We start from the raw sequence: 57,671 nt of genomic DNA on the forward strand, positions 1-57,671 counted from the left end.
TCTATTAGTAGTCCCTTTTTTTCCAGGGATAGCATTTACTACATTACCATTACGATTTACTTGAATCTCTACGATAACGGTTCCTGTTTCAGTACAATCAGGTTCAATGCCTCGACCACCTATTTTTCCTCTACCGCTCAATCCGTAACCTTTACCGCCTTGTCCGTTTCCTGGATCACCATAATAGGTGTTCGCATATGGGTCTCCATTGATGTCTCCTTTATTACCGGGACCATCGCCTGGACCTTCACCGCTATTGTTATCGCCATCAGCAGGCTTGCTGCCTGTTGCATTATTCAATGCATCGAGTACAGAGGTGTCTGGTTTAGGATCTGGTTTTTTTACTGGTTTGTCCGCTGGTTTTTTGGTAGGCTGGTTTTCCTTTGGGGTCGGTTGTGACTGTATCACTGGAGCATCTGTCATATCATCTCGGGTGATGATGTTTTCAGCGGTACTGGCTTCTTGATTTGATTCTTGTGGGGAGGATTCAGGAGTTACTTTTGTAGGTCTCGCTGGTTCTATAGGTCCGGAACCCACGTCTGTATTTCCAAAATTAACAGCGATTCCACTTTCTTCAGGTGGGTCTAGTACTGTAAATACCGTCACAAAAACGAAAAACAATAGTAGTGTAGCCATGATTCCTGCGGAAATGGCGAAGGACTTGCGTTTCTCTTTTGTGTCTAGAAATCCCATGTTATTCTGGTTTCACGGCTAATATCATTTTGAACTTATTGCGATTTGCAATGTCCATCACTTTTACCGCACTGTTCATTGCGGTTTCCCCATCTGCTCGCAATATAATAGTAGGATCTTCCTGCTGTTCCATTAAAGAAATCAGCTCTTGTTCCATATTCTCAATTTCAACTTCTTTAGCGTTTACGTAAAAAATGCCCTCCTTTGTAATGCTAACGGATGCATTTTGAACATTGGATGATTTTCCACTTGCCTTAGGTAAGATTAAATCTAAAGCCTCTGGTGTGATTGAAGGTGATGTCAATAAGAAAAACACCAATAATAGAAAAACGATATCTGTCATAGACGACATCGAGAATTCTGGGCTTACTTTATTTCTACCTCGTAAGTTCATATTAAGCAGGTTCGTTTAGAAGGTCAAGAAAATCTACTGCATTGGCCTCCATTTGGTGCACTACTTTATCGGTTTTAACAACTAGGTGATTGTACCCTATATAAGCTATTATACCTACAATAAGTCCTGCTACTGTGGTGGTCATTGCAGTATAGATACCTTCTGCAAGTGTCCCCATTTCCGCTTGGCCGCCACTGGTGGCTAATGTGTGGAAGGCAAGTACCATCCCGATAACAGTACCTAAGAAACCTATCATAGGCGCCGCACCAGCAATCGTTGCTAGCACGCTTACATTTTTCTCTAGTTTATAGACTTCTAATTTTCCAGCGTTTTCAATAGCAGAATTGATATCTTCCAAAGGCGATCCTATGCGGCTGATTCCTTTCTCCGTTAATCTTGCTACTGGAGAACCTTCTTTAGCACAAAGCATTTTAGCACTATCAATACGACCGTTGGTCACGTGATCTTTAATCTGCAACATAAAATTGCTGTCAATTTTTGAACTGGCTTTGATTTTAAATAATCGCTCAAAATAGATGTACAGCGCTATGGCTAGTAAGACTAGCAAAATGACAATGATAATCGTACCTGCAACCCCTCCACTTGCGATTAGATCGTACAGGGATAGAGTTTTCTCTTCAACGATCGGCTGTTGAGAGTTTATTTCTGGAGTTAATTCTTGAATCATTAAAATGCTCGTTTTTGCTTTGGTTTGAAATGGATAACGCGACAGTCGACTTTAAAGTATGCGATTATTGCAATATGATGGAGCTGATTTCGCTTTCGCGAAAGCGAACTTCATACCGCTTATAGGGTGTACAATACCATTATCAAACCAACGATGGTTAGGACGATGGTGTATGGTAAAGCCATTTTTGCCATTTTTAAGTAGGACAAGTTGATTACTGGCGCCAGAGCTGAAGTCAACAAGAACAAGAATGCTGCCTGGCCGTTAGGTGTTGCAACACTAGGTAAATTAGTTCCTGTGTTGATGGCTACTGCAAGATGTTCATAGGTTTCCTTAGTAATCTTACCTGCGTCGTACGCTGCCGAAACTTCATTAATATAAACTGTCGCCACAAAAACGTTGTCTGATATCATACTCAGCACACCATTGGCTAGATAGAAAATAGCAGGCTGACTGGCTGGATCTTTACTTAGCGCCCATTCAATGATTGGGGCAAAAAGGTGTTGATCGTGAATCATCGCCACGATCACAAAGAATACGACCAAAAGACCTGTAAATGGTAGTGCTTCTTCAAATGCCTTTCCTAAGCTGTGCTCATCTGTGATTCCCATGAATGCTGTTTGAACGACGATCAAGGCAAGTCCTATAAATCCAACTGGAGCAATATGTAAAGCTAGTGCCGTTATGAGCAGAATAGCAGATATTCCCTGAACGATAAGTCCGTATTTCTCTTTTTTAGTGCGCTCTGCATCACGCTTTTGCATCCATCCTTCGATGATATCTCTTACGACTGGAGGCATTTTTTGCCCAAACCCGAAAATCTTAGTTGTTTCCAATAAAACGGTGGTCAATAGACCAGCGATCAAGACAGGAATCGTGATAGGAGCCATTACTGTAAAGAACTCTATAAAATCCCAGTTCATTTTAGTTCCTATCAACAAGTTTTGGGGCTCACCAACGATGGTACATACACCACCTAATGCGGTACCAACGACACCATGCATTACAAGACTGCGCAGGAAGGATCTGAACTCTTCTAACGTCTCACCGCTCAGCTGTTTCCTGTCCAGTGTATTGTCACCATCCAGATCCAGGTCACTGGAGTGGATTTTGTGATACACATTGTAAAAACCTAGTCCAACGCTGATCAAAACAGCAGTTACCGTCAACGCGTCCAGAAATGCAGAAAGTACAGCACTTAAGCCTACAAAGAATAAGGATAAAACGACTTTACTCTTGATCTTGGTAAAGACCTTTACAAATATGTACATGAGTAGCGGCTTCATGAAATAGATACCAGCTACCATGAAAACCAACAGTAAAATCACTTCTAGGTTTTGGGCAACCTCTGCATATACACCGCCCAAAACATGATTTCCAGCCGCATCAAGTACCGCTTCATGAGTATCATGATCTATTTTATACATGGGATGCGTTAATCCCAGAAAAAGCACTTGTAAAGCAAGAAGACCACCAGATTGTAGTGGATAACACTTCAATGCCATCGCTAGACAGAAAATAAATTCTGCTATAAAGATCCATCCCATCGTGGTCCCACTAAGGATGAAGTAGAAAATTGTATTGAATACCAAAAATGATATCATGGTTGCTTTGAACCAGACTGGGCTGTTGCCTAAGAAATTTTTGAACATTAAGTAAGTTGTTTAAGTGCAATCTCAAAAGCAGTGCTGCTTATTTGAGTTTTTGAGCTGTTATTGTTAAAAGTATTTTGGATCGCATTACGTATTGTCATGCTGGTATCGTTGAAAATAGCCTCGTCTGTCATTTGCACTTTACGCTCCATAAAGTAGGCGAAAACACGGGCCATTCCGCAATTGGAAATAAAATCAGGAATCAGGCTTACCTTTTCATCTGTGTATTCCATAATAGGTCCGAAGAAGATTTCCTTATCCGCAAAAGGTACATTCGCTCCACAAGAAATAACCTCTAAACCTGAATTTATCATTTGATCAATTTGCTGCTTGCTAATTAATCTAGAAGCGGCGCAAGGAGCAAAAACTTCAGTTTTAAGAGAGTAAATGGCCTCATTAGCTTCTGCAAATGGAATAAGGTTATCGGCTTTTAATTGATTGCCATCTTTGTTCAAGAACAAATCTTTGATTTCCTCAAACGTAAAACCATCCTCATTGATCAAACCACCTGCGCTATCAATAATTCCTACGATTTTAGCACCTGCCTGGGATAAATAGAAAGCTGCCGCGCTACCTACATTTCCAAACCCTTGAATGACAGCTCTTTTATCCTTAATAGAACCGCCGTAAATCTCGTAAAAATGACGGGCAGCTTCAGCAACACCGTAACCGGTGATCATGTCTGCCACCGTATATTTTCTGGAGACGTCTGGTGAATAAATAGGGTTTTCAATGACTTTGATGACGCCCTGTCGCAATTGTCCTATGCGATTGATCTTATCTGCAATTGTAGGAGAAAAGTGACCTGTAAAAACACCTTCCTGTGGGTGCCAGACACCGCTTTCTTCTGTAATTGGAATGACTTCATGAATCTCGTCTACATTCAAATCACCACCAGTGCCGTAGTAACTTTTTAAGAGCGGAGAAACAGCTTTATACCAGCGTTCTAAGACTCCTTTTTTGCGAGGGTCTTGAGGGTCGAAATTTATACCAGACTTAGCACCGCCAATAGCAGGACCAGAGACCGTGAATTTGATTTCCATGGTTTTGGCAAGAGAAAGCACTTCATTCTGGTCTAGACCTACCCGCATGCGAGTTCCACCTCCAGCAGCACCACCTCTCAGGCTGTTAATGACGGTCCATCCTTCAGCATCAGTCTCTGGATCATTCCAGTGAAATACGATTTCTGGATCGGCATTTTCATAGCGTTTTAAGAGTTCCTTCATCAAATGTTGGGCTTAAGCGACAAATATAAAAAAGTCAGCGGCGTTTATAGGCGTTTTTAGCAATTGTTATGGGGTGTAAATTTTGCCGCTGCAGTGGTCTCTAGATGCTCCAGTGACGCTACTCAAGCAATTATTTTCATTGCGCAGTCGTAATACTCCTAGCAAGGCAAAAATCAACGCCTCTTTATATTCTAGAAGTGTTGCTTCTGGGACTACTATTTGTAAGCTTTTGTAGTGCTGGATTCTCTCTAATAGAAAATCGTTATAAGCACCGCCTCCTGTTACTAGTACTTTTGAGCCTGCAGCAAGATTTGACGCAATTTGTTTTGCGACGTGTTCCGTATAGGTTGCCAGCGCATTCTTAGTGTCTGGGATTTCTTCTAGGATAGGAAAAATATATTCTTTTACCCACTCGATACCTAATGATTTAGGAGCTTGCAGGGAATAGAATGCGAGTTCATCCAACTTCTTTAATTGCTGTGGTTGTGGAGAGCCCGCTTTCGCGAAAGCGCCACCTGCATCAAAATCAGCCCCTAATTCAGAGGCATAGTGATTCAAAACTACGTTCACTGCACAAATGTCGTACGCCGTCCGAAGCCCATTTTGATCAGAGCTAACATTTGCAAAACCGCCCAGATTCAGGCAGTATTCATAACCTGAAAATAACAGTTGGTCACCGATGGGAACCAGTGGCGCGCCTTGTCCACCCAACTCCACATCCTGAACCCTGAAATCGCAAACGACCCGCTGATTGGTCAATTGCGCAAACTCTGGTAAATTTCCTATTTGTAAGGTCAGACCTTGATCTGGTTGATGCCATATGGTATGACCGTGAGAACATACGGCAACCAGATGTTGAATTTCATGATCAAGAATAAATTTTTTGGTCACATGAGCAAGTAGAGCTGTGTACTCAATATTGAGCTGTGAGAGTGCATCTGGCTTGTATTGTAGAGCGTCGCCTAAACGTTTTTTCCAATTCTCGGGATAGGGTACGCATTCTTGTGCAACAATTTTATAATCCCAATGATCTGCCTTGCTCAATTCTACATGCACAAGATCAACCCCATCAAGTGATGTTCCTGACATTATACCGATAACGTTATAGTACTGATAGTTCATTTATCAATGATATTGAAATTGCTGTCATTTAACCGTAAATTTGCCGACAGAATAAAAAACAAATATACAGATGGATTTTAGCCTTACGGAAGAGCATATCATGATTAGAGATGCCGCAAGGGATTTTGCAAAAACTGAGTTGTTACCAGGAGTGATTGAGCGCGATACGCATCAACGTTTCCCAAAGGAGCAAGTTAAAAAAATGGGAGAACTAGGCTTTCTAGGTATGATGGCTGATCCTAAGTACGGCGGTGGTGGTATGGATACCATTTCCTATGTATTAGTTATGGAGGAACTTTCCAAGATAGATGCTAGCGCATCAGTAATTGTTTCAGTAAACAACTCTTTAGTTTGTTGGGGACTGGATACCTATGGTAACGAAGCGCAAAAAGAAAAATACCTAACCAAATTGACCACAGGAGAATCCATAGGTGCGTTCTGTTTATCAGAGCCAGAAGCTGGAAGTGATGCTACGTCTCAAAAGACGACGGCAATTGATAAAGGCGACCACTACGTATTGAACGGTACTAAAAACTGGATCACGAATGGTAACAGTGCAGATTACTACCTAGTTATCGCGCAAACTGATAAAGAGAAGAAACACAAAGGGATTAATGCTTTTATTGTTGAGAAAGGTTGGGACGGTTTTGAAATAGGCGTTAAAGAAGACAAGCTAGGAATACGTGGTAGTGACACACACTCCTTGATTTTTAACGATGTGAAAGTTCCTAAAGAAAATAGAATAGGTGAGGATGGTTTCGGTTTCAAGTTTGCGATGAAAACACTTTCTGGTGGTCGTATAGGAATCGCTGCGCAAGCATTAGGTATTGCTAGTGGGGCTTATGAACTAGCTAGAGACTACAGTAAAGTGCGTAAAGCCTTCGGTACAGAAATCTGTAATCACCAAGCGATCGCGTTCAAACTGGCAGACATGCACACGAATATTACTGCTGCTAGACATTTAGTAATGAAAAGTGCCTGGGACAAAGACAATGGGAATAGCTACGACATGAGCAGTGCGATGGCCAAATTGTTTGCATCTCAAGTCGCTATGGATACCGCAGTAGAAGCGGTTCAAGTACATGGTGGGAATGGATATGTGAAAGAATATCACGTCGAGCGATTGATGCGTGATGCTAAGATTACCCAGATTTATGAAGGAACAAGTGAGATTCAGAAAATTGTTATTTCAAGAGGGTTACTAGCGGACTAGTACCTTCGAAGAAATATTATAAAGTAAAACGGTTGCCTTAAGGCAACCGTTTTTGTTTAAATAGTTAGATTTACGCGATTTCAAAAAGATTAGGGAATTATGAAAGTATTAGTTACAGGAGGGTTGGGGTTCATTGGATCTCATGTAGTAGTAGAGTTACAGGAACGTGGTCACGAGGTGGTTATTATTGATGATTTATCCAATAGCTCAGAGAAAGTACTCAAACAAATAACCTCAATTACTGGAATAGAGCCTGAGTTTGAAAAGCTCGATTTACGGAGTAAGGAGGATGTTTCTTATTTTTTTAAAAAAAATAAAGATATTGAAAATGTGATCCATTTTGCTGCGTCTAAAGCAGTAGGTGAAAGCGTGGCACGGCCATTAGATTATTATGAGAATAATATTACCGCTTTAGTTTATCTACTCAATAATATAAAGAGGAGGAATACTAAATTTATCTTTAGCTCTTCTTGTACCGTTTACGGGCAAGCCGATGAGTTACCTGTTTCTGAAGATGCTCCCGTAAAACCAGCAGAATCACCTTATGGAAACACGAAGCAAATAGGAGAGGAAATTATTCGAGACCTGTGTAATGCAATGCCTAATTTGAACGCTATCGCATTGAGATATTTCAATCCAATAGGCTCACATCAATCTGCCAAGATTGGTGAGTTGCCGTTAGGGACGCCACAGAATTTAGTGCCCTACATTACCCAAACAGGAATAGGCTTGAGGGAACAACTATCTGTTTATGGCGATGATTATCCTACTAAAGATGGAACAGCTATCAGAGACTACATACACGTGGTTGATCTCGCAAAAGCACATGTCGTGGCTTTAGAAAGACTAGAGAGTGGCAAGAACGAAACAAACTTGGAGACTTTCAATATCGGTACAGGAACTGGCTCAACGGTAATGGAAGTAGTTAGAACTTTTGAAGAAGTATCCGGAAAGCCTTTGAATTATAAAATTGTTGATCGACGAGCGGGTGATATTACCGCCGCTTATGCACAAACGGACAGAGCAAACAATGTTCTTGGCTGGAAAGCAAAGTCTACTTTAAAAGAAGCGTTGGAATCTGCCTGGAACTGGGAGCAGTATGTAAGAAGTGATGCTTATAAAAAGAAGCAATTATAGAATGGTCGCAACTTGCTCATTCACCCACTCTAAAAATCGTTCATCTTCCTCATTGAATGCTTTAATGGTATTGCTATCAATATCAATCTGACCTATATTTTTTCCATTCTTAAATAATGGCACAACAATTTCGCTTTTTACATGAATGCTACAGGCAATATAATTGTCCTGCGCTTTAACATCGTCTACCACAAAGTTTTTGTTAGATACCGCTACCTGACCACAAATCCCTTTCCCAAAAGGGATCACCGTATGATCTGTAGGCTCACCCGCCTGACTCCACAAGTGTAATGTAGGCTCAGTTTCATGCGCCATATAAAAGCCTACCCAATTATAAGTGGGCAAATTTTCTTGAATCAAATTACAAATGTGTTGCATTTTCTCACGGGTTTTGAGGGATCCCGTAGTGATGATTTTTGATATTTCAGGCTTTAATTGCTCTCGGTTCATTTGATAGTGCTTTGAACAGCAAAATTAAGAGTCAAAATTTCGTAAAATGGTACATTTGTTATAAATATTTTTGATTGAACAGTCTCAAACCTTATTATCCAGTATTTAAGTTTGTCGCGACCTTCGGCGTGCTGTATTTGGCGCTTTCCCTAGCGTATTATGCCTATTTGCAAGTAGAGTATAGTCCAGTGAATTACCCAGATCCAGTCACTGCTTTAGTGAGCAATCAAACTAAAACTGGATTACAATGGCTGGGATATGATGCTCAAATCTACAATGCTCCTAGCAATCCATCTGTCGTGCTGTATATCGATGAAAAGGTGGTGTATCGAGTGATTGAAGGCTGTAATGCAGTTAGTGTAATGTTGCTATTTGCTGCGTTTGTTATCGCTTTCGCGAAAGCGTGGAAAACAACAATTCTGTACCTGCTATTCGGAATAGTGACCATCTACATCGTGAATTTATTGCGCCTGATAGGACTGGGCTATGTTTTTCAAGAGTTCTCGTCCTATAAAGAAATCGCTCATGATATTGCATTTCCTGCAGTGATTTATGGGTACGTTATTTTGTTGTGGATTTACTGGATCAGAAAACCAAAAGTAGATGATGGGAAAGCGAATTAGATCTTCCATTGCGGTCATTATTGCCTTATTGCTGTTGGTGGCAATTCGGTTTTTTGAAACCGCTTTATTTTACGATCCACTCCATGATTATTTTCATGATAACTTTCAAGCCTTGCCTTTCCCTGAGGTAGAGTGGGGCAGCTTGCTAGCATCCTATACGGCTCGATACGTATTGAACAGTGCGATCTCTCTGGTAATACTATGGTTTTTGTATAAGTCTAAGGCTTATCTCAAAGCAGGGCTTTGGGTGTATTTATTTTCCTTTGTCCTATTGATGGCCGTGCTGGTAGTCTTGTTACAAGGAAACTCAGATCTGGCCAAAATGGCCTTGTTCTACACTCGTCGATTCTTGATACATCCCATCTTTCTGTTTATCCTAGTAGCAGGTTGTTACTATTTGAAAACACATAAAACGGACTCATAGAGGGACTTGCATGAGCTCGATGGTAAATGTTTGAAGGCGTATAGAAATAATCCAATAAAATCAGTGTCTGTAAAATCATTCAACAAATCTTTTTGATAGGAAACCCAGGATTATATCATTTTAATTGTGGGAAATAGGCAGAATAAAAAGAGGTTATTTAAGTGGAACTTTCTCGGTAACGGGTTCACCACGGGTATTGAAATATTTGTAGATGCCACGGGATTCTCCTTTTTTGATAAAAATATAACTGCTATTGTCTAAGGTATCTTGGGGCACAGGCTTGCCTGCAAGATATGCGAATACATTTGGGAATACTCCGATAGAGCTTTTGATGTTTTTTTGAAATGGTCGAAAATCATCTGGGGCTTTTATGGCTAAAAGTGGGTTAAATAAACTTTGTTTGAGTTCCAGATCTTGAACCGGTTTTTCATAAGCTTGAGCAGTGCTTCCAAACCCTACAAAGCCACCATGATCTGCTGCGATAATAATTATTCCTTGTGGATCTTTTTGCTGGATCATGAGTATTAAGTTATCAAGGATCTGAGTGGCTGAATTAAGACTTTGTAAATAATTCTTTCTTCCTTCTTTTAAAGCATCGGTATTTGATGAACTTGTAGGGATATGCCCGGGTTGTAAGATTTCTACAAAATAGAATTGAGGCTCCGGCTTATCCAGTTTTATCATGTCATAAAGATCTTTTTCTATGTCTTTATATAATTCGTAATCGGGCATGATGTGAAGATCCTCTTCCTTAACATTAAGCTGGTCATAGGCTGTTTTAGGGTGGTTTAGTAACAGGTAACTGTGTTCCAGTATGGCGTTTAAAGTATATCCATTTGATTTTAATGTGTTCAGCGTGGCGTTTTGTCCCATGATAATATTTCGAGCATGAAACAATTCGCCTTCCATATTGCCATTGTCATAGTAATGGTGTTGTCCAGTGAATAACGCTGTATTTGCGGAAAGCGTGGTGGGGTAATTACTACGGTAATCATAATTGATTTTTAGTCCCTTGCTTTCCAATTGATCATAAAATGATATGTTTTCCCATTTGTACATTGAGTTTTGAGCTGTCTTTTTTCCGATAAATCCATCTGGCTGGATCAGATAAATATTAGGTTTTTTGTTGAAGACAAAACTTTCAAATTCCTGAGTAGACGTCCATTCTTTCCAACCAGCGACCCGCTCAATATAGAAATAACTGAAATTATACAGAGCCAAAATAACCATGAGGCCCACTAATACCACAAATTTTTTATAATGCTTACCTAGAAAGAAAGCAGAAATTATGGACAAAGCCGCCACCAGAATCAATCCTTTCCATCGCCAGCCTAAATAGATGCTCCAGGATAAAATAATGGATAGATTAATAAAAAAATAACTCCAGTAAAGCTTCTCCCGGTGTGAGGGCAGCCATTTTTTGAAGACTAAGTCAAGTATGAGAATTTCAATCACCGGCAATGCGATGAATAAGAGGATAAAACCCACAAATTGATACCAGGAATTAACCAGCGTATAATTATTTGTGTATAGATAAAGAATAGAATAAACGCCGGGAATTACAGTAACTGTCCACCATAAATGCCGATCGCTTTTAAAATAATTCAGCAAGCGATCTTTCATTTTCTACGCATTAGAAATAGGCTTCTGTGGGTGCCAGGAATGAGTTCTTGCTTGTCAATGTGATAGTAAATAGAGTACGCTTTCGCGAAAGCGGAAACCCCATAGTCATCAAACAAATGACGGGCATCACGCTTACTATCCAGAATATATCGCACCCAGCTGTCTTCCCGATCTGGAAATTCAATAATTAAATAGTCGCTTAAGCTGGCAAAAAAGGCTGCGCTCATCTCAAACGGCACATTACCAGTGAGTGTGATGTGGTGAATCAAAGCAAGTGCGAGACTTACATCTGGTTTAAAATCCTGAACCCGCTTGACGAAGCTGTCTCGCTCTTCATTTGCAAAACCAATGGCCGGTGAGGGCTGCATCAAATCACAAACAATAGGAATGATTCTACTTGTTTGCGTTAATTTCAATTCAGTGGTGTAACAATGATCAATTGCTGCTTGATCGATGTCACTGACTATAATTTGTTTCAAGTCTTTAGGGAGAACACGAGCAAATGTACCGTCATTACCACCCAGGTCGATTGCCTTTACAGCGTTCAGTTCTTGACTCCACCATTGAACTAGTTTTTTTTTGAATTCAAAAGACTGTTGATCGTAATTAATTTGATCGTAATATTCAGTCCACTCTGTAGTTTCTGAGAGACTCATGCTGGAAATGTGAGACTCTAATACTTTCAAAATTTTAAGTTGCGACTCCTTACTCAAGGTAGGCGACTTAGATTTCGAAATATCTTTTGGTGTTTCAGAACCCCCTCGAGCCATCAAGTGGATATTAGGGTAGATCACTGGGTGAAACTTAGTCTTCCAAGACAGTAACTTGGCCGTTTCTTTGAGGTTATTCCCGTTGATTTGGGTAGCTAATGTTTTTAAATGGTGGGCTCCATATTTTTGCGACAGCAATAGCACGCTGAAAAAATGTTGTTCAAACTGCTGCAGGGCTCTCCATGGCTCATTGCTCTTATACTGTTCTATACTTAAGGTATCTATAAAGATCGCTTTGCCTTTATGGAATGTGATATTAAATGCACTGGCATCTTTCAATGAAAAACCTCTGTCTAACAGAAACATCTGCAAGCGCAGAGTAAGCTGTGCTGCATGTTTGTATTGGGTAAAAGACCACTCGTATGGATATGTAATGAATTCAATCTGTTCTGGAACAAGGACGATTTTTTCTTCATTGCGTAGTTCCTCTTTATGGGGGATCAGCCAACCTTTTTCAAAAAGCGCCTGGTAAATTCCTGCTTCATGAGCGGCTTCATATTCTTCAAAAAATATAGGATTGATCTGCCGTTTTATGATTCCTTGTTCTTGAAATATAAAACCTGAGGGATCTCTATATGAGGAAGAAAGTCGGGACATTAACGATCTGTTTGATCGTTTTTATAGGCCTCATCAAAGGAGTCTACATCTTTCTTTCTTTTGATCCCAAACCATGCCTTGATATATGCCACACAGGTTTTGTAAAATAACAAGAAACCAGCAAAGGCCGCTATAGCTGCCTGGGCAATCATCGCGCCTAGTCCTGGGTCAAAATAGAAAGGTAAATTCATGCTTGCAATTTACATATAAAACTAGTGCAAATAAAAAACTGCCTTTAGTTATAAAGGCAGTTTAGAAAGCAATTTATAAAATCAAATATCCTAGACTGGATTTAAAATCAAGTCTATACGTTCTGAAAGATCACGCAAGTGTATGCGGGATAAACGATCTCCTGTTGAGTTTGAAGCTCTTCTTGTATCGCGTAAAAGAGTTTCTAATTCTGCTCTTACGATAGGTCTGATGTCACTTTGAGCAACATCTATACTAGAACCAAATCTACCTCTAGCGCCTTGATCATTATTCATGATAAACTCTAGACGCTCAACATAAGCACGTTGTAAGTTTCTGCGGTAGCGATCAATCGCCTGACCACGTTGAAGTTCACTGAATATTCCTTTACGTAAATCAGTCATCATTTCAAGAAGGCCATAAGCCTCACGACCGTTTACTTCCTCATTCTCCATCAAGCGAGCCATACGACCAAAGTCTAAAATGTCATTCAAAGCTCTCACTTGAGTGCCACGAATTCTTTCAATTCCACCATCACTTTCAATCTTGTTGAAGATGTCTTGGTCAATTAACCACTCTGGGGTCTCAAACAATTGCTCTTGTAGGAATGCCATAGCGCGTTCTTGCTTGTCTCTAGGAGCATGCTCATAAACAGCGCCATCCTGACCGTATGCTTTGTAGGTCTCTTTAACACCACCCACGTTTGCTGCCACGTGACCCATATAGCGATTGAACTGACCTAACACTTGACCGTACATGGTTTCAAGATCATCATAATTCTCACCTGTCTTTCCAGTCCACTCGCCTAGCTTAGGCACAATACGTTTCAAATTCAAAATACCATACATGCTGGCTCTCATACTGTCATCTCCTAGATCTTCCGTCTGGCTAGTGTAATCAATCACACCAAATTGTTGACGGCCGAATCTGTAGATAGGATCTCCCGCCTTTTCTAGGATCCACTCATCAAGAATTTCTTTTTCTTGTTCAGCAGTTTTCCCTGGTATAGGCTTGTATCCCCACATGATAGAATATTTGTCATAAGGTCCAATGTTAGGCATTAAAGCGACATCACCATCTTCTGGCTGTGCTACGTAGTTGAAACGTGCATAATCCATAATACTTGGAGCTGTAGAATACTTAGCTGTGAACTCTGGATCACGTAGATCCTCGACAGAGTAAGCAACGGAACTTCCCATGTTATGTGGAAGGCCTAAGGTATGCCCTACCTCATGAGAACTCACAAAACGAATTAATCTACCCATTACTTCCTCGTCAAAAGCCGTGGCTTGAGCTTGTGGGTTGATTGCAGCAGTTTGAACAAAGAACCAGTTGCGCAACAACGTCATAACGTTGTGGTACCAGTTGATGTCAGATTCAAGAATCTCACCAGAACGTGGGTCAGATACGTGAGGACCATTAGCATTTGGAATAGGAGAAGCAAGGTATCTAACTGTTGAATAACGAACGTCTTCTGGACTCCAGTCAGGATCTTCTTCTTTAGTTGGAGCATCTTTTGCAATAATGGCATTTTTAAAGCCAGCAGCCTCAAAAGCTACTTGCCAATCATTAATACCTTGTTTAATGTATTTTCTCCATTGTTGAGGTGTTGCTGGATCGATGTAGTAAACGATCTGTTTTTTAGGTTCTACAAGCTCTCCTCTTTTAAAGGCAGCCATGTCTTCATCCTTAACTTCTAATCTCCAGCGATCTAAGTAGCGAACTGTTTTAGTTTCTTGAGCATCAAGACCGTAATCTTGTTGTCCGCGAGCAAACCATCCCACACGTTGATCGTAATAACGACGCTTCATAGGCTCTTTAGGAAGCAAGATCATGGAGTTGCTCATTTCTACAGATATAGATTGAACATCCTCATTTGAAGGAGCATCACTAGCTAGATACGTTTTTATGTGTCTGCTTTCAATATTTTCAGGAAAAGATTTTAGTGTATCGATATAAGATCTATCGTCATCGAGTCTAGATATTTTATAACGACTGCGTTGGCTTTGCGGGAAACCGATAGACTTCACATCTTCTGAAAAGAACTTAGTCACGTCGATTACTGCATTGTTGTTTACACTATCCTTTTTTACAGCTGCAATTGGAAAGGAGTAGAGGATAGGTTCAAAATTTGAATTCTCTACTGCGATACTTACGGGAAGTGAATCTGCTGCAACGATGGAATGGGAAACAACTCTCAATAGAACATTATCGTTCTTACGCTGCCACCTTAAAGTTTGTGTATTTGCCTTACCACCACCGAAACCTATTCCGGTAGCAGTTTTTGCGATACGAGTAACCATCAACATCTCTCTGTTAAAAAGACTATCTGGTATTTCATAGAAGTATTTGTCTTCTACCTTATGGATTGTGAAAAGTCCTGGATCGCTCTTGGCGTCTTTCGTAATGACTTTGGCATATGGCTTCATGCCATCCTTTTTTGCAGATTTCTCGCTAGAGTCGGCACCTGCACCGGCCTTTGAAGCTCCTTTTTTAGGTCCACAAGCAGCAATCATGGTAGCTGTTAGGATCAGGAGCATCAGGGATTTTAATGATTTCATTAACTGATTTTTTTAGATTGCTTTAAAGATATCGTCCAAGGCGCAATAATATCTTAATGAGTTGTTAAGGAAAGTTAAATTTATGCGGGATTTCGCTTTCGCGAAAGCGATAAATAACGAGTCAAATCCTAACAAGTAGTTTAAAACTAAATTTTTGATAACCTAAAATTTACATGGTTGCGCGATAAGAAGCAGTAGTTTTCCCACTTAATCCTTTACCCCTTAACATGAAACTAAAACTACTTACCCTATTGTTCTTTACAACAGCTATAGTTTTTGCTCAAGTACCAGCCTATTACAATGATGTAAACACAAGTCTCTCTGGACAGGCCTTAAAAGCAGAACTCAGCAACAAAGTAACAATCACTCAAAATGTCACCTTAAGTTATACCCCTGGCGTTTGGGATGCTATGAAACAAATAGACCTAGACCCTACGAACACTAATAATGTAATTCTTGTCTATGGATATGATGACACAGATCAAGATTTGACCAACGATCGAACTAGAAACAAAAATTTGAACGGTGGTGCTACTACGGATTGGAATCGGGAACATGTTTTTCCAAAATCACTGGGAAATCCCAACTTAGGAACAACAGGCCCAGGATCAGATATACACCATCTATTTCCTGCAGATGTTACAAGAAATGCGAGCAGAAGTAATAGAAAGTTTGCTTCAGGATCTGGTAATTCAGGAATTACCGCTCAAGGATATTGGTATCCTGGAGATGAATTTAAAGGTGATGTAGCAAGGATGATGATGTTTATGTACGTGCGTTATGGAACTCGCTGCTTAGGTTCTAGTGTTGGAGTTGGGAACCCGGTATCTACAGATACGGGAATGATTGACTTGTTCTTGCAATGGAACGTTGAAGATCCTGTAAGTGACTTTGAAGTAAATAGGAATGAATTAATTGAAGGAATTCAAGGAAACAGAAATCCCTTTATAGATAATCCAGCATTTGCAACAAGCATATGGAATGGTCCACAAGCAGAAGATCGTTTTAATTCTGGTTCAGGTACTGGAGGTAATACATTATGTGCTACAACTATAAATAATTTACCATACGCAGAAAGTTTTGAGAGTGGATTTGGAAACTGGGTGCAAGCCTCTAGTGGTGATGACTTCAATTGGGATCGTGTTTCTGGAAGCACTCCATCGAGCAATACCGGCCCTGCAAGCGCTTCTCAAGGTTCAAACTATTTGTATATGGAATCCTCTGCTCCAAATTACAGTTCTAAAAGAGCTATTTTATATGGCCCTTGTGTTGACATACCTAGTTCTGGAGCTAGTACTTTTAGTTTTAAATATCATATGTATGGATCGACTGCAATGGGTAGTTTGTCTGTGGAAGCTAGTTTGAATGGGATTTCCTGGACTAGCGTCTGGTCGCGCAGCGGTAATCAGGGGAATCAATGGAACTCTACCATCGTTGATCTAGATGCGTACAAAGGACAAATAGTTCAATTGCGCTTCAATGGTTTAACAGGGACTACCTGGCAAGGAGATATGGCTATAGATGATTTAAAAATCTTAAATGTATCTACAGCGAAGCCTTCTACTTATGCCATCAATATGCGAATCACTTTTGACAATTATCCAGAGGAGACTAGTTGGGAAATTAGAAATTCCAACAATCAACTGGCCACTTCAGGAAATAATTACGGAAGTTTTACACCTGGATCCACCATTAATATTTCTAAAACGCTTAGCGATGGTTGTTATACCTTAATATTTAAAGACGCCTACGGAGATGGCATTTGCTGTGCATACGGGAATGGTTCTTACACCTTGACAGATACTACAAACAATACTATTCTGGCTTCTGGAGGTTCCTTTGGTGCGTCTGAGAGTACTTTATTCTGCTTATCAAATGGTAAGATGACTTTAGTGAATGAATCAGACAATACGACAGAGTTGGATAAGAGTCTGGTTAAGCTCTTTCCTAATCCAGCAAAAGATGATATCTCAATTACTTCTTCATATCCAGTAAGTAGTTATTCAATATTAAATACATTAGGACAGCGAGTTGCTAATGGGATTCTGGTGGATCGTAAGATCAATGTAAGCGAACTTCAATCCGGAGTATATTTTCTTCAACTGCACATAGAAAATGAAGTATTGGTAAAGCGATTTATCAAGGAGTAGTATATTTAAAACTCCTTTAATAAAAAATGCCATCTCAATCGAGATGGCATTTTTGTTCATTATGAGTTCAACAAGTAATTTACATCATCCCGCCCATGCCGCCTGGCATACCTCCTGGCATACCGCCGCCTGCGCTATCTTCTTTGATTTCAATTAAAGCACACTCCGTAGTAAGGATCATTCCAGCGACTGATGCTGCATTCTCTAATGCCACACGTGTCACTTTCTTAGGATCTATGATACCTTCTTTCAACATGTCGACGTACTTATCGTTTTTCGCATCATAACCTTGATTTCCTTTAGATTCTAAAATCTTAGAAACTACCACGCTTCCTTCACCACCAGCATTTTCAACAATGGTGCGCAAAGGGCTTTCAATCGCTCTTGCTACAATGGAAATTCCAGTCTCTTGATCGAAATTAGCAGCTTTCAGTTTCTCTAGAACAGACTTCGCTCGCACTAGAGCTACACCACCACCAGCAACAATACCTTCTTCTACGGCTGCACGAGTCGCATGAAGTGCATCATCTACACGGTCTTTCTTCTCTTTCATCTCAACTTCACTTGCAGCACCTACATATAGTACAGCAACACCACCAGCTAATTTAGCCAAGCGTTCCTGAAGCTTTTCTTTATCGTAGTCAGATGTAGTGTTCTCAATTTGAGATTTGATCTGACCTACGCGATCCTTTATGTCCTTGTTAGAACCAGCACCGTTAACGATCGTTGTATTATCTTTGTTGATGTCTACTTTCTCAGCAGTACCTAACATGTCGATAGTCGCATTCTCAAGAGTAAAACCTCTTTCTTCAGAGATTACAGTACCACCTGTAAGAATAGCGATGTCTTCCAACATTGCTTTTCTACGGTCACCAAATCCTGGAGCTTTTACTGCAGCAATTTTAAGTGCACCACGTAATTTATTCACTACAAGAGTAGCAAGAGCTTCTCCATCTACATCTTCAGCAATGATTAATAGTGGCTTACCTGTTTGAGCAACTGGCTCTAATACAGGCATCAAGTCTTTCATGGTAGAGATCTTCTTGTCGAACAACAAGATGTAAGGGTTCTCTAACTCAGTTGTCATTTTCTCGCTGTTAGTCACGAAGTATGGAGAAAGGTAACCGCGGTCAAACTGCATTCCTTCTACAACATCCACATATGTTTCTGTTCCTTTAGCTTCTTCTACAGTGATAACTCCTTCTTTGCCCACTTTACCGAATGCCTTAGCGATCAAGTCGCCTATCATGTCGTCATTGTTTGCAGAGATGCTTGCTACTTGCTTGATCATCTCACTTGAGTCACCTACTTTTTTAGCTTGTTTCTCTAGGTCCTTAACGATAGCCTCAACCGCCTGGTCGATTCCTCTTTTAAGATCCATTGGGTTAGCACCCGCAGCAACGTTTTTCAAACCTTCTTTTACGATTGCCTGGGCAAGAACGGTAGCCGTTGTAGTACCATCACCAGCAAGGTCGTTGGTTTTACTTGCTACTTCTTTAACCATCTGCGCGCCCATGTTCTCTAGCTCGTCAGTCAGTTCAATTTCTTTTGCAACGCTTACACCATCTTTAGTCACCACTGGTGCGCCAAATGATTTACCGATAATAACGTTACGACCTTTAGGTCCTAAAGTTACTTTTACTGCGTTTGCTAGTGCGTCAACGCCACGTTTAATGCCGTCTCTCGCTTCAATGTCAAATTTTATTTCTTTTGCCATAATGCTTTTTATAAAATCCGATTCCTTAGGAATGCGGATGTTGATTTGTAATTAATGAAAAATGTTAGTAGTAATAAAATGAGTGGTTGTTCCGCTTACGTACCGTGTCGTTGCACGGCATGAACTTCTTTTATTACGCTTTCGCGAAAGCGAACTTCCTCTCTATACTATTGCAAGAATATCGTCTTCTCTCATCATAAGGTAATCGTTGCCTTCTACCTTAAGCTCTGTACCGCTATATTTACCATAAAGAACAGTGTCACCCACCTTTACAGTCATGTCGTGGTCTTTTTTTCCTTTTCCTACCGCAACTACGGTACCTTGTTGAGGTTTTTCTTTAGCGGTATCTGGAATATAAAGTCCAGAAGCCGTTTTTTGCTCTGCAGCAGTAGGTTCAATAAGAACTCTATCTGATAATGGTTGAATATTTAATGCCATTTTTAAAAAATGTTTTGTTGATTAATATGTGGTGGTACTGTCTATAAATATGCCACATTACAATAGCTGACAAAACATCATAAAATAAAATATCCAGCCGGTTGGGCTGGATATTTTGTCAGTTATTTGTATTGTTTGTCTTACTCGCTGTCTGGAATGACATTATTGTCAACTTCTGGAGCTACAGGTGTTTCTACTTCAACGGGATCTGCTACTTGAATTGCGCCGCTTCTGTTTTCTCTTATCAAGAATGAACTTGCACCTAGAATAAGTACTAATAATAAGGTAGAAAGTACCCAAGTACTTTTGTCAAGAAAATCTCCTGTTTTCTTAACACCACCCAATTGCTGTGTTCCACCGCCACCAAAACTAGAGGACAAACCGCCACCTTTAGGGTTTTGCACCATAATTACTACTACTAGTAGAAAGGCAACAAAAATGATAAGCCCGATAAATATATAAAATGTAGTCATTTAGCTATTACTTTGTAAATTCTCAATTTCCCGAATTCGGTCTGCAAAGAAACCACTTTTTTCTGGATGTTGCAATTTTAAAACTTGATAGGATTTAATCGCCTTATCATAGTTTTTCTGAGCCAGATAAACCTTAGCTAAAGTCTCTGTCATTAGATGACTGCCGCTATCAATAGGCTCTATGGCTGGAGTATCGATAGGTCCTGTTTTTCGAGGTGTGATCTTAGGCTTTGACGCAAGGAACTCGTCGATACGTCGCATTTTCTCCTGGCGTTCTTCATCTTCTGGAACATCTCCTGAAGCTGTATGTTCTTTTTGATCTTCAGTGCTTCGATCAATCGGATTGATTGTTGTGAGCTTAAGCCATTCTTGAAAGCTGTGTTTTTCATTTTGTGTAAAATCCAGCACTTTTGGCTGGGATTCCTTTTTCTTTTCAAATAGATCCTGATCGGTGACTTGATCGAAGTTTTTATCAGCGTTGAGGTCTGTGGTTCTTACGACTACTTCTTCTGCATCTACTTCAATATTTTCTAATTGCTCTTGCTGTTGCTTGATTTGCTCACTGATCCTGTTCTGAATAAAAACCTCGGAAGTGATAAAATCAAATAAAACGGATCTGTCTGCGGTATGCGCAGCAGTAATTTGCAATTCTTTATTGTATTGTGGGCTCTGGATATTGTATAAGCCTTTGAGATACACGCTGCGTGCCGCTTGGAAATAGGGGTATTTTTTGATGACATCACCTATCAATTCCAGATCATCTGCATTCAGCTGACCTGGATTTGCTAGTATAGTATGTAGTCTGTTTTGATCTATCATGCTACCAGTTGGTTAGTGTGTCATTATAGATTTCTTGAGTAATTTGATCAAAAATAACTTCTAAAGCAGTGTCTAAAACTGCGTTTTGCAATTGCGTATTTGCTGGGTAATCGTAGTAAAAACTATAGGGTTTTTCAAAACTTTTCTCCTCGTCTTTATTGTTTGTAAAACGAACGTTGATGTCGATTGTTAATCGGTTTTGAGAGGCTCTGTTGTCTGCCGTGGCTGTAATAGGTGAGATGTAAAACCTTGTAATTTCACCCTGATAAAGGTAATCTCCATTCTGTGTAACCAGACTCAAACTGGTTTGATCTTGAATCAAATCCTGAAGAACAATGGTGAAATCGCGCTCAATACCCACTTCTACTTGAGTGGCGGTGTACCCAAAATAATCAACCTGGAATGTTTTTACATTATCAGGAATAGAAACTCCGCTCAAGCTGTAAAACCCGCAAGAAGTCAAACTTATGGCGGCTATGAAAACAGCTACTGATTTGAATATTTTAGAGATCATATTGCTTAATTTTACGGTACAATGTCCGTTCTGATATACCCAAGTCATCTGCTGCAGCCTTGCGTTTACCTTCATGCCGTTCCAACGATTTTTTGATCAATTCAATTTCTTTATCTACTAGAGACAGTGACTCTTCTTCCTCTACTTCTTGAGCAAAATCGTAGCGATCACTCACTGAATCTGGATTCGTATTTTTAGGAATCGCCTCCGATGGTTTCTCTTCTTGATCTTCCTGACTTACCTCATAGGCTTGATCAATCACATCTTCATAAGCATAAGAGCTACCATCATCTTTATCATCGCCATAGATGCGATTGATAAGACCTTGCTGCTTTTCTTGAACATCGCCACTGCTGCCGCTGTTCATCAGTTCATTAGTTAATTTTTTGAGATCGTTTAAGTCGTTTTTCATGTCAAACAATACTTTATAAAGGATCTCGCGCTCGTTAGCGAATTCTGTGTCGCTCGTTTTTTTGTTATTTCCAACTACCGCGGGTAAGTTGGTGCCGGCATCAGGCAGGTAGTGTTTCAGGGTAGCCGCTGTGATATTGCGGTCTTTTTCTAAAACGCTTATCTGTTCAGCAATGTTTCGCAGTTGACGTATGTTTCCACTCCAGCGGTAATTAGTTAACACCGCTACCGCTGGTTCTTCTAATTTTAAAGTGGGCATTTTGTACTTACTAGCAAAATCAGAGGCAAACTTTCGGAAAAGCAAGTGAATATCCCCCTTGCGTTGCCGTAGTGGTGGTAATTCAATCTCTACGGTACTCAAACGGTAATACAGATCCTCTCTGAATTTCCCTTTCTCTATAGCGGTAAACATGTTCACATTAGTAGCTGCTACAATGCGAACGTCTGTTTTTTGAGTTTGTGAAGAGCCTACTTTAAGGAACTCTCCATTTTCCAGCACTCTTAACAATCGAACTTGAGTAGGCAATGGTAATTCACCTACTTCATCCAGAAATATGGTGCCGCCATCAGCAACTTCAAAATAGCCGCTTCTTGTTTGAGTCGCGCCTGTAAAAGCTCCTTTCTCGTGACCAAAAAGCTCTGAGTCAATTGTTCCCTCTGGAATGGCTCCACAGTTTACTGCAATATACTTTGCATGCTTGCGGAAAGATTGTGAGTGGATGATCCTAGGGATACTTTCTTTACCAACACCACTTTCTCCTGTAACCAATACAGAAATATCAGTAGGTGCAACTTGTAATGACTTTTCTATAGCTCGATTGAAGGTGGGGTCGTTACCTATAAGCTCAAATCTCTGTTTGACAGATTGTACGGTTTCCATATTCAATTATGCTTTATATCTAACTGGACCTTCCATATCACTATAACCTATGGCTTCACCTATTAAGGTTGCTCCAGTGCAATCATCAACTCGCACCATCACCATGTCGCCCACCTTATAATCCCCTTTCGGGAAGACGGTAGTTAGCATGTGTGAGGTTTTTCCAGCCCATTGATCGGTAGATTTTTTAGATTCTTTCTCAATTAAGACCTCTACAATATTGTTAAGGTTTGCGGCGGTGCGCATGGCGCTGTGCTCCTGTTGTAGGTTGATGATTTCTACTAGTCTACGTTGTTTTATCTCGGCTGGAACATCGTCTTCCATTTTACGAGCTGCTAGCGTCCCTGGACGCTCAGAGTAAGCAAACATAAATCCAAAATCATAACCCACATAGCGCATTAAACTTAAGGTGTCTTCATGGTCTTCCTCTGTTTCGGTTGGGAAACCTGTAATCATGTCTTGTGATATAGCCACACCAGGAATAATTGCTTTGACCCGGTCGATGAGATCCATGTACTCTTGGCGAGTATGCAAGCGGTTCATTTCTTTTAAGATGCGATCGCTTCCAGATTGTACTGGTAGGTGAATGTAATCGCAAATATTTCTATGTGCTGCCATCGCATGCAACACATCGTCGCTAATGTCTTGCGGATTGCTGGTTGAAAATCGGACCCTCATGCCAGGTTGCGCATTAGCTACCTTGTGTAATAACTGGGCGAAATCTACCGCGGTAGCTTTAGCCATCTTGCTGGCTTTTTTAAAGTCTTTTTTGAGACCACCACCATACCATAAATAGGAGTCTACATTTTGACCTAGTAAGGTCACTTCTTTAAAACCTTTAGAAGCCAAATCATTGATTTCTTCAAGAATGGAATAAGGATCACGGCTGCGCTCGCGTCCACGGGTAAATGGCACCACACAGAAGGTACACATGTTATCGCACCCACGGGTTATAGACACAAACGCGCTTACTCCATTCGATTGTAATCGTACAGGAGCAACATCGCCATAAGTTTCATCCCTGGATAAAAGAACATTTACGGCATCCCTTCCTTCATCAATTTCTGCAATAAGATTAGGCAAGTCTTTGTAAGCGTCAGGCCCTACCACCATATCCACAATCTTTTCTTCCTCTAGAAACTTAGATTTTAATCGCTCTGCCATACAACCTAGGACACCCACCTTCATATTAGGATTGTGACTGGCTTTGACGGCGTTATATTTTTCTAGACGCTTACGAACCGTTTGCTCTGCCTTGTCACGTATAGAACATGTGTTCACTAATACAAGATCAGCTTCTTCTAGGTTTTGGGTCGTGTTAAATCCTTGAGTTGCTAGTATAGAGGCAACCACCTCACTATCTGCAAAATTCATTTGACATCCGTAACTTTCTATAAAAAGCTTCCTTTTATTTTGTTCCATAGGCGCAACCTTCATCGCTGTGCCCTGTATATTTTCATCAATAATCTTTTCCATCTTCACGATCTGAATTCGAGCCGCAAAGATAGTTTTTTTGCCGTTGATGTGACAAAGTGGCAGCAAGTTTCTTGTTGAGGTTGGTGTGGGTTTTTCGCTTTCGCGAAAGCGAACTACCATCAATTATATGGCTTCTAATGCTAATTTTAATGTTGGAAAAGAAGGAAACTGCCTGTGAGATGCGACAGGTATTTCCCTTTTTTCTATTTACCCTATTACGATAACATCCAGCGAATGAAATTGTTACCCCAAATATAAGAGTTGTAAACTACTGTTATACAGCATTTTGTATTATAAACAAAAATATCCTATACCTTTGCAGCTTAAATCAAGTATTTGAATGGCAAAAAATCTGGTAATAGTGGAGTCGCCCGCTAAGGCGAAGACTATAGAGAAATTTTTAGGTAAGGATTATACGGTGGCATCCAGTTTTGGGCACATCGCTGACCTGCCTGCAAAGGAATTGGGTGTTGATGTGGACCAGAATTTTGAGCCTAAATATATTGTTAGCAGCGATAAAAAGGACCTTGTCAAGAAACTTAAAAAAATGGCGGCCGACTCAGATATGGTCTGGCTAGCTAGTGATGAGGACCGTGAGGGGGAAGCTATTGCATGGCACCTTGCCGAGCAATTGGACTTGAAAAAAGATAAAACCAAACGTATTGTATTTAATGCAATTACTAAAAGTGCTGTTCAAAATGCCATTGACAACCCTAGAAGTATTGATTATGATCTAGTCAATGCACAGCAGGCAAGGCGTGTGCTGGATCGAATTGTAGGTTACGAAATATCTCCTATTCTATGGAGAAAAGTAAAAGGTGGTGCTAGTGCCGGTAGAGTGCAATCTGTAGCGGTACGATTGATCGTGGAAAGGGAACAAGAGATCATCGATTTTAAAAGCGATGATTTTTATCGAGTAGATGCTGATTTTGCTACTAAGGATAAGAAAACGGTAAAAGCAAAACTTCCTTCTAATCTTTCTTCTCGTAAGGAAGCAGAAGATTTTTTAGAACTTAATAAAGGAGCTGCATATCATGTTTCTGACTTGGTTAAAAAACCAGCTAAAAAGTCACCGGCTCCACCATTTACAACTTCCACATTACAACAGGAAGCTTCTAGAAAGCTTTCATTTAATGTAAGCCGTACGATGCAACTGGCACAGCGACTGTATGAAGCCGGTCTCATTACATATATGAGAACTGACAGTGTGAACTTAAGTAAGGAAGCAAAGTCTGGGGCTAAAGAAGAAATTGAAAAAGCCTATGGAAAAGACTTCCATATGGAGCGCAACTACAAAGGAAAGTCAAAAGGAGCTCAAGAGGCACACGAGGCGATTCGTCCAACGGATTTCCATTTACACTCAGCCGGTGCAGATCGCGATCAGACCCGTTTGTATGAACTGATCTGGAAACGTGCGATCGCTTCACAAATGAGTGATGCAAAACTAGAGCGTACAAATGTCACGATTGCTGCAGACAAGCACGACAAGAACTTTACTGCCAGTGGAGAGATCGTAAAATTTGAAGGTTTCTTGAAAGTATATCTTGAAAGTACTGATGATGAAGACCTAGAACAAGAAGGCCTCTTGCCAGACTTGAAGAAAGGGCAACCATTAGATAACTTAGGAATTACTGCAACAGAGCGATTTACAAGACCGCCTTATCGTTATACAGAAGCTTCTCTGGTAAAAAAATTAGAGGAATTAGGAATAGGTCGACCATCTACTTATGCTCCAACCATTACGACGATACAAAATCGCAAGTATGTGGAGAAAGGAATAAGCATGGGTGAGGAGCGATCCTACGTGCAACTGGTTCTAAAAAAGGATGCGATTAAGGAAGTAGGACTTTCAGAAACCACAGGAAGCAGTAAAGGAAAATTAATCCCAACGGACGTAGGTCGCGTGGTAAATGATTTTCTAGTAGAGCATTTTAAAAATATACTGGACTACAACTTTACGGCGAGAGTCGAAGAATCCTTTGACAATATTGCAGAAGGAAAAGAGGAATGGACAGACATGATGAACCATTTCTATAAAGATTTTCATCCAACAGTAACTGACGTAGCTGAAAATGCGGAACGAGAAGTAGGGGAGCGTGTTCTAGGGACTGACCCTAAAACAGGCAAACCTATATCGGTAAGATTAGGGCGATTCGGCGCAATGGCGCAAATAGGAACCGTTGAGGATGAAGAGAAGCCTCAATTTGCTAGTTTATTACCTTCGCAATCTTTAAATACCGTTACCCTTGAGGAAGTCATGGACTTGTTTAAACTGCCACGTACAGTTGGGGAATATAACGGTCACCCAGTTGAGGTAAATCAAGGAAGATTTGGACCTTATGTGAAATTCAACGAGAAAACCTTTGTATCTCTAGAAGAAGGTGATGATCCATTGACCCTCACATTTGAACGTGCTGGAGAGCTTATTGCTCAAAAGGAAAAAGCAGATGCTCCTATATATATGTATGATGAGCAGCCTGTTACTAAAGGTGTGGGTAGATTTGGTCCTTTTATTAAATGGGCGGGCATGTTTATCTCAGTCAATAAGAAGTATGATTTTGATAACCTTTCAAATGACGATATTGAAACCTTGATCAAGGATAAAATTCAAAAGGAAAAGGATAAGTTAATCGTTGATTGGGAAGAGGAAGGCATTCGTATTGAAAAGGCTCGATGGGGTAGGCATAATGTGATCAAAGGCAAAACTAAAATTGAGCTAGCCAAAACCATAGACCCTTTGAAAATTACTTTGGAGGAAGCTAAGGAAATGATCGCTAAGAAAGCGCCCAAGAAAAAGACAGCTGCCAAGAAGAAAACCGCAGCTAAGAAAAAAGCACCCGCTAAAAAGAAGACCGCTTCCGCGAAAGCGAAAAAGAAATAAACCTCTATGATATTAGAGTATCTCAAACCTATCAGTGAAACGACAGTCGCACACGCTAGGATTCAGGAACCAAGAACTTTAGGCGAGACCATCCGGCTGCACACAGCACAGGATGGTCTTCCTGATTTAGACAATGCAGATCTTGCAATCATTTCTATTTTAGAAAATCGGAAGGACGCAAATGCTGTATTTCAGGTGGAAAGCCTGGATGGTGTCCGTAGAAAGTTATATGAACTCTTTCCAGGAAACTGGCATGCAGACATTGTAGATTTAGGAGACATTGTTGCAGGAGATCAAGTGGAGGATACGTATTATGTGGTTCGTGAACTCACCACATATTTACTTAAGGAAAATATCTTGCCCATTTTCATAGGTGGAAGTCAGGATTTGATGTATCCTATGTATAGAGCTTTTGATGATTACCGTACCATGATCAATGTGGTCAACATCGATAGTCGATTTGACTTGGGCAACATTGAGATGCCTATCAGTAGTCGAAGCTATGTTGGGAAAATGGTAGCGACTGAACCTTACAATTTATTTAATTACAGCAATTTAGGCTACCAGACTTATTTCAACTCACAAGACGAGATCTCCCTTTTAGACCGTTTGTACTTTGATGCAGTCCGATTAGGGGAGTTGGATTCTGATATAACCATAGCAGAATCCGTTTTAAGAGACGCTGATCTCGTCGGAATTGACATAAAAAGCATCCGATCTGGAGATTTAAATTACGATAAAGGGGACGCAAATGGGTTTCAATCTGCACAGATGTGCCGTTTATCGAGATATTCTGGAATCAGTGATCGATTAAAAGCGTTTGGAGTTTTTGAGATTCCTGCAGGTGATTTTGAGTTGATGTGGAGCGCTGTCTCACAGGTAGTTTGGTACTTTATTGAAGGCTATAATTATCGCAGTAATGAGTATCCAATTGACGTTTCTAATGGCTTTTTAAAATACCAGGTACCCATTGATGATGAGGTACTTACGTTCTATAAGTCTGGCAAAACAGAGCGTTGGTGGATCGAACTTCCATTTATTTCACATGTTAATAATAAACTAAAACAATACACGTTATTACCCTGTGATAAAAAAGATTATCTAGAGGCAACAAATCAAATTTTACCAGAACGCTGGTTGAAAGCTAGACAGAAAAACGAGATATAATCAGACTTAGCAAGCATTTAATAATTACAAACTGAAAGAAAAAAGTTGGCGGTATCAATTCTTTTAGATAGGTTTACCAGCTTAATTCTTAAACCAAAGAGGAACATATTTATGAAAAAGTTACTTATGCTAGTAGCAATTGTCGCTTTTCTTGCCAGTTGTGGTAAAGGGGATAGAGGACAGTTGGTAGGTGTAAAAGGTAAAAAATGGCACCCTGAAAAGCCTTACGGCATGACACTAGTTCCAGGAGGAGCCTTCATTATGGGTAAAGCCGATGATGATATTGCCGCTACATTAAATGCTCCCGCAAAAACCGTTACAGTGACCTCCTTTTACATGGATGAAACTGAGATTACAAATACAGAGTACCGTCAATTTACGGAATGGGTTCGAGACTCTACTTTGAGAATGCGTCTAGCTATTATGGCAGATGATAATGGTTTAACACCCGGAAGTGGTGGAACTGGAGAATTTGCATTTAAAGATGCAGCAGCAAATCCTTCCGTATGGCAACAATATGTTTTAGACAACTATGTAGGCTTAGGTGAAACAGGCTATGAAGGGCGTTACTTAAATTGGGACGAAGAGCTCATTTGGGATACTGAAGATATTCCTGATGAATATTATGCGGAGGCGTACGATTCCATGTATATCCCATATGAGGAGGCTTACAATGGTGTTCGCACCATTGACGTGAATAAATTGATTTATCGCTACTCAGTTCAGGATATTGAAAAGGCTGCTCGTAATCCAGGATTGAAGCGCAAAGACTTTATCAGTCAAAAAGAAGTAAAGGTTTATCCAGATACCACGGTATGGATACGGGATTTCAATTATAGTTACAATGAGCCTATGCACAATGATTATTATTATCATGCCGCATATGATGATTACCCTGTGGTAGGAGTCAATTGGACACAAGCGAAAGCTTTTTGTCAATGGAGAACTAATTATAACAATAGAGATCGCAGACAGCGTAAAAACCTAGAAGATGTTCCAGCTTACCGTTTACCGACTGAGGCAGAATGGGAATACGCCGCTCGCGGTGGTCTAGAAAGTGCGACTTATCCATGGGGAGGTCCTTATGCAAAGAACGATCGTGGTTGTTTTATGGCAAACTTTAAGCCATTACGTGGTGATTATGCAGCAGATCAAGCATTATACACTGTAGAGGCAGAGTCTTACGAGCCTAACGATTACAACTTATATAATATGTCTGGTAACGTTGCAGAATGGGTCAACTCTTCCTATGAACCTGGAGCTTATGAGTACATGTCTACCATGAACCCAGTTGTCAATGACGAGAGCAACATGCGCAAAGGCGTTCGAGGTGGATCTTGGAAGGACGTTTCTTATTTCTTGGAAGTAGGCACGAGAGATTATGAGTACCAAGATTCTGCAAGAAGCTATATTGGTTTCAGAACCGTTCAGTCTTATGTTGGAACAGATGTGACTCTTAACGCATCTACCAACTAGTAACATCACCAACCATCATTCATTAACTATCATTTAATCATTAATTAAGTACATTTTCTAATGGCACAATCTAAAACAACAAAGAAATTATTTAACATGGCCTATGGTCTAGGGGCATCCATCGTTATCATCGGTGCACTTTTCAAAATCCTTCACTGGGAATTGCCACTAGGATTTGCAACCTTAACAGGTGGTACTCTTTTGGCTATAGGACTTCTTACTGAGGCGGCTATTTTTGCCATTGCAGCCTTTGAACCAGTGGATGATGATATAGACTGGTCCATTGTATATCCAGAACTTGCTGGTGGTCCCGCTTCCGCGAAAGCGAAAACTACAGTAGTTGAAGAACAAGAGGCACAAGGGATGTTGTCTCAAAAATTAGACGCTATGTTGAAAGACGCTAAAGTGGATGCCGCTTTGATGGAAAGTCTAGGAACCAGCATACGTAGCTTTGAAGGAGCAGCCAAAGGAATGGCTCCAACAGCTGAAGCGATGTCATCTACTAAAAAATACTCTGAGGAAATGGCACTTGCTGCCGCCCAGATGGAATCCTTGAACAGTTTGTATAAAGTACAAGTAGAAAGTACAGCAAGACAAGCAGAGGTAAATGAGCAAGTAGCTCAAAATGCAGGTCGTCTTAAAGATCAAATGGAGGGTCTAGCAAATAACTTAAGCAGCCTCAATGGCGTTTATGGAAACATGCTAGGAGCCATGAAAGGATAATTAGTAATAAATAATATTCTCACAAACACCACTAATTAAAGTATTATGGCAGGAGGACAAGGCCCAAGGCAGAAGATGATTAACCTAATGTATCTGGTTTTTATCGCTATGCTAGCCCTAAACATGAGTAAAGAGGTTCTAACTGCTTTCGGTCTTATAGAAGAAAGTGTCGCAGAAAACAATGCGAACTTAGAAGTTAGAAACGAAGCATCTTTTGCAGCTTTAGCAGCAAAAGCTCAAGAACAACCTAAACAATATCAAGAAGCAGCTGAAGCTGCTGCAAAAGTTACTGAAATCAGCGAACAGTTTGATAGCTACATCGCAGGTATTAAAGCGGAAATGATGGCTACTGTAGATCCTGAAAATCAGGATGACTTTCAATCTCAGGACAAAACAGACTTTTTAGATACTAAGTTTTTTCAGGGAGATGGTCTATCAGCTGACGGTAAAGAATTCATCCAGCAAATGGATGCGTACCGCAATGGTATGATTGCCGCTCTTCCAGAGAATGGTTATGACGATCTGAAGGCAGATATCAAAGATAAATTTGATACAAGTGATGTTCCATCGGTTAGAAGTGAACCGGATAGTGAAAAAATTAGCTGGTTGAACTGGCGATTTGAAGGCTTTCCGCTAATTGCTTCTAAAACCAACTTGACTCAAATGCAAAACGAGATCAAAAATGCTGAGGCAGATGTTTTAGGACAGTTGCTGCAAGGTGAATTAATCGAGATTGCATCCATGAATAACTACACATCTATTGTAAACCTGGAGAAAGGAGCATTTTTCAATGGGGAGAACGTCAAAGGTGAAGTAGTTCTGGGACGTTATGACGATAACATGAAGCCTACTAAAGTGGTCATCAATGGAGCTGAAGTTCCTGCAAGCCAAATCCAAAATGGACGAGTGATGTTGAACTTTGGCGCGGGTGCCGTAGGTGATAAAGTCATCAAAGGTGAAATGACATTCATGGAAAATGGGACAGAGGTTAAGATCCCTATAGAGCAAAAGTACTCAGTGATAGGAAGACCTAATTCTGCTACCATCAGCGCAGATAAAATGAATGTGGTTTATCGTGGAGTTGATAACCCGATGACGATATCATTTGCAGGTGTGGATCCTAGTAAAGTATCCGCTAGTGCCCCAGGATTGAGTGCGCGTGGTGGTTCTAGTTACATGATGAAACCAACAGGTGGAGCCGAAGTAAAAATTAACGTGACTGCAACATTACCTGATGGTTCTACTTCGCCAGATTCAAAAGTTTTCCGTATTAAAGATCTTCCTAATCCAACTGGGTTAATAAGTGGAGAGTTTGATGGAGTTCGTAAAAACAGAGCGAACTTAGCAATATCAACTGTATCTGCTGCGTTCTTAGATTTCGACTTTGACTTGACACCTACCGTAACTGAGTTTATCCTCAAAGTCCAAGGGCAGCCAGGTATTAAAGTTTCAGGTAATAAACTAAGTCCAGCAGCACAAAGTGCCTTGCAACGTGCGCCTCAAGGCTCTATTGTACAAATAGCACAAATTAAAGCAACAGTACCTGGAGTACGTTTAAAAGCGGTAACACCAGTATCTGTAGAGCTTACAGACTAATTGAAATAATACACAACACATGAATAAAGTGGTAGCCTTTTTTGCAGTAGTTTTCCTTTGTGGATTGACTCAGGCACAAAACAATATTCTAAACGCCAAATCTTTTGAAGAGATAGGCGAGAAAACGCTGGAGCAAGTAATTAATGATAATGACAAACCATTACCCTATGGTTTTGTTGGAGATCGTGATATCTTGTGGGAACGTAACGTTTGGGAAAAGATTGATCTTGATGAGAAAATCAACTTTCCATTGTACTACCCTATAGATACTAACTTTGTAGGTTCTAACAGAAGGTCTTTGTTTCATGTGATCACTAAAGCCGCCGCAGAAGGCAAGGTGAATCTATACTCTGATAGTTATGGAAATACAAAGAAGAATTTTACAGAAATCGGAAGTAGTTTGAAAACCGTAGATACTTCAGATGCTGGTATTACGATTTACAATCAAACTGGAAGTGTTCCTGCAGAGTATATCACTACAACTACTGTCAATGCAAATATGGTGAAGGAGTACCACATCCGTGGGGTATGGTATTTTGACAGCCGCCAGGCGGAATTGAAATATCGTATGATTGCCATAGCACCAGTAACTCCAGATGTCAACTTCCTGGATGATCCACAAGGTGTGGAGCTGTTTTGGGTTTTCTATCCTGAATTGAGGGGAATCTTACATGAAGCCAAAGTATTTAATGAGAAAAACTCAGCCCGTCCGTTGACTTTTGACCACTTGTTGAATTCACGACACTTCAACGCAACGATTTATAAGATTGACAATGTTCAAGGGGATCGTCAAATTGAAAGTTATATCGCTGACAATTCTATGATGCAACTCTTAGAGTCTGAACGATTGAAAGAGATCATCAGAAACTTTGAAATAGACATGTGGAACTATTAAGTTCACTACAATAACAAATTAAAAGCCTTGCGGAAGCAAGGCTTTTTTTATGAATGGAAGTAACTACTTTTGAACTATGAAAGATGTGATAATAGTTGGCGGAGGACTCGCAGGGACAACCCTGGCCTGGCAATGGCATTTGCAGGGCAAATCCATTCAATGGTTTGCAGATGATGAGCCAGCATCAAGCCATGTAGCTGCAGGTGTTTTCAATCCTATGGTGCTCAAAAGATTCAGTCCGGTCTGGAATGCTCAAGAGCAACTCAATCTGTTTTTTCCCTTTTTTACAAGAGTTCAAGATTACTTAGGCAACAGACTGATTCATCTAGTGCCTATCTGGAGGCGTTTTCACGATACTAAAGAACGTTCAACCTGGATGCGTAAGTCTGTTAGAGAAGATCTCGCAAACTTTATGCAAACAACTCCAGTGGACGAAGAGTGTAATGGTATTCTAGCGGCGAATGGATTTGGCCTGGTAAACCATTCAGGATGGCTCGATGCTCAAGCATTTATTACTCAATCCATGACCTTTTTCCAAAATCGAGGGGAGTTTACTAAGGCTTCCTTTATTCACGCAAAGCTTTTAATTGAAGAAAGTGGTGTTGCCTATGGAGATTACCAGTCAAGACATGTGGTGTTTGCTGAAGGTATGAAGATAATTTTCAACCCCTGGTTTGAGGACCTTCCTATGCAGGGAAATAAAGGAGAAGTTTTGATCATCAAATGTCCTGGGCTGCAGCTCAATCAAATCATCAAATCCTCGGTGTTTTTGATGCCTTATAAGGAAGACTTATTTTGGGTAGGAGCCACATACGACCGCGACTATGAAACTGATGCACCTTCCGCGGAAGCGAAATCATTTTTAATAAATAAACTAGAAACCTTTCTCAAATTGCCTTACGAGATTGTCTATCATAAAAGTGGTATACGTCCTACGACCATTGATCGCAGACCTTTTGTAGGTACTCATGCACAGCATAAGAATATTCACGTATTCAATGGTATGGGCAGTCGGGCTTCATTAGTCGCTCCATGGGCCGCAGAGCAATTGTTCCAGTATATTTATGAAGATCAAGAACTACCAGCTGAAATGGACGTATCAAGATTCCGCAGCTAACTTTTGGCTTTAGCAGGATCGTAATCAAGAAAGAGATTGATCCAGATATTGCGGGAGAGTCGTATAACAACGGGCATACCTAAAACGAGGATCGCCATTATCAGGAAAAAGATATTCAAACGGCTCATGTCAAAGAGAAAATAAGTGATAACAAATGTGGCAATCGCAAGCGCCACACCTATACCATAGCTCACATACATTGAGCCATAGAAAAAACTAGGCTCCATCTTGTATTTAGTACGACAGTTAGAGCACCTTTCGTGCATCTCCTGTGTTTTTTTGAAATTATATAAGTTGCTGCTGGTGTACATAGATTCCTCCTGGCACACTGGACACGTACCCGTGAAAATACTGTAGATTTTCGTTCCTTTTAGCATAATAAAACTTTAGCGTTCATCGGGATAGACGCATCTTTGCAAAGATACAAAATTGCTATGCTTAACATTCACGATTTGCACGTCAGCTTTGGCGGTGAACCACTTTTTGAAGAAATAACTTTTAGGCTCAATGCGGGTAATCGCGTGGGTTTGATAGGTAAAAACGGTGCTGGAAAGTCTACCATGCTCAAGGTGATTGCAGGTGATATTCCAGCAGATCAAGGTTCGCTGGCTATTGAAAAAGAAGTGAGTATAGGCTTTTTGCGTCAAGATATTGATTTTGAGCAAGGGAGAACGGTGTTAGAAGAGGCATATACCGCTTTCGCGAAAGCGAGATCCATAGAAGCTCAAATGGAAGACATCAACCATGCACTAGCGACAAGAACAGACTATGAGAGCGACAGCTACATGGAGTTGATCCAGTCCATAGGAGATTTGACCCACGAGTACGAGATTATAGGTGGGTATCAATACAAAGGGGAAACCGAAAAGATCTTGAAAGGCTTGGCCTTTAAACCAGAACAATTTGACAAACTAACGGATGAACTGTCTGGTGGATGGCGCATGCGTATTGAGCTGGCCAAATTACTGCTTGAAAAACACGACATCCTATTGCTGGATGAACCTACCAACCACCTGGATATAGATTCCATCCTCTGGCTGGAAGGCTTTTTACAAACCTATCCTGGAGCGGTCGTTATCGTGAGTCACGATAAAATGTTCTTGGACAATGTTACGAATAGAACCATAGAAATCAGCCTGGGTCGTATTTACGATTACCCAAAACCTTATACTAAATTCCTTGCCCTGCGAGCAGAATTGCGAGAGCAGCAAGCTGCAACCGCAAAAAACCAACAGAAGGAAATTGAGCGTACGGAAAAGCTAATTGAAAAATTCAAAGCCAAAGCTAGTAAAGCCACCATGGCGCAATCGTTGGTCAAGAAGCTGAACCGCATGGATGTGGTCGAGGTGGATCAGGTCGACAATGCGGCCATGAACATCAACTTTACACAGTCCATACAACCAGGAAAAATCGTCTTAGAAGTTGATAAAATACAAAAATCCTATGCTGACAAAAATGTCTTGCGTGGGGTTGACTTGATGGTAGAACGCGGTACCCGACTGGCTTTTGTAGGTCAGAATGGTATGGGAAAATCCACACTTGCTAAAATTATAGTAGGTGACATACAGGAATACGGCGGTGATGTCAATCTGGGTCATAACGTGCAACTGGGCTACTTTGCACAAAATCAGGCAGAGTATCTGGATGGTGAAAAAACCGTTCTCGATACCATGATCGACTCGGCAGACGATTCCAACCGAGTAAAAGTTCGGGACATGTTAGGTTCGTTCCTGTTTAGAGGCGATGAAGTTGAGAAAAAAGTCAAGGTGCTTAGTGGTGGAGAGCGCAATCGATTGGCACTATGTAAACTATTGCTACAACCTTTCAATGTGCTCATCATGGATGAGCCTACCAACCATTTGGACATTCAATCAAAGAACGTTTTGAAGCAGGCCTTGATTAAATTTGAAGGCACATTAATTGTCGTTTCTCACGACCGGGAATTTTTACAGGGCTTGACAGACTTGGTGTACGAGTTCCGCGATCACAAGTTGCATGCTTACCTCGGCGATATTGATTACTATCTAGAGCAACGCAAGGCTCGTGACATGCGAGAGATTGAAAAGAGCACAGTGTTTGAGGGAGATTCGCTTTCGCGAAAGCGAACAAACGACAATTCAAAACCATCTTTTGAGCAGCAGAAAAAGCTAAAATCGTTGAACAACCGCCTATCCAATGCCGAATCTGAAATCAACAAACTCGAAAGAGAAGTTGAAAAAATGGATGCTGAGCTTGCTGCAGATTATGACAAAACAGCGGCAGATCCTAAGTTCTTTGAACGTTACAAAGCAAAGAAGAAAAACCTGGACGAATGGATGCAAAAGTGGGAGAGCGTCTCTGTTGAAATTGATGCCATAAATTGAGGTGTGGGAATAATGCTTGTACCCACATCTTTAAGATTTTCTTAACGATCGCGGTAAGGTGCTCCTGTAGTTTTGCAATAACTGAATTTCAGTACATTCCATATTTTTTATCATGCGTAAGATCATATTAATTATTCTAGCCGTCGTTATCATCGCTGGCGCTGCCGTAGGTGCTAAGCTGATTATTGATAGCAAAACGGCTCCTAAACCTAAAGCGGTGAAGGAAGTCAAAATTGTGACTACAGATACGATCCAGAATTCTACCATACCTATCGTTATTCCTGCTAATGGAAACCTACAGGCAAAACGTCGTGTGGAGTTGTATGCGGAAGTTACCGGTGTGTTCAGGTCTACAGGCAAATTATTCAGAACTGGTCAAGAGTATCGAGCGGGAGAAACTCTGATTTCTATTGACAACACTGAGTTTTACTCTCAAGTACGTAGTTCTCGTAGCACGCTTAACAATCAGATCACGGCGATCATGCCTGACTTGAGATTAGACTATCCAGAATCTTACCCGCAATGGCAAGCCTATTTGGACAAATGGAATATGAATACCTATACTCCAGCCCTGCCGGAGCCATTGAGTGATAAAGAGAAATATTTTGTTACAGGAAGGAATATTTATACGACTTATTACAATCTTAAAAATCTAGAAAACCGATTGGGTAAGTACCGCATTACCGCACCGTTCTCGGGTGTACTAACAGATGCATTGGTGACGGAAGGAACTTTAGTGCGCAACGGGCAACAACTAGGAGAATTTATACAGCCTGGTAGTTATGAAATGCAAGTTTCTATAAGCGCTGAGTTTGCCGACTTATTGCAAATAGGAGAGGAGGTAAGCTTGAAAAATATTTCAGGGACTAAAACATATCAAGGCACAGTGACTCGTGTCAATGCAAAAGTGGATCAATCATCTCAAACCATTACTGTCGTGATTGAAGTAAATGATGCTGAGTTGAAAGAAGGTATGTATTTAACGGCAAACCTTGATGCACAGCAAATAGAAAATGCGGTCGAATTGGATCGCAGCTTATTGCAAAATGGCAATGGGATATTTGTGATTGAGGAAGGAAAACTGGTTTTGAAAAAAGTTTCTCCAGTGTACTATTCGGATAAAACGGTTGTTTTAAAAGGTTTAGAAAATGGAACTGTGATTGTTTCGCAATCCATCTCTGGCGCCTATGAAGGAATGCTTGTAAAAACGGAGGAGCAAGCTGCTGGCAATAAAAAAGCAGAGAATACTACTGAAGAAAAGGCAAGCTAATGAGGTCAGTTATAAGTTACTTCATCAGGCATCATGTGGCAGTTAACGTAGTCATCGCAGCCTTTACCATTTTTGGTATTCTAGGCATGCTCTCCTTAAAGTCATCTTTTTTTCCACTGGTAGAATCTAAAGTTATCACCATCAATGTGGTGTATCCGGGAGCATCTCCTCAGGAAATTGAAGAAGGTGTCGTTCTCAAGATCGAGGATAATTTAAAAGGAATTGAAGGAATAGATAGGGTCACATCTGCCTCAAGAGAAAACTCAGGGTCGATTACCGTTGAGATTTTGAAAGGCTACAACATCGACTTTATGCTACTGGAAGTCAAAAATGCGGTGGATCGAGTGCCTTCATTTCCTATTGGAATGGAACCTCTGGTAGTCGCCAAAAGAGAAGAATCTAGACCAACAATTACTTTTGCTTTAAGCGGTACGAATGTGCCATTAAACACTCTAAAACAACTCGCTCGAGATGTTGAAAATGATTTGCGAGGAATTGATGGTATTTCGCAAATCTCAATCACGGGTTATCCTGCTGAGGAGATTGAAATTGCAGTCAATGAAAATACGTTACTAGGCTATAATGTTACTTTTCAAGAGGTGGCGACCGCAGTGGCAAATTCTAATATCCTAACCACCGGTGGTAATATCAAAACTGATGTTGAGGAGTACTTGATACGAGCAAATAATCGTTCCTATTACGGCGACGAATTGAATTATATCCCAGTGCGCACACGGCCCGATGGAACTACAATTTTCCTCAAGGATGTGGCTACTGTTCGAGATCGCTTTTCAGAATCTCCAAATGCCACTTACTTTGATGACGAGCGCGCAGTAAATATTACAGTGACCAGCACAAATGCGGAAGATTTGATTGATAGTGCAGACAAGGTCAAAGAATACATAGAGAAATACAATCAACGCTCCACAAATGTGCAGTTGAACGTCGTTCGGGATTTGTCTATCACATTGAATCAACGTACCGCCTTGCTTACAGAGAATGCCATCATTGGTATGTTGCTAGTGCTGTTATTTCTTTCCGTTTTCTTGAATACCAGACTTGCGTTCTGGGTAGCTTTTGGTTTACCTATTGCTTTTCTGGGGATGTTCATTTTTGCTGGACAGTTTGACGTCACCATCAATGTACTTTCCTTATTTGGAATGATCATCGTCATAGGTATTTTGGTAGATGATGGAATTGTAATTGCTGAAAATATTTACCAGCATTACGAGGATGGTAAAGATCCAGTAGAAGCAGCTATCGACGGAACGATGGAGGTGATCCCGCCTATTTTAAGTGCGATCATCACCACGATATTAGCATTCTCTACATTCCTGTTTTTAGATGGGAGAATTGGGGAATTCTTTAGTGAGGTATCGGTCATTGTTATTTTAACCTTATTGGTTTCATTAGTAGAAGCGCTGATCATTCTGCCGGCTCACTTAGCGCATTCAAAGGCACTAAAACCTAGGTCAGAAGTTCCCAAGACAGGAATCGCTAAAGCATTTCAGAAAATGCGAGTGGTGAATGAGTATGGTGACAAGACAATGAATTGGATGCGGGATAAGATCTATGCTCCAGCATTGCGTTTCACCCTAAAAAACCAATTCTTGACTTTTTCATTTTTCGTGGCTGCGTTGTTGCTTACTGTTGGATCTGTTGGCGGTGGTATCATTGGGGTAACACTGTTTCCACAAATATCCAGTGATCAAGTTTCTGTAACTCTAGAGATGCCAAATGGTACGGCAGAGTCGATAACAGATTCTTTGATCTCATCTATACAGCAAAAAGCTCAAATCGTCAATAAAGAATTGACGGAAGAATATTTGACTGACGAGGAGTATGGGGACAGCGTCATGCTATTTGAAAATATCATCAAATCTCAAACCTCTTCCTCCTCGGCTAACTTATCCATCAACTTGTTACCAGGAGAGACCCGACCAGAAGCCTTGACTTCTCCCATAGTAGCGAATAGGTTGCGAGAGTTGGTAGGCGTTATTCCTGGAGCGGAGACTTTGACATTTGGATCAGGAGGAAATTTTGGAGGGAGTCCAGTTTCCGTCTCATTATTGAGTAACGACATCAACGAACTAAAAGCGGCTACAGAGGATTTTAAAGAGATCTTAAGTCAGAACCCGTTGTTGAAAGATATAGAAGACAATGACCCTGCAGGAATCAAAGAAATCAAGCTGGAATTGAATGACAACGCCTATGCATTAGGATTGAATTCCCGATCAGTGATGAGCCAGGTGCGATCTGCGTTTTTTGGACAGGAAGCACAGCGATTCCAGCGAGGTCAGGATGAGATACGTGTTTGGGTGCGTTACGAGCGAGATAATCGCAACAGCATCAAGGATATGGACGAGTTGCGTATTGCTACACCTAGCGGCGATCGCGTGCCTTTAAGGGATATTGCAGACTACACAATTGAACGTGGCGATGTAGTCATCAACCACTTAGAAGGGCGCAGAGAAATTTTAATAAGCGCTGACCTAAAGGATCCCAACCAAAGTGCTACAGATGTGCTGACTGATATTCAAGAGAATATCATACCAGAACTACAGAAAAAATACCCGACGATTTCACCTAATTATTTGAGTGGTCAAGCCAGAGAAGCTGAAAAGATCTCCAGTAGCGCCAGCTTCATATTCCCACTAGTTTTATTGATAATCTATTTTGTGATCGCCTTCACTTTCCGCAGTGGGACGCAGCCCATCATGTTGATTTTATTGATTCCATTCAGTTTTATTGCCGTGGCATGGGGACACTGGATCCATGGTTTCCCAGTGAATATATTAAGTATGTTGGGAATCATAGCCCTGATAGGAATTATGGTGAATGACGGGCTTGTGCTTATAGGTAAATTCAACTCCTTAATACGTGAGGGCAGAGATTTTGACGAGGCCTTATATGAAGCTGGGAAAAGCCGTTTTAGGGCAATTTTCTTAACTTCATTAACTACAGTGGCTGGATTAGCACCCTTACTATTAGAAAAGAGTCGTCAGGCACAATTCTTAAAACCTATGGCGATCTCCATTTCTTATGGTATAGCAATCGCAACCGTACTAACTTTACTGCTTTTACCCTTGTTTCTCAGTTTTGGGAACAACAGTAAAGTCTGGATCCACTGGTTGAGAACTGGAGAGAAAATTGACAAGACTTCTGTTACCAGTATCGCTAAGGAGCAAAAAGCATTAGAAGAATTTGAAGAAAAAAGTGATGAATAAAAAGCTACTGATAAGCAGTGTTGTGGTGGTTTTTTTCGCTTTCGCGAAAGCGTACTCACAACAAACATTAAACAGCGTTTTGCAAAAGAACGAGGCCGTTCAAAACATGCTGGAGAATAACTATGATATTCTCATCAATCGCAATCGTCTTGAAGTTGCGGATAATAATCAAAGTATCCTGAATAGCGGCTATTTACCTAGCGTGACTGGTACTGCGGGAGCGAACTATAGCAATACGGACAGTCGGACTGAATTTGGAACGACCGCAGATAGCACGGGTGCCATCTTACCGCCCAGGAGGCCGGTAGTTTTAAATGATCAGATTGCAAGGCGTTATAATGCAAGTATAGGAGTGGATTATTTGCTCTTTGATGGTTTAGGTAGGTTTTACAACTACAAGATCTTAAAAGAACAATACGACTTGACTGATCTAGAGGTAAGACAAGTAATTGAGAGTACTACGTTACAATTGATGAGTGTTTATTATGAAGTAGCCCGACTTACGGAAAACCTTTCAGTCTTTGAACAAACATTACAAAACACCAAAAAGAGAGAAACCCGCGCGCAATATCAATTTGAATACGGTCAGGTGAATAAGCTAGAAGTTCTCAATGCCCAGGTAGACATTAATACGGATAGCATTACTGTTTTAAACGCTCGCCAAAATCTTGAAAATGCAAAGAGAGATCTCAACCTGGTAATGAATCGTGAAATAAACGCAACTGCATTTACCGTTGACACTTTAGTGGTGCTTAAGCCAGAGCTTGAAATTATCAGTTATTTGAATGAGGTAGAGGATAATGTTCGGCTGATGATTTCTCGCAGTAATGTGCAAATACGGGAATGGGATATCAATACCACTAAAGCATTACTACTTCCTAGAGTAGGACTAAGTGGGAATTACGGCTGGAATAGGTCAGAGGATCCGCAAAGCCCATTTTTTCCGTCTCGAACTGGTACTAGCGATGCTCTTAACCTAGGCGCTACACTTACTTGGAATATTTTTGATGGTGGAAGATCCATAACAGGATTGGAAAATTCTAAAATCACGGCGGAAAATGAAAGACTACGACTGGAGCAAACGGAGAAGCAAGTCATGCGAGATATTGCCAATGCACGTGGTGATTATGAGAATGCACTAGCCATCTATCGTCTTCAAACCCAGAATGTGGAGACGAATCGAAATAACTTCAGTAGATCTGAGGAACAATATCGTCTAGGTCAGATCACTAGTATTGTTTTACGTCAGGCACAAATCAACCTTGTGAACGCCCAAACCACTCAAAACCTTGCAAAGTACAATGCTAAACTTGCCGAACTTCAACTTTTGCAACTGGCAGGTGAGTTAATGAATCAAGAATTATGATAGAGCATTTCTTCTCGTGTCCTCATTGCTGGCAAGAGATTTCTATGCTGCTTGATCCAGCTTATTCACAAACCTATGTAGAGGATTGCGAGGTGTGTTGTAATCCCATTGAACTGTCAGTCGTTTTTGAAGAAGGGGAACTCACTGCTTTTGAAGCCAGGGAATTAGGACAATAAAAAAGCCGCTCTATAGCGGCTAATTATTTTCTATAATTTGAAATCTAGTCGTTTATATGCGCTGCAACATCTTCCAGTCGCTTTATTTGATTTACAGTGCTTTGAATTTCATCTTTTTGAGCTTCTAGAACGCTCACTACAGTTTGTGGTAACTCCTCACGGTGCTTCAACACTTCCGAGTATTCTTCAATAGCAGCTTGTTCACCTCTCAAACATTCTTCTAGAACGGTTTCATCTTTATTACCGCTTAAGGCAGCTTTAATGTTCATCCAGCTGCGGTGAAGATCTCCTTTTACACTGCCATCAAATTCTGGTGACTCATTCATGCCTTTCATTTCACCTGTAATGCTAGCTGCGTATCGGGTACGTTTTGCTCCCTGCTGTGCAAACCATCTTTTCAAGTCTACATTCTCAACTACTTCAGATGCGTTTGCGTATCCTCTTTGAGCATCATAAGTCTTTTCTAATATGCTGTTGAGGTATTGTTCAGTTTTTACTTTGGAGTCCATAATAGTTCATTTTACTTAAAAATAATAGGTAATGGTTTGATCCTCTGCCAAGTTCTTGTGATTTGAGATTTGTTTAACGAAACTCCTCAATGAAAAATGATAAAAAGTTGTGGAGATTGTGAAAAGGTCGTATATTTGCCGTCCATATCGCGGGATAGAGCAGTAGGTAGCTCGTCGGGCTCATAACCCGAAGGTCACTGGTTCGAGTCCAGTTCCCGCTACTAGTAAAAAGCCGATTCATTTCTGAATCGGCTTTTTTGTCTTAAAAATGTCCAGTCCTATATTACCTGAATCGATAATTTAGGACGGGACAGTACTTAAAAAATATTTTATAGGGATTGTTTTTAATCGTTAATTATTTTCCCTCACCTAAAAAAAACTGCCCATAGGCAGCTTTTATCATAATAGATGATAGCAATTCTTTAATTGCCAGAACTCAATGAATAGCTGCCATCGCCATTAAAAGAAGTCAGGGTAATAGTAACCGACCATGCACCTGCCACTCCTGCCTGAGTAACACCTGAAAAGGAATCGGGTTCCGTATTTCCATTTAAACTTCTGTTGAGAACAACTGTTCCGTTGGCGTCTCTAACTGTTAAATTAAAAGTTCCCTCTGCGGTTGAAGTAATATCTGAATTATAATCCGCAGTTGCCGCATTATTAGTCCAAGCAATTGTTCTGATTCCATTTCCACCATTTCCGGTAAAATCACCGCCTATGTCACCAGACGGCCCTTCATTTACTGTGATAGTAGCAAATAAATCGTCATCATCTGAACAGGATATGAATGCGAAGGTTAATGCAATGAATGATTGTTAAAATTCTAAAATACTTTAGACTCATTTTTTTCATTTTTATTCTATTTAATTATTGTTTCAAAGATAGAGAACTCCTCAACCTGTTTTAAATTTTTAATTTGTGATTTCCAATTCTGTGGCTATATCCAGACCGTCAGCAACGATATCAAAAATATTGCTGTTTTGGGTTTCACTGATTACGATGACCCCATTTACATCTTTTGTAGCGTTTGCCATAAGTTCAGCAGTTACTCCAATGAACCAAACAGATGGGTCAAAGGTTATTTCAGCGATGGTTGACTGACTTTGTGTAAAAGTGATGGTGCCTTCTCTTTCAACCTCGAACGTCTCACCAGAATTAAATTCAAAGCGAACAGGATGAACTGTTTCATCGCGAGCAGTATAGATACCGTTTAAAACAACAGAGGGAGAATCAGACTCATCTAACAGTTCTATCTCTACTTCTACCTCTTGGTATGTTCCTGCAGGTATAGCGATGGGTCTGATATCTGGCGTAGGAATTCCTGTGGCAAAGTCGATAACCACAACTCCTTCTAGTTCAAACTCTATTGAGGTAGAATCATTTTGGGTTTCGGCCTCATATGCCATCGAAGTCAAAGTGATGAACCCATCATTGAAAACGAAACTACTATGAGAACTCTTTTCCATGATGTTGCTTGCTTGAGCTTGAGTGTCAAAAGAGTTTACTGTTTTGAAACTTACGGAAAGTACAGGCTGATCTGATGATTCGTCTGAACTACATGCAGATACTCCTATTATTAAAGATGCTGCAAGAATTTTAAAAATTGATTTTTTCATGATTTATTATTTAGGGTTTGTTTTTATTGTTTTCACTGTTTGATTATTTAATTACAGCTGTCACTTTTAAATACTAATTCGTCATCTCCTGCCTGGAGTTCAAATTCAGTTTCTCCAGATTCCTGTTCTATCTCGTGCAAGATCCAGGAACGATTGAAGTCAGTTAGATCAGGAATGTTTATGTTAAAACTTATGTTGTTGCCTGTACCAGATGTGGACCAGGTTCCAGCAATGGTGTTTCCATTGTTTGTTACGGTAATTGTTCCATTTGATTCAAACGAAAAAATATAATCAACATATTGGTCTTCAAGGTCTACATCATCTAGTTCTAATTCTTCGACAGTCCAGTCCGCACAATTAGTTAAGATAGATTCGAAACCGCTAGTAGTACAATCATCACAATCATCATCATTGTAGTCGTAATCATCATCCTCATCACAATCGTCTTCATAATTATCAATCGCTTGTTCTAGCTCATTAAAGTTATTGACAACAATCTCGCTGCCATCGGAAATAATAATACTGATGGGAAAGTCAAAGCCTACTAGATCATCTTCATCGAGATCATCTATAAAATCATAAAGCTCATTATCACTATTAAAAGTTAGAGTGGCAATGATCTCGTTATTAGAATTAAAAACGGATGCGGTCACAGGATAAACGAAGTCGATACACTCTATGTCATCATCTTCTTCATTTTCACCATTGCAATCGTCTGCATAATCTTCTAACTCACCTAAACTGTTGACCTCAATTCTGGTAAAGTCTGCCAGAATTATAGTGATAGGAAACGTAATTTCGACAATGTCATCATCATCATCAAATTCGTCTAAAAGATCTTCAAGGTCTTCATAATTGCTAATCTCGGTGATCGTCAAAACGATACCGTTGACGGTAACCGTTACGGGTAGTTGAATGGTAAAACAGTTTGCGTTGTAGATGATATTGTCTGTAGAACCATCATTCTTTGCCACTCTTTTAATTTTGTTTGCCAAAACCGAATTAGCAATCAAGGTGGTTTCTTCTGGTGGATCAATACTCAAATCGTCTTCAGTTCTACAAGAAGTTGTGATTAGGAATAAGCCTAATACTGCGTATACTATCGATTTACATGTTTTCATGATGAAATGATTTTATGGAATGAGAAAAATTTAAATAATCCTAGTTACTAAAAGAACTTAAATAACCCTCCTCTATAATTAAAACAACTACATTTTCAAATGTCCCAAAAATTTCTACTTTTTTTTATTCCTACCTTTCTACTCTGAAATCAAAAAAACTAGTAGTTGGCAAAATCACTATATCAAAATATTTGCGATAAACAACACTTTTCAAAACTCTATGAAAAGTATGCTCAAAGTCTTAGTAATATCTTGTTTTATAAATATGGAGCCTTATTAAATCCATCTGATAAAGTACAAGATGCTTATATAAAGTTATGGGAGAACTGTGCTAAGGTTGCTCCAGAGGCTGCAAAAACTTACTTATATACGGTGGCAAATAACATGATGCTCAATGAAGTCAAGCATCAGAAAGTGGTCTTGAAACATCATCAAGTAAAGCCTAAAGATTATACGAATGAGTCTCCAGAATTTGTGTTGCGCAAAAAGGAGTTTTCAGAACGCTATGAAACTGTTTTGGCAAATTTAAAAGAAGAGGATCGGGTTGCCTTTCTTATGAGCAAGGTGGACGGTAAAACCCATAAAGAAATTGCAGCACTATTAGGTGTTACAAAAAAAGTTGTGGAACATCGTATTTACGCTGCCTTTAATAAGCTAAAAGATGAACTAGAAGAGCTTAGAGGAAAATAAGTTAGGGATAATACTACAGTTAGTTGTTTTATAAGTAGTACAGATAGTTATGGACAAAGAATACTTAATAAAGAAGTGGTTAGAAAACGACTTGTCAAAAGCAGAAGCTAAGGCTTTTGCCGCTTTAGAGGATGCAGCATGGTATGAGGAGATTGTTGAACATGCGCAAGGTTTTAGTGGCGAGCACCACGCTAGAGTACTCCCATTTGAAGCATTGGAAAATAAAATTACCGGTCAAAAATCATCATCCTGGAATTGGCTAAAAATAGCCACCCGCATTGCTGCCGTCTTTGTTATAGCTTTTGGACTATATATGGTGTTCGATAACGATGATATAAAAACATTCCAGACAAATTACGCACAGGTAGAAACAATTAGGCTACCAGATAATTCTGAGATAAAATTAAATGAGCTCTCCCGGCTGGAGTACAACGCTTCAACATGGGATGAGAAACGAGAATTAGATCTGGAAGGAGAAGCTTTTTTTGATGTAGAAAAAGGGAAACGCTTTGACGTAAATACTATGTATGGTACCATCAGCGTGTTAGGGACACAATTTAATGTGAGTGCGCGAGATAGTATTTTTAGTGTGATTTGTTATGAAGGATTGGTGCAGGTGTTTCATGATAACACCACTACTAAGCTTCCAGCTGGTAAAGCCTATCGCGTGAAGAATGGAGTTTCAGAAACATTTGATGTCGCTGTGATCCAGCCAGAATGGTTGCAAAACATGAAGGTTTTTGATCAAGCAAGTGTAGAAGAGGTCTTTGCCGCTTTAGAGGCGCATTACAACATAAAAATCACGCTAGAGAATATAGATAAATCCATGTTATTCACTGGTGCGTTCGAGCTTGATAACCTGGACAATGCATTAATGGCTATTACCCAAAGTCTAAATTTGACCTATCAAAAGACGAGTAAAACCCAGGTTGTTGTAACTAATGCTCAAGAATAACTGGCTCCATATTATTTTATTTGTTTGTTTTTTCTGGTCATTTAAGACCGCAGGGCAAACTTCGGGAGAAAAGATTGCGCTTAAAGAGGCGCTCCATATCTTGTCTGAGCAATTTCAAGTTCAATTCAACTATCAAAGTGAATTAGTAGAAGGAATAAGGGTAGTTCCGCTTTCGCGAAAGCGAACACTTAAAGAGCATATAAATCGGCTGGAAGTAGAGACTTCATTGCAGTTTACTAAAATAGGGGAAGCTATATTTTCCATCACAAAAAACATCAAGATTTGTGGTTATTTAAAAGACGCTCAATCTTTAAAAGCACTGGAAGGAGCGACGGTTTTAGGAGAAGTGGAAAGCACCATAAGTGCCAGTAATGGCTTTTTTGAGATTGCAGTAAGCTCCCTAGAGGAAGAAATTACAATCAGTTTTCTAGGTTTCAAAACCATTCAGGAAAAGGCTTTATTATTTGATTCAGACAATTGTTCGAATGTAGAGATGTACCAGCAAGAAATGCAAATCTCTTCTATCGTTGTAGAAGGTTATATCGTGCGTGGAATTGATAAAAACAGAGATGGCACGACAACTATAGATTTTTCAAAGTTTACATCGCTTCCTGGTCTTATCGAGACAGATGTGTTACAAACCGTAAAAGCACTTCCAGGAGTTCAAAGTGTTGATGAAACCGTGTCTAACATCAATATAAGAGGTGGTTCTCATGATCAAAACCTGATCCTTTGGGATGGTATAAAAATGTATCAATCGGGTCACTTCTTTGGATTGATTTCAAGCTTTAATCCACAAATCACCAAAACCGCAACCGTAATTACGAACGGGACAGATGTCTCTTATACAGACGGCGTTTCAGGTACCATACAGATGAATACGCACGACCGCATACAAAAGGAGTTTGATGGAAGTGTAGGGCTTAATTTTATTAGTGCTGATGTTTTTGCAGATCTTCCCATTGGTCAAAATTCATCGTTACAAGTAGCGGCTCGCAGGTCTGTGGATGACGTGGTGCGGACGCCTACTTATGACACCTATTTTGAAAGAGTTACACAGCAAACCGAGATTGATTCTAATATCGAGAGTGTTTTAAATTCAAATCAGAATTTCAGCTTTTATGACACTTCTTTAAGATGGTTATACCATCCATCAGAGAACGATCGCTTGCGATTTAACTTTATCCTTATCAATAACGATTTGTCTTTTGATGAAACCTCCACAGCCAATAAAACTCTGGAGAGTAGAAAAAGTAGCCTTTCCCAATATAGCATTGCCGCTGGATTAAGCTATGAACGGGAATGGAACGATCAGTTTTCAACCCATTTCAACGCATACAATACAGATTACAAATTGCAAGCTGTAAATGCCAATATTCTAGAAGAACAACTTTTTGCACAAGAAAATAGTGTTTCAGAAACTGGAGTTAGTCTGAAGGGAACTTACAAATGGGAATACCTATCGCTGGATGTAGGATATCAATTTGTGGAGTCCGAGGTTGTGAATCAGAATGATGTAGATGTACCGCGATTTTTAAGAAGAGATTCAGAAATTTTAAGGGAACATGCAATTTTCACCCAAATGCAATTTCAAAACAAGGATAGGAGCATCTTTTTGCGTCCAGGAGTACGATTCAATTATATAAATAAATTTGATATTTTCCTGATCGAGCCTAGAGTAAGCCTTAGTAAAAAACTGGGAACAGATTTTCAAATAGAAATGTTGGGAGAATTGAAACATCAAAACACTTCACAAATAATCAATTTTCAAAATGATTTTCTAGGAGTGGAAAAAAGAAGATGGCAACTGGCAGATAATGAGAATATCCCTATTTTAAGAAGTAAACAAGCTTCCTTAGGATTACAATATGAGGATAACGGCTGGCTAGTGGACGCCACTGGCTATTATAAAGAGGTCGATGGTATCACTTCACAAAGTCAAAGCTTTACCACAAAGTACGAGTTTGAGAAGGCTACGGGAAGCTATAATATCGTGGGCGTTGATGTTTTATTGCGCAAACAAGTTCAAAAAATCAGCAGCTGGATCAGTTATTCATATATGGTAAATGAGTACACCTTTGAGGAGTTTGAAGAGAATCAATTCCCCAGTAATTTTGACACCACACATTCCGTCACATTAGGAACAACCTATTCAAATGACGTTGTGAATATCTCTACAGGATTAAATTATAGAACCGGTAAGCCTACCTCAGTACCGCTACTAGGGAATGAAATAGAACGCGGAGAGGTGAATTTTGATACGGTAAACGATAGTAGAGTAGAAGACTATATAAGAGCAGATATATCTGCTTTGTACAAATTAAAACTATCACGTGGACTACGTTCTGAGCTAGGAGCGTCGATCTGGAATGTTTTTAATACAGACAACGTCATCAATAATTTCTATCGAATAAATGCGGAGAACACAGTGGATAAGTTCAGCAGAAGTGCGCTAGGCTTAACCACAAACTTTATGGTTAGGTTGAAGTTTTAAGGAGGAGTGGTTTTCTGATAGCTCAGTATTATTGCTTTTATCTTTAATAAAAATCTAAGAAAGCCTATACTAATTGTTGTTATTCAGGAGAGTACGTCTATCTAATCCCTTACTTTATAACCTTATATAAGCCTAAACCTATTAAGGTGCTGGAGACCTTGTCGAGATATCGCTTTCGCGAAAGCGGAATGACATTCTTGACCTGAAAAAAACCAAACCCATTTCAATTGAAAATCTTTTAGGAACTCAGTCTGGACATTAGCTCCTTTACATATGAAGATCGTAAGTCGTAGTTAAATTCTGCCTTTTGCTTTGGGCGATGCAAGTAGATAGCATAGCTTTGAATAAAGCAAAGTAAAACTAAGTTAAGAATAAGTATTGAAAGGATCTGGGAAATGGGATATTGAGGTTGATTCGCGCCAGCGTGTGTTTCAGCATAAAATACCAGAAATTCTAAAGTATAAGGACTTACTGATACTCCTAGTGCGTCGTGATATTGTCATCAATTATAAGCAGACTATTTTAGGTCCACTTTGGTTGATTATAAAGCCGCTTATTACATCGGCAATTTATGTAGTTGTTTTCAACAGGCTTGCTAAGTTATCCACGGATAACATTCCCCCTATACTTTTTCAAATGGCCGGTGTGGTTTTATGGTCTTTTATCGCTGAAACTATTAAGATTAATTCCGATTGTTTTAAATTAAACGCAGATATTTTTAGCAAAGTCTATTTTCCTAGGGCTGTAGTACCTCTTGCAAATACTTTAAATACGTTTTTTCAATTTGGGATTCAATTCGTATTGTTTCTAGGCTTTATCTTATTCTACTATGTAAAAGGTTATCAGTTTGGTTGGGATTTAACTTTACTTTTGTTTCCAGTTTTGATTTTAATCTGTGCCATGTTTTCCTTAGGAATAGGGATGATAGTGAGTAGCTTTACTTATAAGTATCGAGACTTACAACTGTTACTTACGTTTGCGGTGCAGCTCGCCATGTATGCGACACCGGTAATTTATCCCCTTTCAACAGCGCCACCATCGTTGAGATGGGTTCTATTGATGAATCCCATGACAGCAGTATTAGAGGCTTTTCGTAATATATTTTTGAACTCGGGCTTTCTCAGTTATCAAAACCTTCTTATTAGCGCGATAGTATCTTTTCTTTTGTTTATTACCGGGTTATTTATTTTCAATAGAACGGAGAAAAACTTTATGGATACGGTATGAGTGAAGTTGCAATTCTTGTAAAAAATATAGGTAAGCAGTATCGCTTGGGAAATGTAGGTACTGGAACGCTTTCACATGATCTTAATAGATGGTGGAACGTCATTCGCGGTAAGGAAGATCCTTATCTCAAGATTGGTGAAACCAATCTAAGAGATGAAAAAGGAGATAGTACTTACGTATGGGCACTTAAAGACATCAGTTTTCAAGTTGAAAAAGGTGAGGTTCTTGGAATAATAGGTGGAAATGGAGCAGGGAAATCAACGTTACTTAAGATTTTATCCCAAGTTACTGGGCCCAGTTTAGGCCATTTTAAGGCAAGCGGTAGAATAGCGAGTCTATTGGAGGTGGGAACTGGTTTCCATGGGGAGCTAAGTGGCCGTGAGAATATTTATCTCAACGGTACTATTCTGGGCATGACTAAGGCGGAGATCAATCTCAAGATAGATGAAATAGTTTCATTTTCAGGGGTTGAACGCTATTTGGACACTCCTGTTAAAAGGTATTCTTCTGGAATGAAAGTGCGCTTAGCGTTTGCTGTGGCTGCACATCTAGAGCCCGATATACTTATTGTAGATGAGGTTTTAGCCGTGGGCGATATTGCCTTCCAGCAAAAAGCAATCGGTAAGATTCAACAGGTCAGTAGAGACAGCAAACGCACTGTGCTTTTTGTTAGTCACGATATGGAATCAATCTCCAGACTATGTTCTAGAACCATTATATTAAAGGATGGCACTATTTCATTTATAGGGGAAACACAAACTGCCATAGATGAATATTCTCGCCAGATGACTGAAAAGTCAAAAGCGATCAATATCGAGCATCGTAATGATAGGAAGGGTTTAGGGCAATTGCGTTTTAAAAAATTGGAGTTGCAAGATCTTGAAGGTAATCTGCTTAGGTTAGGAAGGGTTGGGAAGCCTTTGGTCTTCTCTATGACTATTGATTCTCTTTTAAAAGAAGAAATGGAAGTGTCCATAGGAGTTGGCATAAAGAATAAAAGTGGAGAGCAGATAACGCTACTATCCAGTTGGACCAAGGGAGAAATACTGAAAATAAAGGATGATCAGAAAGTTTATTTCAAAATAAAATCGCTGGCACTTCCTGAAGGAGATTACCAAGTAGATTTATTTATGGAAAATGGTACGATGGGTAATGATATTCAAGACCACTTGGAAAATGCATTTACCTTGAAGGTACAAGGAAAGGACTATTACAATTCAGGACAGGTGTCTAAACATTTCAAATATCAATTTTACGTAGATTTTAAACAGGAAGTAAGATAATGTGTGGTGTAAGCGGAATATGGAACCGTAGAGGTCCACATTTAAATAAGCAACAAATTGAGCTATTTACGGATAGTATTGCTCATCGTGGTCCAGATGGTTCTGGGTATTATTTCAACGAAGTCAAAGGTGTAGCTTTAGGTCATAGGCGTTTATCAATACTGGACGAAAGCAATGCTGGCAAACAACCGATGTCCATCGACAATAATTTATGGATTACCTATAACGGAGAAATATTTAATTTTATAGAGCTTAGAAAGGAACTCGAGCAGTTAGGATTTCGATTTAAGAGCGAGACAGATACTGAGGTGTTTCTTACAGCCTACAAAGCATGGGGACTAGATTGTTTTAGCAAGTTCAATGGGATGTGGGCAGCTGGAATTTATGATCAGTCCAAGCAAGAATTGCTTTTGGTTCGTGATCGATATGGAATTAAACCGCTTTATTATCTCAATTCAAAGAATAATCTTTTTGCTTTCAGTTCAGAAACGATTGCGTTTAAATCATTAGAAGGTTTTGAGCGTAGTTTCAATCAAAATAACCTCAATCTAGTATTTCAAGATGCTAAATGTTTAGAAGGTAGGGGTGAAACTATTTTTGAACACTTAAGACAAGTCAAGCCAGGGCATTTTTTAAAAGTTACCCAGTCTGACCTGATTGAAAATAGATGGTGGTACCCTGAATCGCAGAGCCCCAAAGTACCAGGAACCTACGAAGAACAGGTTGAATATTTTAAAGAGATTTTTGAAGATGCCTGCGCTCTTCGATTGCGTAGCGATGTGCCTCTAGCATCAGCACTAAGCGGCGGTCTGGATTCATCTTCCGTATATGCAACGTTGCATAAAATTAATAGGCACCACTCTTTTGAGCGTAGACCCAGCAATTGGCAGAATGCCTACACGTTGATTTTTCCAGGCTCTGCTCAGGACGAGCAGTATTATGCAGAGAAAGTTGCCGCACATGTAGGTGGTAATCTTAAAACTATTGAAGTAGATTACAGCAGGGTAGATAACATCTTAAGCCAGACAAGGCTATTTGATAGTGTTTACGATAACCCGAACTTCATTTTAGTCTCATTATATGAAAAGATGCGGACTGATGGTATAAAAGTTTCATTGGACGGGCATGGAGTTGATGAACTGTTGTTCGGCTATCCAGAAATGCTTCGACAAGCCTCAAGATCGCTTGAAGGTACAAATAATGACTTACAGAAACAATTGGATAAAATTGTTGATTCTATGCTCTTTCGCAACGGTCAAAAGAAGGCATTTACTAATTACCTTAGACAGCAGGTGAATAGGGTAAAAATCCTAACGAAAAATATTTTGTTCGAAAACCAAAGTTCGAAAAGTGATTCGTTTGTATTCCCTGATGCTGGGAAAAAAAATATTCGGGAGTTTGATTCGCTCAGTGATATAACGAATTATCACTTTTACGAGACGTCACTTCCTTCTATACTGAGAAATTTTGATCGTGCATCCATGCAAGCTGGTGTTGAAGTGCGCATGCCATTTATGGACTATAGAATAGTTGACTTTTTACATGCTATACCATTTGAAAGCAAGGTAAAATTTCCCTTTTCAAAAAGAATATTAAGAAGTGCCATGAAGGGTACATTACCCGAAGAAATCAGAGTAAGAAAGTCGAAAATAGGACTTGTCGCTCCCATGGATCATCTGTTGAATAATTACCTACAAGAATTTGCTATGGATATCATGAATTCTAAGGATTTCATTGAATCGCCATATTGGGACGGTAAATCAATACAAGAATACGCAACACACAAAACAGGCAAAAATTCCTGGACAATGCAGGATGGAATGCAAATTTGGCCTTACCTCAATGCCTATTTAATTAAATAGAAAACATATGGAAAATTTAAAGTTTGCAGTCGTAGGTTGTGGGAATATTGGCAAAAGACACGCTGCAGTAATTGATAAAGAAGAGCATGCTAATTTGGTTGCTATTTGTGACATAGACTCACAGAAAACCGCAGATCTTAATAAGGTTTATGGTGTAGAAGTTTATACAGATTTTCAAGAGATGTTATCTGAAGCAAAATTTGACATTCTATGTATTTGCACTCCTCATGGCTTGCACGCTCCAATGAGTATTCAAGCGGCTAGATCAAAAAAACACATTCTCGTGGAAAAGCCAATGGCACTTACCTCCAAGGCTGCTAAAGAGATGATAGAAGAAGCTGAAAAGAACAAAGTAAACCTTTGGGTGGTTAAACAAAATCGATATAACAAGCCTATACGACTTGTCAAACAGGTATTGGATCAGGAAAGACTCGGAAAAATATTCTTAGTACAAACTAACGTGCTTTGGAACCGCCATCAACGATATTATGAAGAATCCCCTTGGCGTGGTAGCAAACGAACTGAGGGAGGCGCATTGCACACTCAGGTAAGCCATTTTTTAGATTTGCTGATTTGGTGGTTTGGAGAGATAATCGAAGCCAAATCTTTATATGATACGCTTAACCATGATATTGAAATAGAGGATGCTGGCGTTGCGGCACTTCGTTTCGAGAATAACGCTTTAGGCTCGTTAAACTGGACAACTTGTGTTTACAATGCAAACTATGAGGGGAGCATAACAATCATAGGAGAATTAGGTACCATCAAAATAGGCGGACGTTATCTTAATAAAATTGACCATTGGGACGTTCAGGCCTATCCGCTCCCTGAAAATGAAGAATTCAACGACCAGCCAAATACCTATAGTCATTATAAAGGTACCAGTTCGAATCATGATAAGCTCATCAATGATCTAATAGGTCAGATTATAGAAGGTAGAAGAGGAGTGGTTGAAGGGCCAGAAGGTCTCAAATCTATCGAAGCTATAGAGAAAATTTACGGTAATGTTTAGATTCATCCCTTTTGATGAAAAAAAAACCTCTTGGTTTGATTCCCGAAAAATGCAACACCTTTACAATAGCTCTGCATGGTTGAATTGTATTCGTGATACTTATGACTTTGAAGTGCTTTTATTAGTTGATGAAGAGGATAAATATCACGCAGCTTTTTGCAAAATAGATGATGATTTTGGAAAACGTTTGATAAGTTTACCATTTTCAGACTATGTACCTTTTTTGAATACAGGAGTAGGTTATTTTGAAAAGCTCTTCAATTACTGTCAACAACAATATCCAGATTACCAAATCACATTGAAAACAGAGACCTCTCACGAGCTGAATCTACCTCAACAGTTGAGTAGAAAAGCCGTTTATCATAAAGTTAAATTACAAGAAACAGAATCGGTTTTTCATAAATCTTTTATACGTGGAGTAAAAAAAGCTCAAAAATCAGGGGTGTTAATCCGTATTAGGAATACTCCTGATGCATTAAAAGATTTTTATAAGCTTTACCACCGCTTGAGAATCAATAAGTTTAAGAGTATACCTCAGCCCTTTATTTTCTTCAAAGCTATCTATAATCAATTTATAATGAAAGGAGATGGCTTTATCCTGGAAGCAATTTCTTCGGATAAGGTTATTGCGAGTATGATTATTTTAGAGCATAAAAACACAGCCTATTATAAATTTGGCTGCTCACATGATGAATTTCTAGATTATAAGCCAAATAATTTGCTCTTTTTCGAATTAAGGAAAATTCTTTTCAATCGAAAATTCGAATATTTAGACTTAGGATTAAGCGGTTGTGGAGACTCCTATAAGGGTCTTAGGAGATGGAAAGATCATGTCGGAGGAATTATGCACCCAATATCTTACTGGCAGATGGGTTCCAAACTGCCACCTGATCGGGTTGAGAAAATTGCTGAAATGAAAATTGATATTCAAAAAAAAACTCAGCAAATTGTAGAAAATCGCCTAGGTCCATGGGAAACAAGTGAAAGGAGTAAAGAACTTTATAAGTATTTTGCATGAATTACGCTCTTGTAGGAAACAATGATGGGCCTTTGAGGCTTATTATAGCCCTTAAGAAGGAAGGAGTTAAACTTCCCGATTTTGTTGGTTTGCAAAAAAAACCTCATGAAACGCTATTAGTTAAATACCTTCAAGAGACTGTCAATATTGATTTTAACACTGGTTTTAAAGAGGATGGTCTTATTGAGCTCTTAAAGAATCACCAGATCGATGTACTCATCAATTGCTTTTGCAATTTCAAGTTCAATATTTTACTGAAATTATATTCCTGCTTTAATATTCACCCTAGTTACCTCCCTATGTACCGAGGTAGGCATCCTATGCATTGGGCTCTGATATTAGGTGAAAAGGAGCATGGTATTACCTTACATAAAATGACTTCAGATTTTGATGCAGGAGCGATTTACTGGCAAGAGCAAATTGAATTAAATAAAAATATGTCTGTTGCAGAGCTTAGGGAAGGTCTGATGCTTAAGCTGGAAGAGGGGTTTCCAGTAATTATGTCCTGCTTTTTCAAAAATGAGGAAGTAGTTACAAAGTCAAATGAATCTATAGAAGGTAGCTATTTACCTCGTCGTTTTCCTAAAGATAACTTGCTGTCTGAATGGGAAAATAGTGATTGGATTTACCGCAAGGTAAAGGCTCTGCGATCTGAATCCAGCCCAGCATACATAAAGACAACAGAGTTAGAATATATACCTGTGCGAGACGTCTTAATTATTAATGATCCAATTATAAAACTAAAAGAAAATCGCAAACCTACCATTATCAAAGTTTTAAACAATAAGATCTTAATTCAAATGCCAGATGAAGTAATTTTACAAATGACAACAGAATTAGGTATTAGTGGAAAGTTAAATAAAACAAGTGTTGTCTTATGAATAGGAACATTCCATTAATGGACTTGAAGGTTCAATATGAATCGCTAAAAAAAGGTATAGATAAAGTTATTGAAGAAACTCTGATAAATGCTGCCTTCATTGGAGGATCGGCGGTTCAAAACTTTGAAAAGGAGTTTGCTGATTACTTAGGTTCAGGTATAGTCACTTCCTGCGGGAATGGTACTGATAGTTTAGAGATCATAATGACTGCACTGGAAATAGGTGCTGGAGACGAAGTGATAGTACCGGCAATGACTTGGATATCCACTAGTGAGGCTATAGTAACATGTGGTGCCAAGCCGATTTTTGCGGATGTCCTTCTGAATAACTCATGTTTAGATGTAGCAGATGTAGAACGAAAAATCACGTCTAACACAAAGGCGGTAATTGCCGTTCATCTTCATGGAAATATGGTGGATATGCCAGCTTTGATGAACCTGTGTAATAAGCACAATATTAAAGTGATTGAAGATTGTGCGCAGGCTCATGGATCTAGTCTAGAAGGG

The 57,671-nt window shown here is 39.8% G+C and carries 49 protein-coding genes and 1 tRNA gene (2 of these 50 running past the window's edge); 28 read left to right on the plus strand and 22 right to left on the minus strand.

The genetic code is table 11. The annotated features are described in order from the left end of the window. The 6 genes from NMS_RS06470 to NMS_RS06495 form a co-directional block, all read right to left on the minus strand. A protein-coding gene (locus tag NMS_RS06470; protein ID WP_041495975.1) for an energy transducer TonB crosses the window boundary here: on the minus strand, positions 1–693 show its 5' portion. It extends 120 nt beyond the left edge of the window; the window shows 693 of its 813 coding nt (coding positions 1–693); it begins with the start codon at positions 691–693; the stop codon falls past the left edge of the window. A 1-nt stretch (position 694) separates the two neighbouring features. Beyond that, a complete protein-coding gene (locus tag NMS_RS06475; protein WP_041495976.1) occupies positions 695–1,087 on the minus strand; it encodes an ExbD/TolR family protein in 393 nt (130 codons plus the stop codon). A 1-nt stretch (position 1,088) separates the two neighbouring features. Further along, a complete protein-coding gene (locus NMS_RS06480) occupies positions 1,089–1,775 on the minus strand; it encodes a MotA/TolQ/ExbB proton channel family protein (protein WP_052476781.1) in 687 nt (228 codons plus the stop codon). A 119-nt stretch (positions 1,776–1,894) separates the two neighbouring features. Further along, complete coding sequence (gene nhaB, locus NMS_RS06485; protein WP_041495977.1) at positions 1,895–3,427, minus strand: sodium/proton antiporter NhaB; 1,533 nt, start codon at positions 3,425–3,427, stop codon at positions 1,895–1,897. Further along, entirely contained in the window at positions 3,427–4,653 is a 1,227-nt protein-coding gene (locus NMS_RS06490) for a Glu/Leu/Phe/Val dehydrogenase dimerization domain-containing protein (protein ID WP_041495978.1), read from the minus strand. The genes nhaB and NMS_RS06490 overlap by 1 nt, the downstream gene beginning before the upstream one ends. Positions 4,654–4,719: 66 nt before the next feature. Continuing rightward, positions 4,720–5,775 carry an anhydro-N-acetylmuramic acid kinase gene (locus NMS_RS06495; RefSeq protein WP_041495979.1) on the minus strand — a complete coding sequence of 352 codons (1,056 nt, stop codon included), beginning with the start codon at positions 5,773–5,775 and terminating at the stop codon, positions 4,720–4,722. Between the two features lie 70 nt (positions 5,776–5,845). Between NMS_RS06495 and NMS_RS06500 the strand changes: the two genes are divergently transcribed. Together NMS_RS06500 and galE are read left to right on the plus strand one after the other, a co-directional pair. After that, on the plus strand, positions 5,846–6,988 hold the full coding sequence (locus NMS_RS06500; protein WP_041495980.1) for an acyl-CoA dehydrogenase: 1,143 nt from the start codon (positions 5,846–5,848) through the stop codon (positions 6,986–6,988). 99 nt (positions 6,989–7,087) lie between these two features. Next, entirely contained in the window at positions 7,088–8,125 is a 1,038-nt protein-coding gene (galE, locus tag NMS_RS06505; RefSeq protein ID WP_041495981.1) for a UDP-glucose 4-epimerase GalE, read from the plus strand. Here galE and NMS_RS06510 read toward each other — a convergent pair. Next, the gene (locus tag NMS_RS06510) at positions 8,120–8,575 is read right to left on the minus strand and encodes a GAF domain-containing protein (protein ID WP_041495982.1); all 456 of its coding nucleotides are present in this window, start codon (positions 8,573–8,575) and stop codon (positions 8,120–8,122) included. The genes galE and NMS_RS06510 overlap by 6 nt on opposite strands. A gap of 74 nt (positions 8,576–8,649) precedes the next feature. On the opposite strand from NMS_RS06510, the gene xrtF reads away from it, so the two are divergent. Further along, positions 8,650–9,198 (plus strand): exosortase family protein XrtF, encoded by a 549-nt coding sequence (gene xrtF, locus NMS_RS06515; RefSeq protein ID WP_041495984.1) that lies wholly within the window; start codon positions 8,650–8,652, stop codon positions 9,196–9,198. Next, entirely contained in the window at positions 9,179–9,622 is a 444-nt protein-coding gene (locus NMS_RS06520; RefSeq protein ID WP_041495985.1) for an exosortase F system-associated membrane protein, read from the plus strand. The genes xrtF and NMS_RS06520 overlap by 20 nt, the downstream gene beginning before the upstream one ends. Before the next feature lie 153 nt (positions 9,623–9,775). Here NMS_RS06520 and NMS_RS06525 read toward each other — a convergent pair whose 3' ends face one another. From NMS_RS06525 to NMS_RS06540, 4 genes are all read right to left on the minus strand, one after another. Then, a complete protein-coding gene (locus tag NMS_RS06525; RefSeq protein ID WP_041495986.1) occupies positions 9,776–11,245 on the minus strand; it encodes an alkaline phosphatase family protein in 1,470 nt (489 codons plus the stop codon). Continuing rightward, complete coding sequence (locus tag NMS_RS06530) at positions 11,242–12,612, minus strand: hypothetical protein (protein WP_041495987.1); 1,371 nt, start codon at positions 12,610–12,612, stop codon at positions 11,242–11,244. The genes NMS_RS06525 and NMS_RS06530 overlap by 4 nt, the downstream gene beginning before the upstream one ends. Beyond that, a complete protein-coding gene (locus NMS_RS06535) occupies positions 12,612–12,803 on the minus strand; it encodes a hypothetical protein (protein ID WP_041495988.1) in 192 nt (63 codons plus the stop codon). The genes NMS_RS06530 and NMS_RS06535 overlap by 1 nt, the downstream gene beginning before the upstream one ends. Before the next feature lie 90 nt (positions 12,804–12,893). Then, the gene (locus NMS_RS06540) at positions 12,894–15,317 is read right to left on the minus strand and encodes a zinc-dependent metalloprotease (RefSeq protein ID WP_231862407.1); all 2,424 of its coding nucleotides are present in this window, start codon (positions 15,315–15,317) and stop codon (positions 12,894–12,896) included. A 272-nt stretch (positions 15,318–15,589) separates the two neighbouring features. Here NMS_RS06540 and NMS_RS13445 point away from each other — a divergent pair, with 272 nt between their 5' ends. After that, a complete protein-coding gene (locus NMS_RS13445) occupies positions 15,590–17,512 on the plus strand; it encodes an endonuclease (RefSeq protein ID WP_052476784.1) in 1,923 nt (640 codons plus the stop codon). A 79-nt stretch (positions 17,513–17,591) separates the two neighbouring features. Here the strand turns inward: NMS_RS13445 and groL are convergent, their stop codons facing one another. From groL to miaB, 7 genes are all read right to left on the minus strand, one after another. Beyond that, positions 17,592–19,229 (minus strand): chaperonin GroEL, encoded by a 1,638-nt coding sequence (gene groL / locus NMS_RS06555; RefSeq protein WP_041495989.1) that lies wholly within the window; start codon positions 19,227–19,229, stop codon positions 17,592–17,594. Positions 19,230–19,391: 162 nt separating this feature from the next. Further along, a complete protein-coding gene (locus NMS_RS06560; RefSeq protein ID WP_041495990.1) occupies positions 19,392–19,667 on the minus strand; it encodes a co-chaperone GroES in 276 nt (91 codons plus the stop codon). A 140-nt stretch (positions 19,668–19,807) separates the two neighbouring features. Further along, complete coding sequence (gene secG, locus NMS_RS06565; protein ID WP_041495991.1) at positions 19,808–20,140, minus strand: preprotein translocase subunit SecG; 333 nt, start codon at positions 20,138–20,140, stop codon at positions 19,808–19,810. Continuing rightward, a complete protein-coding gene (locus NMS_RS06570; protein WP_041495992.1) occupies positions 20,141–20,959 on the minus strand; it encodes a hypothetical protein in 819 nt (272 codons plus the stop codon). A gap of 1 nt (position 20,960) precedes the next feature. Beyond that, positions 20,961–21,473 carry an LPS assembly lipoprotein LptE gene (gene lptE / locus NMS_RS06575; RefSeq protein ID WP_041495993.1) on the minus strand — a complete coding sequence of 171 codons (513 nt, stop codon included), beginning with the start codon at positions 21,471–21,473 and terminating at the stop codon, positions 20,961–20,963. Then, entirely contained in the window at positions 21,463–22,764 is a 1,302-nt protein-coding gene (locus NMS_RS06580; RefSeq protein WP_041495994.1) for a sigma 54-interacting transcriptional regulator, read from the minus strand. Before NMS_RS06580 ends, lptE begins: the two co-directional genes overlap by 11 nt. A gap of 6 nt (positions 22,765–22,770) precedes the next feature. Next, a complete protein-coding gene (gene miaB, locus NMS_RS06585) occupies positions 22,771–24,240 on the minus strand; it encodes a tRNA (N6-isopentenyl adenosine(37)-C2)-methylthiotransferase MiaB (protein ID WP_041495995.1) in 1,470 nt (489 codons plus the stop codon). A gap of 340 nt (positions 24,241–24,580) precedes the next feature. Here miaB and topA point away from each other — a divergent pair, with 340 nt between their 5' ends. The 7 genes from topA (at position 24,581) to NMS_RS06620 (ending at position 34,095) form a co-directional block, all read left to right on the plus strand. Continuing rightward, entirely contained in the window at positions 24,581–27,121 is a 2,541-nt protein-coding gene (gene topA / locus NMS_RS06590; protein ID WP_041495996.1) for a type I DNA topoisomerase, read from the plus strand. A gap of 6 nt (positions 27,122–27,127) precedes the next feature. Then, on the plus strand, positions 27,128–28,288 hold the full coding sequence (locus NMS_RS06595; RefSeq protein ID WP_041495997.1) for a formimidoylglutamase: 1,161 nt from the start codon (positions 27,128–27,130) through the stop codon (positions 28,286–28,288). A gap of 111 nt (positions 28,289–28,399) precedes the next feature. Then, positions 28,400–29,764: a T9SS ring complex lipoprotein PorK/GldK gene (gene porK, locus NMS_RS06600; protein ID WP_041495998.1), complete on the plus strand. Its 1,365-nt coding sequence runs from the start codon at positions 28,400–28,402 to the stop codon at positions 29,762–29,764. 60 nt (positions 29,765–29,824) lie between these two features. Next, positions 29,825–30,487: a type IX secretion system motor protein PorL/GldL gene (porL, locus tag NMS_RS06605; protein WP_041495999.1), complete on the plus strand. Its 663-nt coding sequence runs from the start codon at positions 29,825–29,827 to the stop codon at positions 30,485–30,487. Between the two features lie 45 nt (positions 30,488–30,532). Next, on the plus strand, positions 30,533–32,083 hold the full coding sequence (porM, locus tag NMS_RS06610) for a type IX secretion system motor protein PorM/GldM (RefSeq protein ID WP_041496000.1): 1,551 nt from the start codon (positions 30,533–30,535) through the stop codon (positions 32,081–32,083). Between the two features lie 19 nt (positions 32,084–32,102). Next, positions 32,103–32,978, plus strand: a complete 876-nt coding sequence (gene porN / locus NMS_RS06615) for a type IX secretion system ring subunit PorN/GldN (RefSeq protein WP_041496001.1) — start codon at positions 32,103–32,105, stop codon at positions 32,976–32,978. Between the two features lie 76 nt (positions 32,979–33,054). Beyond that, positions 33,055–34,095 carry an NAD(P)/FAD-dependent oxidoreductase gene (locus NMS_RS06620; protein ID WP_041496002.1) on the plus strand — a complete coding sequence of 347 codons (1,041 nt, stop codon included), beginning with the start codon at positions 33,055–33,057 and terminating at the stop codon, positions 34,093–34,095. Here the strand turns inward: NMS_RS06620 and NMS_RS06625 are convergent. Further along, the gene (locus NMS_RS06625; protein ID WP_041496003.1) at positions 34,092–34,472 is read right to left on the minus strand and encodes a DUF983 domain-containing protein; all 381 of its coding nucleotides are present in this window, start codon (positions 34,470–34,472) and stop codon (positions 34,092–34,094) included. The two genes, NMS_RS06620 and NMS_RS06625, sit on opposite strands and share 4 nt — an antisense overlap. 57 nt (positions 34,473–34,529) lie before the next feature. On the opposite strand from NMS_RS06625, the gene NMS_RS06630 reads away from it, so the two are divergent. The 5 genes from NMS_RS06630 to NMS_RS06650 all read left to right on the plus strand — a co-directional run bounded on the left by NMS_RS06630 (position 34,530) and on the right by NMS_RS06650 (position 42,497). Next, entirely contained in the window at positions 34,530–36,458 is a 1,929-nt protein-coding gene (locus tag NMS_RS06630; RefSeq protein ID WP_041496004.1) for an ABC-F family ATP-binding cassette domain-containing protein, read from the plus strand. A 112-nt stretch (positions 36,459–36,570) separates the two neighbouring features. Beyond that, positions 36,571–37,728, plus strand: coding sequence for an efflux RND transporter periplasmic adaptor subunit (locus tag NMS_RS06635; protein WP_041496005.1), 1,158 nt, complete (start codon positions 36,571–36,573; stop codon positions 37,726–37,728). Next, positions 37,728–40,955 (plus strand): efflux RND transporter permease subunit, encoded by a 3,228-nt coding sequence (locus tag NMS_RS06640; RefSeq protein WP_041496006.1) that lies wholly within the window; start codon positions 37,728–37,730, stop codon positions 40,953–40,955. The genes NMS_RS06635 and NMS_RS06640 overlap by 1 nt, the downstream gene beginning before the upstream one ends. Continuing rightward, complete coding sequence (locus NMS_RS06645) at positions 40,948–42,321, plus strand: TolC family protein (RefSeq protein WP_041496007.1); 1,374 nt, start codon at positions 40,948–40,950, stop codon at positions 42,319–42,321. The genes NMS_RS06640 and NMS_RS06645 overlap by 8 nt, the downstream gene beginning before the upstream one ends. After that, on the plus strand, positions 42,318–42,497 hold the full coding sequence (locus NMS_RS06650) for a CPXCG motif-containing cysteine-rich protein (protein WP_041496008.1): 180 nt from the start codon (positions 42,318–42,320) through the stop codon (positions 42,495–42,497). Before NMS_RS06645 ends, NMS_RS06650 begins: the two co-directional genes overlap by 4 nt. 44 nt (positions 42,498–42,541) lie before the next feature. Here the strand turns inward: NMS_RS06650 and NMS_RS06655 are convergent, their stop codons facing one another. Then, a complete protein-coding gene (locus NMS_RS06655) occupies positions 42,542–43,006 on the minus strand; it encodes a ferritin-like domain-containing protein (RefSeq protein ID WP_041496009.1) in 465 nt (154 codons plus the stop codon). Positions 43,007–43,154: 148 nt separating this feature from the next. On the opposite strand from NMS_RS06655, the gene NMS_RS06660 reads away from it, so the two are divergent. Next, a tRNA-Met gene (locus NMS_RS06660) sits at positions 43,155–43,227 on the plus strand. 690 nt (positions 43,228–43,917) lie between these two features. Here NMS_RS06660 and NMS_RS06665 read toward each other — a convergent pair. Together NMS_RS06665 and NMS_RS06670 are read right to left on the minus strand one after the other, a co-directional pair. After that, entirely contained in the window at positions 43,918–44,622 is a 705-nt protein-coding gene (locus NMS_RS06665; protein WP_148311343.1) for a hypothetical protein, read from the minus strand. Between the two features lie 47 nt (positions 44,623–44,669). Next, entirely contained in the window at positions 44,670–45,743 is a 1,074-nt protein-coding gene (locus NMS_RS06670; protein ID WP_041496011.1) for a hypothetical protein, read from the minus strand. A gap of 165 nt (positions 45,744–45,908) precedes the next feature. Between NMS_RS06670 and NMS_RS06675 the strand changes: the two genes are divergently transcribed. The 10 genes from NMS_RS06675 to NMS_RS06720 all read left to right on the plus strand — a co-directional run. Beyond that, complete coding sequence (locus NMS_RS06675) at positions 45,909–46,433, plus strand: RNA polymerase sigma factor (protein ID WP_041496012.1); 525 nt, start codon at positions 45,909–45,911, stop codon at positions 46,431–46,433. Between the two features lie 49 nt (positions 46,434–46,482). Continuing rightward, positions 46,483–47,388: a FecR family protein gene (locus NMS_RS06680; RefSeq protein ID WP_041496013.1), complete on the plus strand. Its 906-nt coding sequence runs from the start codon at positions 46,483–46,485 to the stop codon at positions 47,386–47,388. Continuing rightward, entirely contained in the window at positions 47,375–49,882 is a 2,508-nt protein-coding gene (locus tag NMS_RS06685) for a TonB-dependent receptor (RefSeq protein WP_041496014.1), read from the plus strand. The genes NMS_RS06680 and NMS_RS06685 overlap by 14 nt, the downstream gene beginning before the upstream one ends. A gap of 378 nt (positions 49,883–50,260) precedes the next feature. After that, the gene (locus NMS_RS06690) at positions 50,261–51,109 is read left to right on the plus strand and encodes an ABC transporter permease (RefSeq protein WP_041496015.1); all 849 of its coding nucleotides are present in this window, start codon (positions 50,261–50,263) and stop codon (positions 51,107–51,109) included. After that, positions 51,106–52,392, plus strand: a complete 1,287-nt coding sequence (locus NMS_RS06695) for an ABC transporter ATP-binding protein (RefSeq protein ID WP_041496016.1) — start codon at positions 51,106–51,108, stop codon at positions 52,390–52,392. Before NMS_RS06690 ends, NMS_RS06695 begins: the two co-directional genes overlap by 4 nt. Then, positions 52,392–54,254, plus strand: coding sequence for an asparagine synthase (glutamine-hydrolyzing) (gene asnB / locus NMS_RS06700; protein WP_041496017.1), 1,863 nt, complete (start codon positions 52,392–52,394; stop codon positions 54,252–54,254). The genes NMS_RS06695 and asnB overlap by 1 nt, the downstream gene beginning before the upstream one ends. 7 nt (positions 54,255–54,261) lie before the next feature. Continuing rightward, positions 54,262–55,266: a Gfo/Idh/MocA family protein gene (locus NMS_RS06705; RefSeq protein ID WP_041496018.1), complete on the plus strand. Its 1,005-nt coding sequence runs from the start codon at positions 54,262–54,264 to the stop codon at positions 55,264–55,266. After that, a complete protein-coding gene (locus NMS_RS06710) occupies positions 55,259–56,284 on the plus strand; it encodes a GNAT family N-acetyltransferase (protein WP_041496019.1) in 1,026 nt (341 codons plus the stop codon). The genes NMS_RS06705 and NMS_RS06710 overlap by 8 nt, the downstream gene beginning before the upstream one ends. Further along, positions 56,281–57,165 (plus strand): formyltransferase family protein, encoded by an 885-nt coding sequence (locus NMS_RS06715; protein WP_041496020.1) that lies wholly within the window; start codon positions 56,281–56,283, stop codon positions 57,163–57,165. Before NMS_RS06710 ends, NMS_RS06715 begins: the two co-directional genes overlap by 4 nt. Beyond that, positions 57,162–57,671, plus strand: partial view of a DegT/DnrJ/EryC1/StrS family aminotransferase gene (locus tag NMS_RS06720; RefSeq protein WP_041496021.1) — the 5' end (the start) only. The gene runs 606 nt beyond the window's last position; the window shows 510 of its 1,116 coding nt (coding positions 1–510); the start codon lies at positions 57,162–57,164; its stop codon lies beyond the right edge, outside the window. Before NMS_RS06715 ends, NMS_RS06720 begins: the two co-directional genes overlap by 4 nt.

It is taken from the genome of Nonlabens marinus S1-08 (assembly GCF_000831385.1).
GTDB lineage: Bacteria > Bacteroidota > Bacteroidia > Flavobacteriales > Flavobacteriaceae > Nonlabens > Nonlabens marinus.

Excerpts from the sequence above, each read along its gene's own strand:
- NMS_RS06475 (WP_041495976.1), bottom strand. The coding sequence starts at position 1,087 with ATGAACTTACGAGGTAGAAATAAAGTAAGCCCAGAATTCTCGATGTCG.
- NMS_RS06480 (WP_052476781.1), bottom strand. The coding sequence starts at position 1,775 with ATGATTCAAGAATTAACTCCAGAAATAAACTCTCAACAGCCGATCGTT.
- nhaB (WP_041495977.1), bottom strand. The coding sequence starts at position 3,427 with ATGTTCAAAAATTTCTTAGGCAACAGCCCAGTCTGGTTCAAAGCAACC.
- NMS_RS06490 (WP_041495978.1), bottom strand. The coding sequence starts at position 4,653 with ATGAAGGAACTCTTAAAACGCTATGAAAATGCCGATCCAGAAATCGTA.
- NMS_RS06495 (WP_041495979.1), bottom strand. The coding sequence starts at position 5,775 with ATGAACTATCAGTACTATAACGTTATCGGTATAATGTCAGGAACATCA.
- NMS_RS06500 (WP_041495980.1), top strand. The coding sequence starts at position 5,846 with ATGGATTTTAGCCTTACGGAAGAGCATATCATGATTAGAGATGCCGCA.
- galE (WP_041495981.1), top strand. The coding sequence starts at position 7,088 with ATGAAAGTATTAGTTACAGGAGGGTTGGGGTTCATTGGATCTCATGTA.
- NMS_RS06510 (WP_041495982.1), bottom strand. The coding sequence starts at position 8,575 with ATGAACCGAGAGCAATTAAAGCCTGAAATATCAAAAATCATCACTACG.
- NMS_RS06520 (WP_041495985.1), top strand. The coding sequence starts at position 9,179 with ATGATGGGAAAGCGAATTAGATCTTCCATTGCGGTCATTATTGCCTTA.
- NMS_RS06525 (WP_041495986.1), bottom strand. The coding sequence starts at position 11,245 with ATGAAAGATCGCTTGCTGAATTATTTTAAAAGCGATCGGCATTTATGG.
- NMS_RS06530 (WP_041495987.1), bottom strand. The coding sequence starts at position 12,612 with ATGTCCCGACTTTCTTCCTCATATAGAGATCCCTCAGGTTTTATATTT.
- NMS_RS06535 (WP_041495988.1), bottom strand. The coding sequence starts at position 12,803 with ATGAATTTACCTTTCTATTTTGACCCAGGACTAGGCGCGATGATTGCC.
- NMS_RS06540 (WP_231862407.1), bottom strand. The coding sequence starts at position 15,317 with ATGATTGCTGCTTGTGGACCTAAAAAAGGAGCTTCAAAGGCCGGTGCA.
- NMS_RS13445 (WP_052476784.1), top strand. The coding sequence starts at position 15,590 with ATGAAACTAAAACTACTTACCCTATTGTTCTTTACAACAGCTATAGTT.
- groL (WP_041495989.1), bottom strand. The coding sequence starts at position 19,229 with ATGGCAAAAGAAATAAAATTTGACATTGAAGCGAGAGACGGCATTAAA.
- NMS_RS06560 (WP_041495990.1), bottom strand. The coding sequence starts at position 19,667 with ATGGCATTAAATATTCAACCATTATCAGATAGAGTTCTTATTGAACCT.
- secG (WP_041495991.1), bottom strand. The coding sequence starts at position 20,140 with ATGACTACATTTTATATATTTATCGGGCTTATCATTTTTGTTGCCTTT.
- NMS_RS06570 (WP_041495992.1), bottom strand. The coding sequence starts at position 20,959 with ATGATAGATCAAAACAGACTACATACTATACTAGCAAATCCAGGTCAG.
- lptE (WP_041495993.1), bottom strand. The coding sequence starts at position 21,473 with ATGATCTCTAAAATATTCAAATCAGTAGCTGTTTTCATAGCCGCCATA.
- NMS_RS06580 (WP_041495994.1), bottom strand. The coding sequence starts at position 22,764 with ATGGAAACCGTACAATCTGTCAAACAGAGATTTGAGCTTATAGGTAAC.
- miaB (WP_041495995.1), bottom strand. The coding sequence starts at position 24,240 with ATGGAAAAGATTATTGATGAAAATATACAGGGCACAGCGATGAAGGTT.
- topA (WP_041495996.1), top strand. The coding sequence starts at position 24,581 with ATGGCAAAAAATCTGGTAATAGTGGAGTCGCCCGCTAAGGCGAAGACT.
- NMS_RS06595 (WP_041495997.1), top strand. The coding sequence starts at position 27,128 with ATGATATTAGAGTATCTCAAACCTATCAGTGAAACGACAGTCGCACAC.
- porK (WP_041495998.1), top strand. The coding sequence starts at position 28,400 with ATGAAAAAGTTACTTATGCTAGTAGCAATTGTCGCTTTTCTTGCCAGT.
- porL (WP_041495999.1), top strand. The coding sequence starts at position 29,825 with ATGGCACAATCTAAAACAACAAAGAAATTATTTAACATGGCCTATGGT.
- porM (WP_041496000.1), top strand. The coding sequence starts at position 30,533 with ATGGCAGGAGGACAAGGCCCAAGGCAGAAGATGATTAACCTAATGTAT.
- porN (WP_041496001.1), top strand. The coding sequence starts at position 32,103 with ATGAATAAAGTGGTAGCCTTTTTTGCAGTAGTTTTCCTTTGTGGATTG.
- NMS_RS06620 (WP_041496002.1), top strand. The coding sequence starts at position 33,055 with ATGAAAGATGTGATAATAGTTGGCGGAGGACTCGCAGGGACAACCCTG.
- NMS_RS06625 (WP_041496003.1), bottom strand. The coding sequence starts at position 34,472 with ATGCTAAAAGGAACGAAAATCTACAGTATTTTCACGGGTACGTGTCCA.
- NMS_RS06630 (WP_041496004.1), top strand. The coding sequence starts at position 34,530 with ATGCTTAACATTCACGATTTGCACGTCAGCTTTGGCGGTGAACCACTT.
- NMS_RS06635 (WP_041496005.1), top strand. The coding sequence starts at position 36,571 with ATGCGTAAGATCATATTAATTATTCTAGCCGTCGTTATCATCGCTGGC.
- NMS_RS06640 (WP_041496006.1), top strand. The coding sequence starts at position 37,728 with ATGAGGTCAGTTATAAGTTACTTCATCAGGCATCATGTGGCAGTTAAC.
- NMS_RS06645 (WP_041496007.1), top strand. The coding sequence starts at position 40,948 with ATGAATAAAAAGCTACTGATAAGCAGTGTTGTGGTGGTTTTTTTCGCT.
- NMS_RS06650 (WP_041496008.1), top strand. The coding sequence starts at position 42,318 with ATGATAGAGCATTTCTTCTCGTGTCCTCATTGCTGGCAAGAGATTTCT.
- NMS_RS06655 (WP_041496009.1), bottom strand. The coding sequence starts at position 43,006 with ATGGACTCCAAAGTAAAAACTGAACAATACCTCAACAGCATATTAGAA.
- NMS_RS06665 (WP_148311343.1), bottom strand. The coding sequence starts at position 44,622 with ATGAAAAAATCAATTTTTAAAATTCTTGCAGCATCTTTAATAATAGGA.
- NMS_RS06670 (WP_041496011.1), bottom strand. The coding sequence starts at position 45,743 with ATGAAAACATGTAAATCGATAGTATACGCAGTATTAGGCTTATTCCTA.
- NMS_RS06680 (WP_041496013.1), top strand. The coding sequence starts at position 46,483 with ATGGACAAAGAATACTTAATAAAGAAGTGGTTAGAAAACGACTTGTCA.
- NMS_RS06685 (WP_041496014.1), top strand. The coding sequence starts at position 47,375 with ATGCTCAAGAATAACTGGCTCCATATTATTTTATTTGTTTGTTTTTTC.
- NMS_RS06695 (WP_041496016.1), top strand. The coding sequence starts at position 51,106 with ATGAGTGAAGTTGCAATTCTTGTAAAAAATATAGGTAAGCAGTATCGC.
- asnB (WP_041496017.1), top strand. The coding sequence starts at position 52,392 with ATGTGTGGTGTAAGCGGAATATGGAACCGTAGAGGTCCACATTTAAAT.
- NMS_RS06705 (WP_041496018.1), top strand. The coding sequence starts at position 54,262 with ATGGAAAATTTAAAGTTTGCAGTCGTAGGTTGTGGGAATATTGGCAAA.
- NMS_RS06710 (WP_041496019.1), top strand. The coding sequence starts at position 55,259 with ATGTTTAGATTCATCCCTTTTGATGAAAAAAAAACCTCTTGGTTTGAT.
- NMS_RS06715 (WP_041496020.1), top strand. The coding sequence starts at position 56,281 with ATGAATTACGCTCTTGTAGGAAACAATGATGGGCCTTTGAGGCTTATT.